At 66.3% G+C, this 57,671-nt stretch carries 44 protein-coding genes (2 of these 44 cut by a window edge); 18 read left to right on the forward strand and 26 right to left on the reverse strand.

The annotated features are described in order from the left end of the window. From GA645_RS12425 to GA645_RS12435, 3 genes are all read left to right on the forward strand, one after another. A protein-coding gene (locus tag GA645_RS12425) for an Ig-like domain-containing protein (RefSeq protein WP_178119528.1) crosses the window boundary here: on the forward strand, window positions 1-5,614 show its 3' end. 5,630 nt of this gene lie to the left of the window's left edge; 5,614 of the gene's 11,244 nt are visible here — the last part of the coding sequence; the start codon falls outside the window, past its left edge; its stop codon occupies window positions 5,612-5,614. A gap of 76 nt (window positions 5,615-5,690) precedes the next feature. Further along, window positions 5,691-7,166: a TolC family protein gene (locus tag GA645_RS12430; RefSeq protein WP_372239790.1), complete on the forward strand. Its 1,476-nt coding sequence runs from the start codon at window positions 5,691-5,693 to the stop codon at window positions 7,164-7,166. 127 nt (window positions 7,167-7,293) lie between these two features. Further along, entirely contained in the window at window positions 7,294-8,313 is a 1,020-nt protein-coding gene (locus GA645_RS12435; RefSeq protein WP_152223161.1) for a GlxA family transcriptional regulator, read from the forward strand. Window positions 8,314-8,367: 54 nt separating this feature from the next. Here the strand turns inward: GA645_RS12435 and GA645_RS12440 are convergent, their stop codons facing one another. From GA645_RS12440 to GA645_RS12450, 3 genes are all read right to left on the reverse strand, one after another. Further along, window positions 8,368-9,669: an MFS transporter gene (locus GA645_RS12440; RefSeq protein ID WP_152223162.1), complete on the reverse strand. Its 1,302-nt coding sequence runs from the start codon at window positions 9,667-9,669 to the stop codon at window positions 8,368-8,370. Window positions 9,670-9,711: 42 nt separating this feature from the next. Then, window positions 9,712-10,656 (reverse strand): NAD(P)-dependent oxidoreductase, encoded by a 945-nt coding sequence (locus tag GA645_RS12445; RefSeq protein WP_152223164.1) that lies wholly within the window; start codon window positions 10,654-10,656, stop codon window positions 9,712-9,714. 61 nt (window positions 10,657-10,717) lie between these two features. After that, window positions 10,718-11,065, reverse strand: coding sequence for a RidA family protein (locus GA645_RS12450; RefSeq protein ID WP_152223166.1), 348 nt, complete (start codon window positions 11,063-11,065; stop codon window positions 10,718-10,720). Between the two features lie 344 nt (window positions 11,066-11,409). On the opposite strand from GA645_RS12450, the gene GA645_RS12455 reads away from it, so the two are divergent. Both GA645_RS12455 and GA645_RS12460 read left to right on the forward strand, forming a co-directional pair. Further along, on the forward strand, window positions 11,410-12,816 hold the full coding sequence (locus GA645_RS12455; protein WP_152223168.1) for an FAD-binding oxidoreductase: 1,407 nt from the start codon (window positions 11,410-11,412) through the stop codon (window positions 12,814-12,816). 10 nt (window positions 12,817-12,826) lie between these two features. Further along, window positions 12,827-13,171 (forward strand): cupin domain-containing protein, encoded by a 345-nt coding sequence (locus tag GA645_RS12460; protein WP_152223170.1) that lies wholly within the window; start codon window positions 12,827-12,829, stop codon window positions 13,169-13,171. 335 nt (window positions 13,172-13,506) lie between these two features. Here GA645_RS12460 and GA645_RS12465 read toward each other — a convergent pair whose 3' ends face one another. The 4 genes from GA645_RS12465 to GA645_RS12480 form a co-directional block, all read right to left on the reverse strand. Next, window positions 13,507-14,133 carry a DinB family protein gene (locus GA645_RS12465; protein WP_218572354.1) on the reverse strand — a complete coding sequence of 209 codons (627 nt, stop codon included), beginning with the start codon at window positions 14,131-14,133 and terminating at the stop codon, window positions 13,507-13,509. 64 nt (window positions 14,134-14,197) lie between these two features. Next, window positions 14,198-15,025 carry a PhzF family phenazine biosynthesis protein gene (locus GA645_RS12470; RefSeq protein ID WP_218572377.1) on the reverse strand — a complete coding sequence of 276 codons (828 nt, stop codon included), beginning with the start codon at window positions 15,023-15,025 and terminating at the stop codon, window positions 14,198-14,200. A gap of 69 nt (window positions 15,026-15,094) precedes the next feature. After that, on the reverse strand, window positions 15,095-15,724 hold the full coding sequence (locus tag GA645_RS12475) for a LysE family translocator (RefSeq protein ID WP_152223175.1): 630 nt from the start codon (window positions 15,722-15,724) through the stop codon (window positions 15,095-15,097). Between the two features lie 70 nt (window positions 15,725-15,794). Continuing rightward, the gene (locus tag GA645_RS12480; protein ID WP_152223176.1) at window positions 15,795-16,199 is read right to left on the reverse strand and encodes a VOC family protein; all 405 of its coding nucleotides are present in this window, start codon (window positions 16,197-16,199) and stop codon (window positions 15,795-15,797) included. 138 nt (window positions 16,200-16,337) lie between these two features. Here GA645_RS12480 and GA645_RS12485 point away from each other — a divergent pair, with 138 nt between their 5' ends. Beyond that, complete coding sequence (locus tag GA645_RS12485; protein WP_152223179.1) at window positions 16,338-17,696, forward strand: PLP-dependent aminotransferase family protein; 1,359 nt, start codon at window positions 16,338-16,340, stop codon at window positions 17,694-17,696. 136 nt (window positions 17,697-17,832) lie between these two features. Here GA645_RS12485 and chrA read toward each other — a convergent pair whose 3' ends face one another. After that, window positions 17,833-19,197 (reverse strand): chromate efflux transporter, encoded by a 1,365-nt coding sequence (gene chrA, locus GA645_RS12490; RefSeq protein WP_152223181.1) that lies wholly within the window; start codon window positions 19,195-19,197, stop codon window positions 17,833-17,835. Beyond that, window positions 19,190-20,131: a chromate resistance protein ChrB domain-containing protein gene (locus GA645_RS12495; protein WP_178119529.1), complete on the reverse strand. Its 942-nt coding sequence runs from the start codon at window positions 20,129-20,131 to the stop codon at window positions 19,190-19,192. The genes chrA and GA645_RS12495 overlap by 8 nt, the downstream gene beginning before the upstream one ends. 100 nt (window positions 20,132-20,231) lie before the next feature. On the opposite strand from GA645_RS12495, the gene GA645_RS12500 reads away from it, so the two are divergent. The 4 genes from GA645_RS12500 to GA645_RS12515 all read left to right on the forward strand — a co-directional run bounded on the left by GA645_RS12500 (window position 20,232) and on the right by GA645_RS12515 (window position 26,366). Beyond that, window positions 20,232-21,473 (forward strand): MFS transporter, encoded by a 1,242-nt coding sequence (locus GA645_RS12500; protein ID WP_152223183.1) that lies wholly within the window; start codon window positions 20,232-20,234, stop codon window positions 21,471-21,473. A 239-nt stretch (window positions 21,474-21,712) separates the two neighbouring features. After that, window positions 21,713-23,932, forward strand: coding sequence for an EAL domain-containing protein (locus GA645_RS12505; protein ID WP_152223185.1), 2,220 nt, complete (start codon window positions 21,713-21,715; stop codon window positions 23,930-23,932). Then, window positions 23,916-25,877, forward strand: coding sequence for a sensor histidine kinase (locus GA645_RS12510; protein WP_178119530.1), 1,962 nt, complete (start codon window positions 23,916-23,918; stop codon window positions 25,875-25,877). Before GA645_RS12505 ends, GA645_RS12510 begins: the two co-directional genes overlap by 17 nt. A 21-nt stretch (window positions 25,878-25,898) precedes the next feature. Continuing rightward, window positions 25,899-26,366, forward strand: coding sequence for a GFA family protein (locus tag GA645_RS12515; protein WP_152223189.1), 468 nt, complete (start codon window positions 25,899-25,901; stop codon window positions 26,364-26,366). A 21-nt stretch (window positions 26,367-26,387) separates the two neighbouring features. Here GA645_RS12515 and GA645_RS12520 read toward each other — a convergent pair whose 3' ends face one another. The 9 genes from GA645_RS12520 to GA645_RS12560 all read right to left on the reverse strand — a co-directional run bounded on the left by GA645_RS12520 (window position 26,388) and on the right by GA645_RS12560 (window position 38,317). Then, window positions 26,388-26,990 (reverse strand): DJ-1/PfpI family protein, encoded by a 603-nt coding sequence (locus GA645_RS12520; protein ID WP_152223191.1) that lies wholly within the window; start codon window positions 26,988-26,990, stop codon window positions 26,388-26,390. A gap of 93 nt (window positions 26,991-27,083) precedes the next feature. Beyond that, complete coding sequence (gene lipA / locus GA645_RS12525; RefSeq protein ID WP_152223193.1) at window positions 27,084-28,049, reverse strand: lipoyl synthase; 966 nt, start codon at window positions 28,047-28,049, stop codon at window positions 27,084-27,086. Window positions 28,050-28,178: 129 nt separating this feature from the next. After that, window positions 28,179-29,300 carry a glycine cleavage system aminomethyltransferase GcvT gene (gene gcvT, locus GA645_RS12530; protein ID WP_152223195.1) on the reverse strand — a complete coding sequence of 374 codons (1,122 nt, stop codon included), beginning with the start codon at window positions 29,298-29,300 and terminating at the stop codon, window positions 28,179-28,181. 50 nt (window positions 29,301-29,350) lie between these two features. After that, complete coding sequence (locus GA645_RS12535) at window positions 29,351-30,727, reverse strand: L-serine ammonia-lyase (protein ID WP_152223197.1); 1,377 nt, start codon at window positions 30,725-30,727, stop codon at window positions 29,351-29,353. 219 nt (window positions 30,728-30,946) lie between these two features. Next, window positions 30,947-32,200, reverse strand: coding sequence for a serine hydroxymethyltransferase (glyA, locus tag GA645_RS12540; protein ID WP_152223199.1), 1,254 nt, complete (start codon window positions 32,198-32,200; stop codon window positions 30,947-30,949). Window positions 32,201-32,264: 64 nt separating this feature from the next. After that, a complete protein-coding gene (gene gcvP, locus GA645_RS12545; RefSeq protein WP_152223202.1) occupies window positions 32,265-35,138 on the reverse strand; it encodes an aminomethyl-transferring glycine dehydrogenase in 2,874 nt (957 codons plus the stop codon). A gap of 10 nt (window positions 35,139-35,148) precedes the next feature. Next, window positions 35,149-35,520 (reverse strand): glycine cleavage system protein GcvH, encoded by a 372-nt coding sequence (gene gcvH / locus GA645_RS12550; RefSeq protein WP_152223204.1) that lies wholly within the window; start codon window positions 35,518-35,520, stop codon window positions 35,149-35,151. A gap of 328 nt (window positions 35,521-35,848) precedes the next feature. Beyond that, window positions 35,849-37,366, reverse strand: coding sequence for a sigma-54-dependent transcriptional regulator (locus GA645_RS12555; RefSeq protein ID WP_152223205.1), 1,518 nt, complete (start codon window positions 37,364-37,366; stop codon window positions 35,849-35,851). Window positions 37,367-37,402: 36 nt separating this feature from the next. Further along, on the reverse strand, window positions 37,403-38,317 hold the full coding sequence (locus tag GA645_RS12560) for a LysR family transcriptional regulator (protein ID WP_152223207.1): 915 nt from the start codon (window positions 38,315-38,317) through the stop codon (window positions 37,403-37,405). A gap of 371 nt (window positions 38,318-38,688) precedes the next feature. Here GA645_RS12560 and speB point away from each other — a divergent pair, with 371 nt between their 5' ends. From speB to betA, 4 genes are all read left to right on the forward strand, one after another. Continuing rightward, on the forward strand, window positions 38,689-39,660 hold the full coding sequence (gene speB, locus GA645_RS12565; protein ID WP_152223208.1) for an agmatinase: 972 nt from the start codon (window positions 38,689-38,691) through the stop codon (window positions 39,658-39,660). Window positions 39,661-39,721: 61 nt separating this feature from the next. Then, window positions 39,722-41,230: an aldehyde dehydrogenase gene (locus GA645_RS12570; protein WP_152223210.1), complete on the forward strand. Its 1,509-nt coding sequence runs from the start codon at window positions 39,722-39,724 to the stop codon at window positions 41,228-41,230. A 132-nt stretch (window positions 41,231-41,362) separates the two neighbouring features. Next, on the forward strand, window positions 41,363-42,868 hold the full coding sequence (locus tag GA645_RS12575) for a cytosine permease (protein WP_152223212.1): 1,506 nt from the start codon (window positions 41,363-41,365) through the stop codon (window positions 42,866-42,868). 36 nt (window positions 42,869-42,904) lie between these two features. Then, window positions 42,905-44,590 (forward strand): choline dehydrogenase, encoded by a 1,686-nt coding sequence (betA, locus tag GA645_RS12580; RefSeq protein WP_152223214.1) that lies wholly within the window; start codon window positions 42,905-42,907, stop codon window positions 44,588-44,590. A gap of 60 nt (window positions 44,591-44,650) precedes the next feature. Here the strand turns inward: betA and GA645_RS12585 are convergent, their stop codons facing one another. Further along, window positions 44,651-45,952, reverse strand: coding sequence for a nitrate/sulfonate/bicarbonate ABC transporter ATP-binding protein (locus tag GA645_RS12585; protein WP_152223216.1), 1,302 nt, complete (start codon window positions 45,950-45,952; stop codon window positions 44,651-44,653). A 9-nt stretch (window positions 45,953-45,961) separates the two neighbouring features. Continuing rightward, complete coding sequence (locus tag GA645_RS12590) at window positions 45,962-47,683, reverse strand: ABC transporter permease subunit (RefSeq protein ID WP_152223218.1); 1,722 nt, start codon at window positions 47,681-47,683, stop codon at window positions 45,962-45,964. Between the two features lie 281 nt (window positions 47,684-47,964). Here GA645_RS12590 and GA645_RS12595 point away from each other — a divergent pair, with 281 nt between their 5' ends. From GA645_RS12595 to GA645_RS12605, 3 genes are all read left to right on the forward strand, one after another. Beyond that, window positions 47,965-48,309, forward strand: a complete 345-nt coding sequence (locus GA645_RS12595; protein WP_152223220.1) for a hypothetical protein — start codon at window positions 47,965-47,967, stop codon at window positions 48,307-48,309. Window positions 48,310-48,450: 141 nt separating this feature from the next. Further along, window positions 48,451-48,657, forward strand: coding sequence for a hypothetical protein (locus tag GA645_RS12600; RefSeq protein ID WP_152223222.1), 207 nt, complete (start codon window positions 48,451-48,453; stop codon window positions 48,655-48,657). Between the two features lie 112 nt (window positions 48,658-48,769). Next, window positions 48,770-50,155 (forward strand): APC family permease, encoded by a 1,386-nt coding sequence (locus tag GA645_RS12605; RefSeq protein ID WP_152223224.1) that lies wholly within the window; start codon window positions 48,770-48,772, stop codon window positions 50,153-50,155. Between the two features lie 87 nt (window positions 50,156-50,242). Here GA645_RS12605 and mgtA read toward each other — a convergent pair whose 3' ends face one another. Both mgtA and GA645_RS12615 read right to left on the reverse strand, forming a co-directional pair. Continuing rightward, on the reverse strand, window positions 50,243-52,960 hold the full coding sequence (mgtA, locus tag GA645_RS12610) for a magnesium-translocating P-type ATPase (RefSeq protein ID WP_152223226.1): 2,718 nt from the start codon (window positions 52,958-52,960) through the stop codon (window positions 50,243-50,245). Between the two features lie 201 nt (window positions 52,961-53,161). Beyond that, a complete protein-coding gene (locus GA645_RS12615; protein WP_152223228.1) occupies window positions 53,162-53,866 on the reverse strand; it encodes an MgtC/SapB family protein in 705 nt (234 codons plus the stop codon). A 540-nt stretch (window positions 53,867-54,406) separates the two neighbouring features. Between GA645_RS12615 and GA645_RS12620 the strand changes: the two genes are divergently transcribed. Then, window positions 54,407-54,751 (forward strand): cupin domain-containing protein, encoded by a 345-nt coding sequence (locus tag GA645_RS12620; RefSeq protein ID WP_152223229.1) that lies wholly within the window; start codon window positions 54,407-54,409, stop codon window positions 54,749-54,751. A 66-nt stretch (window positions 54,752-54,817) separates the two neighbouring features. On the opposite strand, the gene GA645_RS12625 is transcribed toward GA645_RS12620, so the two are convergent. From GA645_RS12625 to fdhF, 4 genes are all read right to left on the reverse strand, one after another. Then, window positions 54,818-55,444: an isochorismatase family protein gene (locus GA645_RS12625; RefSeq protein ID WP_152223231.1), complete on the reverse strand. Its 627-nt coding sequence runs from the start codon at window positions 55,442-55,444 to the stop codon at window positions 54,818-54,820. 159 nt (window positions 55,445-55,603) lie between these two features. Further along, window positions 55,604-56,551: a LysR substrate-binding domain-containing protein gene (locus tag GA645_RS12630; protein WP_152223233.1), complete on the reverse strand. Its 948-nt coding sequence runs from the start codon at window positions 56,549-56,551 to the stop codon at window positions 55,604-55,606. 148 nt (window positions 56,552-56,699) lie between these two features. Next, a complete protein-coding gene (locus GA645_RS12635; RefSeq protein WP_152223235.1) occupies window positions 56,700-56,921 on the reverse strand; it encodes a formate dehydrogenase subunit delta in 222 nt (73 codons plus the stop codon). Then, a protein-coding gene (fdhF, locus tag GA645_RS12640; RefSeq protein ID WP_152223237.1) for a formate dehydrogenase subunit alpha crosses the window boundary here: on the reverse strand, window positions 56,918-57,671 show its final stretch. Its footprint extends 2,135 nt past the window's final position; only the last 754 of its 2,889 coding nucleotides appear in the window; the start codon falls outside the window, past its right edge — the gene reads right to left on this strand; it ends in the stop codon at window positions 56,918-56,920. The genes GA645_RS12635 and fdhF overlap by 4 nt, the downstream gene beginning before the upstream one ends.

The following is a 57,671-nucleotide window of genomic DNA, read 5'->3' on the forward strand; positions in this document are numbered from 1 at the left end:
GGGTGGCAGCAGCCATATCTCGCTGAACAACGCGGGCTACACCGACCAGGCCGGCAATGCGGGCGTCGGCACCACCGACTCCAACAACTACGCCATCGATACCCTGCGTCCCAGCGCCACCATCGTCATGAACCACAGCGCCCTGGCGGTTGGCGAGACCGCGACCGTCACCATCACCTTCAACCGGGCGGTGACGGGGCTGGACATGACTGACTTCACGGTGCAGAACGGCACGCTGGGCAACCTGAGCACCTCGGACAACATCGTCTGGACCGCCACCTTTACTCCGGCGGCCAACATCGAGGCCGGCAGCAACGTCATCACCCTGGCCAACAGCGGGGTGGCCGATGCGGTCGGCAATGTGGGCGTCGGCAGCACCAGCTCCAGCAACTACAGCATCGATACCCTGCGTCCGACGGCGACCATCGTGGTCACCAATACCTCCCTTGCGGTGGGCGGGACCAGCACCGTCACCATTACCTTCAGCGAGGCGGTCCTCGGGCTTACCACCGCCGACTTCACGGTGGCCCACGGAACCCTGAGCAACCTCAGCTCCAGCAATGGCGGCATCACCTGGACAGCGACCCTGACGCCGACCGCGGGCATCGTCAGCGCGACCAATCTCATCACCCTGGACAATACCGGGGTGTTCGATGGCGCCGGCAATACCGGCGCTGGCACGACGAGCTCCAACAGCTACGTGGTCGATACCGAGGCGCCGGTCAATGGCGTGCCGGGCGGCCAGATCACCAATACCGTCACGCCGCTGGTGTTCAGCAGCGCCAACGGCAATGCCATCACCGTGAGTGATGGCGGCCAACTGACGGTGGTGGTCTCCGTGGCGGGCGGCGCCCTGAACGCCAATGCCGGCGGCACGGCGGTCATCACGGGTAACGGCAGCGGCAGCGTCACCCTCAGCGGTACGGCCGCCGAGGTGAACGCGGCGCTGGACGGCCTGACCTATACCCCGGATGGAGCGGGCGCCCGCAACATCAGCCTGCAGTCCACCGATTCGGTCGGCAACAGCGATACCGACCTGGTGGCGGTAACGGTCAACAACTCCACCCTGGTGGTCACCTCCGACCTCGATACCGGCGCCGACCAGAGCACTGGCGCCAGCTTCGCCGCCGACCAGGCCGACGGCAACGGCCTGAGTATCCGCGAAGCCCTGTTCTGGGCGCGCGGGGGCGACACCATCACCTTCGACCTGAACGGCGCGCTGGCCGGCAGCCAGGGCGGCACCATCATCCTCAATGGCGCCCAGCTCGACATCAATTACAGCAACCTGAAGATCGACGGCGACCTCAACCACGATGGCGTCGCCGACGTGACCATTTCCGGCAACCACGCCAGTCGCGTGATGGCGGTGGGGGTGAGCGTCACCGGCGTCGAAATCACCGGGCTGACGTTGACCCAGGGTGTTACCGGCGGCGGCGGTGGTGGCCTGTACGTCAGCTCTGGCAGCAGCCTGACCCTCCGCGATTCGGTGATCAGCAACAATACCGACACGGGCGGCGGCGGTGGCGGCCTGTACGCCACCGCCTCCACGGTGACCGTGATCAACTCCACCATCAGCGGCAATACCAGCAACACCTTTGGTGGCGGCATCCGGGTGGTATCCAACAACGGCGCGCTCAACCTGATCAACAGCACGGTGAGCGGCAACACCACCACCGGCACGGGCGCCCACGGTGGCGGCCTGCAGTTCGGCGGCAGCAATCCGCTGGTCATCATCAACAGCACCTTCAGCGGTAACGCCGCGCTGGGCGCCAGTTCCTTCGGGGGCGGTATCCGCATCACCAGCGGCACCGCCTTCCTCTACAACGTCACGGTGGTCGGCAACGCCGCCACGAGCACCGGTGGCGGCATCAACGCCAGCGGTAGCGAAACCTTCGTCAACGTCGTGGCTGCCGGGAACACCTCGGGCGCCGGCGCCAGCGCGGCCGTGGGCGGCTCCCCGCTGGCCACCGGCGGTAGCGCCGACGACGTGGACGGCACGGTCGAAACCGCCACCAACAGCTTCTTCGGCTCCAACGTCAGCATTGGCGTAGCCACCGGCGTACTGAACAACCAGGGCACTGCCGGCCTGCTGCTGGGCAACCTGGCCAACAACGGCGGCACGGTGCTCACCCACAAGCCCCAGGCGGGCAGTGCGCTGCTGCATGCCGGCAGCAGTGCCGCGCTGCCGGCCGACACCTTCGACCTGGATGGCGACGGCAATACCAGCGAGGCATTGCCGATCGATGCGATCGGCAATGTGCGGGCAGCGGGGAGTGCCGTCGACATCGGCGCGGTACAGGCCAACGCGGCCCCGGTACTGGGCGGCCTGACGGGCGGCGGCAGCTATACCGAAGGCGGCGCCGCCATCGTGATCGATACCGCTGTGAGCGTTTCCGACGCAGATCTCGACGCGCTCAACGGCGGCGTTGGCGACTACAGCGGGGCATCGCTGCTGGTGGTGCGCCAGGCAGGCGCCAATGCCAGCGACCTGTTCGGTTTCCTCGCGGGGAACGGCATCACCCGAGTGGGCAATACCCTGGTCAAGAACGGCCAGGTGATCGCCAGCTTCGATACCAGCATCGCCGGCCAGCTGACCCTGACCTTCACCCACGCAAACGGCCAGACGCCAACCAGCGCCGATGTGAACCACATCCTCCGGCAACTGACCTACGCCAACGCCTCCGACGACCCGGTCGCCAGTGTCACCCTCAACTGGACCTTCGCCGACGACCAGGGCGCCACTTCACAGGGCAGCAGCCTGGTCAACCTGGTGGCGGTCAACGATGCGCCCGTGGTGAGCGCCACCGGCGGCAACCCCACCTACACCGAGAACGGCAGCGCGGTAGACCTGTTCAGCGGCGTCAGCCTCGACACCGTGGAAGCCGGCCAGAGCATCATCGGACTGACCTTCACGGTCAGCGGCCTGACCGACGGCGCCAGCGAGATCCTGCGCATCGACGGTACCGATATCGCCCTGGTGCACGGCGCCAACGGGCTGACCTCGGGCTCCGGCATCGCCTACAGCGTCAGCGTCGTCGGCGGCACCGCCAGCATTACCTTGACCCATGCGGGCCTGAGCGCCGCCAGCGCACAGGGCGTCATCGATGCGATGAGCTATCGCAACAGCAGCGAGGCACCCGGCACCGGCACCCGCAGCGTGTCCCTGGTCAGCGTTCGCGATAGCGGTGGAACGGCGAATGGCGGGGTGGATACCACCCACGTTGCGATCACCGCCAACGTCGCGGTTGTCGCGGTCAACGATGCGCCCAGCATCAGCGCGCCCGGCAGCATCGCGGTCATCGAGGACACGCCGCAGTCGCTGAGCGGCATCTCCTTCGCCGATGCGGATGCCGGCAACCACAGTGTCAGCGTGCACTTCAGCGTTGCCAGCGGCACCCTGGGCGCCAGCGGCGGCGCGGGTGTCGCCGTGTCCGGCTCGGGCACCGGCAGCCTGACGCTGGTGGGCAGCATCGCCGACATCAACGCCTTCATCGCCGCCAACCGCCTTAGCTTCACGGGCGCCGCCAATGCCAACGGCAATGTCACGCTCAGTATCGGCATCGACGACGGCGGCAACACCGGTACGGGCGGGACGCTGACCGACAGCGCCACTGTCACCCTGGCCGTGAGCGCGGTGAACGACGCACCGGTGAACAGCGTACCGGGCACCCAGAGCCTGGATCAGGACGGCACGCTGGTATTCAACGCCGGCAATGGCAATCGCATCAGCATCAGCGATGTGGACGTCGGCAGCGGCAACCTGCAGGTGACCCTCACGGCCAGCCATGGCGTGCTCACCCTGGGCAACCTGGCGGGCCTGAGCTTCATCACCGGCGATGGCACGGCGGACGCCACCCTGATCTTCACCGGCAGCCTGGCGGACATCAACAACGCCCTGAACGGCCTGACCTTCAAGCCCACCAGCGGCTACAACGGCCCGGCCGGCCTGCAGATCAGCACCAGCGACCTGGGCAACAGCGGCAGCGGCGGTGCCCTGGTCGACAGCGACAGCATCGGCATCACCGTCGAACCGCTCAATCCGCTGGTCACCCACATCGGCGTCGGCAACCCGAACGGCAGCTACCACCTGGGCGACGTCATCACCGTCACCGTCACCTTCGACCAGAATGTGATGGTCGATACCCGTGGCGGTGTGCCCACGCTGCTGCTGGCGACCGGGCTGGTCGATCGCGGGGCGGTCTACCTGTCCGGCTCGGGCAGCAAGACGCTGACCTTCCTCTACACCGTGCAGGCCGGTGACCTCAGCGCGGACCTGAACCAGCAGTCCAGCGGCGCTCTGGCGCTGAACGGCGGCAGCATCCGCAACGCCGGCAACCGGGACGCCATCCTGACCCTGCCGGCACCCGGCGGCGCGGACTCCATTGCCGCGCAGCACGACATCGTCGTCGATGGCGTCGAGCCGACTGTCAGCAGCGTCACGGTGCCGGCCAACGGGACCTATGTGGCGGGGCAGAACCTCGACTTCACCGTCAACCTCAGCGAAGCGGTGACCGTCGACACCCGTTCCGGTACGCCGCTGCTCGCGATCACCCTGGACGGTGGCCGTACGGTCTTTGCGCAGTACATCAGTGGCTCGGGAAGCTCCGCCCTGGTCTTCCGCTACACCGTCCAGCCTGGCGACAACGATGCCGATGGCATTCAGGTGGCCGGCCTGTCGGCCAATGGCGGACGCCTGAGCGATGCCGCCGGCAACGCGCTGGATCCGAGCCTGCACCAGGTCGGCGACAGCCATGCGGTGCTGGTCGATACCCGTGCGCCCAGCGCTACCAGCGTGGTGCGTCTCGACGCGTCGCCGACCAGCGCCAAGTCAGTGGACTTCCTGGTGAGCTTCGACGAGGACGTACGCGGCGTGGACAGCGCCGACTTCTCCGTGACCACCAGCAACTCGGCCAAGGGCAGCGTGCTCGCGGTGACCCAGGTGGACGCCAGAACCTGGCGTGTCACCGTCGGCGACATCAGCGGCCAGGGCAGCCTGGGCCTGACGGTGAACGCCGGCGGGATCAGCGATGCGGCCGGCAACCTGCTGGCGCAGGCCGTAAGCGGCGACCGCTATGTCATTGGCTCCAACTCCGATGGCGACCCGCAGTTCCGCATCACCACACCCTCGGTGTCGCCGCTGCCGTCGCCGACACCGCTGCAGCCGAAGGTGCCGGTGCTGGTGGCACCGCCCACCGTTTCGCCGGTGCTGCCGCCCTCGCTGTTCGAACCGCCGAGCCTGGGTGGCATGCCGCCGCTGGGCAGCATCTTCAGTCGCAACGGCGCACCCGCGCAGAGTTTCCTGGCCCAGGTGTTCGGCAACGCCGGCTTTGGTGACGGAAGCGCCCGAGGCTTCCTCGGCTTTGGCGGCGGCGACGCCGGGGTGTTCGGCAACAGCACGCTGTCGGGCCTGTTCAACCGCGATGGCTTCGACGACAGCACGCCGTTGAAGGTCTTCGAGCGTCGCAGCGCTGACATCGACCAGGGGCTGCGCGGCATCTTCGGCGCACCGACCCTGGCCCAGCAACTGCAGCAGATCCAGGAAACAGAACAACAACCGATGCGCGACCTGGCCTGGGCGCTAGGGCAGATTGCCCAGGACCGCGAAGCATCCTGATGACCATTGCACAGCACGTCGCACACAGAGCTACAAAAAGCCGTAACCAGGGGGACGGCCAGGGATGAAGAGACAGATGACCTTACTGGGCGTCAGCCTGCTGGCGCTCGCCGTCAGCGGCTGCGCCGTTACCACGCAGCCGATCGACCGCAGCGTCAGCGAGCAGCGCGCCCGCAATGACCTCAAGGCGATGTTCAAGGACCAGGAGCCCCTCAGCGGCCCGCTGACCCTGCACGACGCCATGGCCCGTGCGGTGAAGTACAACCTGGAGTCGCGCCTGAAGGTCATGGAGGAGGCGCTGTCGCGTCGCCAGCTCGACCTCGCCACCTTCGACATGCTGCCGCGCATGGCGCTGGAGGCCGGCTACGTCGGCCGCAACAACGTCAGTGCGTCGAGCAGCCAGAGCGTGCAGACCGGCACCCAGTCCCTGGAACCGTCCACCTCCCAGGATCGCGACCGTAACGTCGCCGACCTGACCATGGTGTGGAACGTCCTCGACTTCGGCGTCAGCTATGTCAGCGCCAAGCAGCAGGCCGACCAGCGCCTGATCGTCCAGGAGCGCCGGCGCAAGGTGGTGCAGACGATCATCCAGGACGTTCGCTCGGCCTACTGGCGGGCGATCGCCGCGCAGCGTCTGCTGGGCCAGATCGACAGCCTGATGGCGCGCGTCGACGGCGCCCGCAAGGACAGCCAGCAGATGAGCCAGCAGCGCATCGGCGACCCGGTGCAGGCGCTGAACTACCAGCGCGCGCTGATCGAGGCCAGCCGCCAGCTGGAGGAGCAGCGCCGCGCGCTGTCCCTGGCCAAGACCGAGCTGGCGACCCTGATCAACCTGCCGATGGGCACTGAACTCACCCTGGCGGTGCCCGAGGGCTACGACGTTCCCGAGCTCAAGGCCGACTTCGACTCGCTCGAACAGCAGGCGCTGGCCAGCCGTCCGGAGCTGCGCGAGCAGGACTACCAGGCGCGCATCAGCGCCGCCGAAACCAAGAAAGCCATGCTGCGCATGTTGCCGGGCCTGGAGTTCTCCGCGGGCGGGCATTACGACAGTAACTCGTTCCTGGTGAACGATCGCTGGGCCGACTATGGCGTGAAGGTCACCTGGAACCTGTTCAACGTGCTCTCCGCGCCGGCGGCCATCGACGTGGCCAAGGCCGGCGAAGACGTCACCGCGGCACGCCGTCAGGCGATGTCCATGGCGGTGCTGGCGCAGCTGTACGTGGCCAACGCCAACTACAGCGAAGCGCGCCGCCAGTTCCTCACCACCCAGGAGCTGGCCAGCCTGGACAACCAGATCGTCGGCCAGCTGCGCAATCGCCAGCAGGCGCAGGGCATCGGTGAGCTGGAGCTGATCCAGGGCGAGCTCAACGCCCTGCAGGCCGACCTGCGCCGGGACCTGGCCTACGCCGAATTGCGCAACAGCTATGGGCAGATCTTTGCCTCGGCCGGCATCGATCCGCTGCCCGGCGGCTTGGCCGATACCCAGCTCAAGACCCTGGCCAATGGCTTGGCCGAGCGCGAGCGCCAGCTCGACGGTGGCCAGCTGAAGTAATAACGGGCGGCAAGAGCAGGGGCGGGAGCGGGGGAACGCTGCGGTATTTCCCCGTCCGCCCCTTGTTGTTCCCGGGTTGGCTTGGGAATAGGATGACCCCCCGACCTGCCCATCACCCCGATCCCCGATGAACCCAAGCCAGCCTGTGCCCGATGAGGACTCGCTCGAGCACGTGCTCAAGCCCGACCTGCGAGTCGCCATCGTCCTCATCGATCAGTTCACCCTGACGCCGGTGGCGGGTTTCGTCGACGCGCTGCGCTTCGCCGCCGACCGCTCCTTCGAGAGCCGGCAGATTCTCTGCCAATGGGAATGGCTGAGCGTGACGGGCGAGCCGGTCAGCGCGAGCTGCGGCCTGCCGATTGCGCCGACCAAGCGCCTGGACCCGGATGCGGAGTACGACTACGTGGTGCTCGCCGGGGGCCTGCTGTCCGGGGTGATGAACCCGGCGCCGGAGCTGCTCGACTACATTCGCCGCCTGCACGCGCGCAAGGTGCCGCTGGTGGCGCTGTGCGCTTCCTATTTCACCCTGGGCCTGGCCGGTATTCTCGAGGGCCGTCGCTGTGCGGTGCACTTCACCGTGCAGGAGCAGTTCGCCGCGCTGTTTCCACAGACCCAGGCGGTGGTCGACAAGAGCTACATCGAGGACAGCGGCGTGTTCAGCTGTCCCGGCGGCTCCGCCTTCGAGCTGGCGGCGGAGATCATCGGCCGTCACTGTGGCAAGCGCCGCGCGCAGAAGAGCCTGGAGTACCTGCTGGTGGCCGATGAGGACGTCCGGCGCGGCACCGACAACAGCGTGGCGCATGTCTACCAGGACCCGCTGGTGCACCGCGCGCTCGACTACATGCGCGCGCACCTCGACAGCCACTGCACGATCCGGGAGCTGGCACAGCAGCTGGGCAGCAACGAGCGTCAGTTGAACCGTGCCTTCCTGGCCAATGCCGGCCAGCCGCCCGCGCAGTTCTGGCGCAAGCTGCGCTTGCAGGAGGCGCGCAAGCTGCTCAGCGACACCAGCCTGCACGTGACGCAGATCGCCTACGCCACGGGTTTCTCCGACGCCTCGCACTTCATCCAGCAGTTCCGCAAGAGCTACGGCGAGACGCCGCACCTGTTCCGCAAGCTGCGGCACAACGCCGAACGTCTGCAATGAAAACGCCAACGGCCCGCCAGTGCAGTGCGCTGGCGGGCCGTTGGCGTTAGTGGATCAGCCGACGTAGCGTGGGTTGGTTTCCGGTGCCCAGCGCTGGCAGACCACCGCACCGATGACCAGTGCGGTGACGCAGATACCGATCGCCGCCGAGGCGCCGAAACGCTCCATCACCACCGGCAGGATGAAGGTGCAGGAGGCTGCGCCGATCCGGCTGGCGGCCACCGAGATGCCGACGCCCGAGGCGCGCAGTTCGGTGGGGAACAGCTCCGAGGTGTAGGCGAACTCCAGCACCCCGGAGGCCGCCATGACGAAGGCGAACACCGCGAACACGCCCACCACGTACAGCCCCGGCATGCCGCTCCAGATCGCCAGGACGAACAGCGCGACGGCGTTGATGCTGAAGGTGCCGATGAGGAAGGTCCGGCGGGTGAGCAGGTTGATCAGCAACAGGCCGACCACCGACCCTGCGAGCAGGAAGATGTTGTAGATCAGCCCGCCGGTGTAGCTGTCTTCGATCTTCAGGGCCTCGAGAATCCTCGGGATGAAGGTGCTCATGGCGAAGTAGGGGATCACCTGGCAGGTGTAGAAGACCATGCCGACCAGGGTGCGGCGGCGGTGTTCCGGGCTGAACAGCTGGCCCCAGGAAGCCTTGGCCTTGCCCCCTTCCTCCGCTGGCAGGTCAGTGCCACCCAGGCGCTCGATGACCCGCCGGGCTTCTCCGTGGCGGCCCTGCTTCATCAGCCAGAGCGGCGACTCCGGCGTGCCCTGGCGCACCAGCAGCACCAGCAGGGACGGCACCGCGCTGCTGGCCAGAATCCAGCGCCAGGCGTCATCGCCCCAGGACTGCATCAGGTAGCCGACGATGTAGGAGAGGGTGAAACCGAGCGTCCAGGACACCGCCATCAACGCCAGCAGCGGGCCACGGAAACGCCGGGGCACCAGCTCCGCCACCAGCGAGACGCCGACCACGAAGTCCGAGCCCAGGGCGAAGCCGAGCAGCAGGCGCAGGATCAGCAGCTGCTGGGCGTCCTGGACGAAGAACTGGGCGATGGAGGCGCCGAAGAACAGCGCCATGTTCCAGCGGTAGATGTGCTTGCGCCCGTAGCGGTCGGCCAGCGGGCCGGTCAGCAGGCTGCCGAGGAACAGGCCGATTAGGGCCGCTCCGCCGAGCAGGCCGAGCCACAGGGCATCCAGTCCCAGCGGGGTGGTCGCCAGGCTGATGGCGATGCCGATGATGCCCAGCACGTAACCATCGCAGAACTGGCCACCGACGCCACCCACCGCGGCCTGGATGTGCAGCGGCCGGATGGGGGAGTGCAGGTCGGCAGGGGAATTCGATATATCGATGCTTTGCATGGCTTACCTCTTGTTGTTCTTGTGAGGGTAAGGAAAAGGGAGTCAGGGCTTCTGGGCGACGAACGCCGCGACGTTCTCCAGCGCGGAATCCATCAGGCCTTGCATGGCTTCGGCGCTGCTCCAGGCCACGTGGGGGTTGAGGACCAGGTTGTGGGTTGCGGCCAGGTGCAGCAGCGGCTCATCGAGGGTGAGCGGCTCGTTGGTCACGACGTCGAGCGCGGCGCCGGCGATCTCGCCATCCTGCAGTGCGCGGATCAGCTCCGGTTCGTTGATCACCGCACCCCGCGCGGTGTTGATCAGCACGGCATCCTTCTTCATCCACTGAAATTGCTGGCGGCCCAGCAGGCCACGGGTCTGCGGGGTCAGCGGGCAGTTGAGCGAGACGACGTCGCTGCGGGTGAGCAACGCTTGCAAGGGCAGGTAGCGTTCGCCCTGGTAGTGGCCGTCGCGGTCGTGGAAATACACCTCCATCTCCAGGCGCGAGGCGAGGTCGGCCAGGCGCTGTGCGATGGGGCCGTGGCCGATGATGCCCAGCACCTTGCCGCGCAGGTCGCGGATGGGGTAGTCGAAGTAGGTAGGGTTCAGCGGCTGGCCGCGCTGGCGCTCGTCCATCAGCAGGCGATGGTAGCGGCCGACGTTGCGCAACAGCTCGAAGATCATCGCGAGTGCGTGCTCGGCCACCGCGTGGGTGCCGTAGCCGGGGACGTTGGTGACATGAATGCCGCGCTGGCGGCAGTACTCCAGGTCCACCACGTCGGTGCCGGTCATGGCCAGGGAGATCATGCGCAGCGCAGGCAGTTGCTCCAGTTGCGCCACCGAGATCGGCACGCCGCCGGTGATGGCCACGGTGGCGGTGGATAGGCGCGCCACCATATCCTCGGGCGCGGTGTAGTCATGGCAGCTCCAGCGATGCGGGAAGGGCAGTTCCCTGATTTTCACGCTCGCGGGGAAAGCGTCACGGTCGAGGAAAACGACGTCGTGCAGCACAGGCACCTCCAGGTGGGGTTGTTCTTCTAATTAGGGGCAGAGCTGTTAGCGGAGAGAACGGTCAGGCCACGGCGCTGGCCTGGATTTCCAGGCGGTAGCGGCTGTCGGCCAGGGCCGCGCCGACGCAGGCGCGCGCCGGCGGATGCTGCGGGTCCACCCAGGCGTCGTAGACGCTGTTCATGGCGTCGAATTCGGCCATGTCGGCCAGCCAGATCTGCACGCGGATGAGGCGGCTCTTGTCGACACCGGCCAGGTCCAGGACGGCTTCCAGTTGCTCCAGCACATCGCGGGTCTGTTCGGCGATGTCCTGGTCCGGATCACGGGCGACGATGCCCGAGGTTTCGATGCATTCGTTGAAACGCACGCACTGGCTGTAGCGAGCGTTCCTGCCTTTGCGCTGTATGTCCAAGGCGACCCCTCCTGTCTTGTTGTCATGGCCGAGCGACTCGGCCGGGGACAGATTGTTCGGGGCCTGGCGCGCGGTGAGCTAGGAAGAAAAGGACGATAAATAGGAGAAATCTGCGTTGTTAAAAAATAACTTCAAAATTTTCTCAAAGTAAAAAATATCGTTGTTTTTTAGATTGCCTGTGGCTAGCCTTCGGAGCATTCGTCAGGCCGGGGAAGGTTCACCGTGCCAGACGAACCCTCCAGGGAGAGCTGGACTGAATTCGCCTGGGCGGCACTGCAGCGATTGCCGGAACACGTACTGCCCGGCATGCGCAACCGATCACCCCAACCGCTACGAGACCTGCCATGAAATTTCCCGCCGTGCCGCCGCTGAAACGCAGTTTCTGGATGCTCAGTGCCGAGCCCGACCTGCAACTGCCGTCCCCGCTCTCGGGCAACCACCGGGCCGATGTCGCGATCGTCGGCGGAGGATTCGTCGGCCTCTGGACGGCCCTGACGATCAAGGAGCACGAGCCCGATTGCCGGGTCATCGTGCTGGAGCAGGATATCTGCGGTGGCGGTGCGTCGGGGCGCAATGGCGGGTTCGTGATGTCCTGGTGGCCGAAGATCCAGTCGCTCACCTCGTTCTGCTCCACCGAGCAGGCGACCTTCCTTGCCACCAGTGCGGAGCGCGCGATCAGCGAGCTGGGCGAGTTCTGCGAGCGCCACCGGATCGATGCATCCTTCAAGCAGAAGGGCTGGCTCTGGACGGCGACCTGCAAGGCTCACGTCGACAGCTGGAACGCCACCCTGGCGGCTTGCGAGCGCCTGGGCTTCCATCCCTTCGAGCGGCTGTCCCGTGAGGAGGTGGCGCGGCGCTCGGGGTCGGACGTGCACATCGCCGGCGTGCTGGAGCGCAGCAACGCCACCGTGCAACCGGCCGCGCTGGTCCGGGGCATGCGCCGCGTGGCGCTGGAAGCGGGTATAGAAATCTTCGAGAACACCCCGGTCAGCGAGATCCAGCCGGGCCGTCCGGTTTCCCTCGTGACCGCCGGCGGGCGGGTCGAGGCCGACAGGGTCGTCCTGGCCACCAACGCCTGGTCCGCCGCCATCCCTGAGCTTTCGAAGCTGTTCGTGCCGGTGGGCAGCTCCATCGTGGTCACCGAGCCGCTCGGCCCGCGCCTGGAGAGCCTGGGGTGGAGCGGGGCGGAAGCCATCACCGACTCGCAGCTGCTGGTCGACTACTACCGCACCACGCCCGACGAGCGCATCGCCTTCGGCAAGGGCACCGGCTCGCTGAGCTACGGCTCGAAGATGGGCCCGGTATTCAGTGAAGACCGCGAGGGCATAGCCCTGACCGAGGCTGACCTGCGCCGCGCCTATCCGATGCTCCACGACGCGCTGGTCACCCACTCCTGGTCCGGTCCGATCGATCGCACCTACGACAGCCTGCCGGTATTCGGCCAGATCGCCGGCAGCGACAACATTCACTACGGCATCGGCTGGAGCGGCAACGGCGTGGGCCCGAGCCGCCTGGGCGGCCGCATCCTGGCCAGCCTTGCGCTGGGCAGGAAGGACCCGTGGAGCGGCTGCGCCCTGGTCGGCCGCCGCTGCAAGCCATTCCCGCCGGAGCCGGTGCGCTACCTCGGTGGCTCGATGGTGCGCAAGGCCGTGATCCGCAAGGAACGCGCCGAACTCAATGGCAAGCCGGCGAATCAGTTCGACGTACTGATGGCCCGGTTCGCCCCCGCTGGACTCGAAGACAAAGCCTGAGGAAACCTCCATGACGCCCGTATTGTTCCGACTCGACAACGCCCAGTTCACTGAGCCTGCGCCGGCCGGCATCCCGATCGGCGAGCCGATCCCGATGGCCAGCACCGCCGCGCACCAGGAACTCGCCTCGCAGAACGCCTCCAGTGGCTTCTGGGAATGCTCTCCCGGCCGCCTGCGCCGCGCCATCATGCAGGCCGAGTACAGCTACTTCATCGAAGGCCGTGGCGTGTTCACCCCGGACGGTGGCGAGCCCATCGCCTTCAAGGCCGGGGACTCGATCTACTTCGCCGCGAATACCCACGGTGAGTGGGAGATCATCGAGAAGGTGCGCAAGGCCTACCTGATCCTGGGGTGAGCGCCGCTGCGTGCTCTGTGTAGGAGCGAACTCTGTCCGCGATGTGCCCCGCCGCTGGCTCGATCGCGGACGGAGTCCGCTCCTACATCGTTTCTGGCTCCCCGCGTTCGCGGGGATGACGTGGCGGGGATGATGGTGTGTGACACCGTCATTACCGCGAACGCGCGGCCCGGAAGATAGCCCGTAGGGCGTACAACCGTTCGCGGTTGTACGCCGATACAGCATGCCCATCATCAGTGTCGTGGTTGAGCCCGGAGCGCCCGGAAATCACGGCCAATCGGCGTATAACGCGGAGCGTTATACGCCCCACGTGGGCTCGCCAATGCGGCAGAGGCTCAGCGGGCCTTGCGGTAATGATCCCGGATGAAGACTGGAAGATCGTTCGAGGGGGGCGTAACGGGGATCTGATATATCATGTCGCCGACGAAGCCGCGGTGATAGGTGGCGTGATTGACCAGGTGCAGCACGATTTCTTCCTGTGTCATGACGCCCTTGCCCCCTCCGACAAACTCGAAATGGACGACTTTCGACAGGTCCTTCGCCGACCAGGTGTCGACAAGTTCGATGTACCAGCGGTCCATCGCCTGAACCGCGCTCCAGAGGTCGCCCAGCGGAGACGGATGTTCGGTGTTGCGGGCGGTGTAGTGGTGCTTCTTGTCTTGCAGGTGATGCCTGAAGATATCGTCCACCACGTAAACGTGGTTCAGGGTATGCACCATGTTTCCGAACCGTGTCTGCCTGGGGCGGAGCGCTTCGCCCTCGGGCAGGTTCATCACGCTTTCGAACGTCAGCTCATTCGCCCAGGCTTTGTAGCGCACCAGCATTTTCAATGAGTCCGTGGCGGCGGTGGGCGGAGCGGCGGGGCGAGTGGTTGCAGCGGATTCAGGTTGGCTTTCCGAAGTCGCAGACATGCTTGTGAGTCCTTGTTTGAGCGCAATCGACGTGTTGAAGAGTTTCTTCAAGGTGGTCCCCGGTGTTGGCCTGGACCATGCCTGTTCGTTGCCCGGCATGGGGCATGCCTGACGCTCACGCGAGTCCCTGGAGCCGACCTGTGACCTGTGTTTGGGTCTTGCCGCCGATCCAGAATTGGCCGGCGTTATCGCGAGCCACATGAATGCGCCCTTTACGATCGAGTCGAGTGCCCTGGGCGGCGATATAGGCTTCCTCAACCACTCCAGTGGAGAACAGCCATTGCGCCAGGGAGGCGTTGAGGCTTCCCGTGACGGGGTCTTCAACGATAGTGCCCAGATGATTGTTGAAGAACGCGCGAACTTCGAAGGCGGCATCGCCATGGGAATGAGCTCCGACCACGCCGATGTCGATTCTTCGCGGCCAGCTTCGTTGCGGGCTCAGTGCAAGCACCTGCTCCGCCGAAGTCAGGCGGATTCCCAGCCATCCTGGGCCGTTGTCGATCCAGGCGGCGTCGATGACGTCCTGTAGATCGATCCCCAGGAATTGAATCGCTTCGGCCAACTCTTCCTGCGAGGGCGGGCCGGAACGAATCAGCGGTGGTGCGGCAAAGGAAAGCAATCCCGGTTCACGGCGAATGGTCACCAGTCCGACGCCGCACTCCTGGACAATTTCGTTCTCGTTGATCGGCGCACGGCCGGTGGAAAGCCAGGCATGGCAGCTGCCCAATGTCGGGTGCCCGGCAAAAGGCATTTCTCTTTCCAGCGTGAATATCCTGACCCTGTAGTCTGCCGCCGGGTGCGTGGGTGACAGCAGGAAGGCGGTCTCCGACAGGTTGAACCAGCGCGTCAGGCGCTGCATTTCATCGGTCTTGAGTGCGTCGGCGCCCATGACTACCGCCAGCGGGTTGCCCGAAAGCGGCTCCGCGCCGAAAACGTCGATCATTTGAAATTCATAGGTCACAACACTGCTCCTTACATTCGTGACGGCTGGATATCGAGGAGGTTCGGGGCGTCAGCCTGGCGACACGAGAAGCTTCACTCCCGCGATGGCAAACAGCGCAGAGAAGAGCCCTTGAATCCAACGGCCGACCCTGGAATAGAAAGCAATAATCCGGGCGGTCGAAAAGAGGATGGCGTAGCCACCGAATATGCCGATCCCGAGCACGGCGCAGCCGCCTATGATCGCTGGCAAGGTGCCGCCGGGAGCGTCTTCGCGGAGTCCCAGCGACATGATCGCCATCCAGGACATGATCGCCTTCGGGTTGGCGATGTGCATGAGGACGCCTTGGCGGTACAGGGGCAGATAGCGTGCCGTCCCTCGTGCCGTGTCGACACGGGGGACGTCCGGGACCGGTCGCAGGGCGGAGCTGCCGGCGCGCATTGCCAGGTAGAGCAGATAGAGACCGCCGAGCACCTTGATGACGACGAGCGCCTTGGCAGTGGTGGCCAGCAAGGTGGAGATGCCGGTTGCTGCCAGGACCGCCCAGGCCAGCGAGCCCGTCATGACCCCGCACGCGAGGATGAGGGCGGGCATGCGCCCGTCCCGCATTGCGGTCCCCATGATTGCCATGTTGCTGGGGCCCGGACTGGCAGCGGCCAGGAAGTAGGAGCAGTAGGCGAGGGCGATCGGGCTGCCAATCATTGGGACAGCCCCCGGATTGCAGGCGATGGTTCTTGCGACCCGATGCGCTCCATGACGTGGGACTGCTTCGTCATGCCTGGAGGTCTCCCCGATAGACGATGTGGACCTTGTTCCCGTCGGGATCGCGAAGGTAAGCGCCGAAATAGCCAGCGCCATAGTGAGGGCGCGGCCCAGGCACACCCTCGTCTATCCCGCCATTCGCAAGACCCGCGGCGTAGGCGGCTTCCACGACCTCTTCCGAGGCGGCGAGAAAGGCGACCATGTTGCCGTTGCCAGCCGTCGAGGGTTCGCCGTTGCGCGGGATGTAGACATAGAAGCGGGGCAGCGGGGCGGTCGCTGTCACCCAGCAAAGCGCCGGAGGTCCGCCATCGGGCGCGACAGCGCGGCGCTTAAGGCCAAGCGGCGCGAGGGTGGCGTCATGGAAACGGCCGGCCCGCTCGAGGTCCTGCGCGCCAACAGTCACATGGCTGAACATCTCGCCTCCGTCGCCCCGTCATCGCGGCGAGGCTGTTAGTGAAACGGTTGAATGTCGCCGACAACCCTAATGCACGTTACACTTTTGATCTATTTAAATAGTGTCACGCGACACTATTAATCACTCTGGACCGTAACCATGCTTCTTCAATCGCCCTGGAGTCCGCGCCTCGCGGAGATCGACGCGAGTCCCGCCGAGCGGCTGGTACTCGCACTGGCCGACGACATCATCGAGGGGCTGTTGAAGGGGGGCGACCGCCTGCCTGCTCATCGCGATCTCGCCTGGCAGCTGGGGGTTGGCCTGGGCACGGTGACGAAGGCCTATGCAGCCCTCGAACGGCGGGGGTTGGTGCGCAGCGTCAAGGGCCGGGGCATGTTCGTTGCGATTCTTCAGGCGCATGAGGAGCGGGAGATCGATCTCTCGTCCAATGTGCCGCCGGCAATGCTTTCCGCACGTCTCCTGGCACGGACCCTGGCCGGGGTCGCACGGAAGATCGATGCCGATCACCTCAATCTCTACTCGCCGCCCGCCGGCCACCTGGAACATCGGCGCCTGTTGGCTCGCTGGCTTGAGACGCTTGGCGTCCAGGTCGATCCGGCGAATCTGGCGCTGACGAGCAATGCCCGCCAGGCCATTTCGCTGGCCTTCGATCTCGCCTGCGGCCCCCACGGAGTCATCCTGACCGAAAGAGTGACCTATCCCGGGGCGATTGCGCTGGCGCGGCGCAAGGGCTATCGGATGCAAGGTGTCGCGATCGACGCAGAGGGGATGATTCCGGAGGCGCTCGCAGACGCTCTCGAAGGCGCAGCATCCACCGGTAACAGGGCGGTCTACCTCACGCCGACGCTGCACAACCCGACCACGGCAACCATGGGTGTGGCGCGCAGGCAGGCTATCGTCGATGTCTGCCGGAGGTCGGGAGCCTGGATCATCGAGGATGGCGTGTACGCGCTGGGGCCGCCCATGGCACCCACGCTCGCTGCGTTGGCTCCCGAGCGGGTCTTCCACGTCAATGGGTTGTCCAAGTCCATCGGCCCCGGATTGAGGATCGGCATGCTCACGCTGCCAGCGGAAATGACCGAAGCGGCGCAGGAGGTTCTGCAAGACGTCCCGATGGCCCCGTCGCCATTGTCCTGTGCCGTGGTGGAGGAATGGCTATCCAGCGGCGTCATCGCATCCATCCCGCAGGACTTGCGCCATGAAGCGTGCCGCCGGTCGAGCCTGGCGGTTTCGCTCCTCGGCGGGGTGGAGCTGGTTGCGCATCCGGATGCCTACCACCTCTGGCTGCCGATGCCGCGCGACGCGGCCGATCGCCTTGCGGCAGCGGCCTCCTCGGTGGGTATCAGGGTGACGCCTCCCGAATCGGTCATGGTTGACCGTATTGACCAGGCGTCAGGCATTCGCCTATGTCTCGGTGGAGCGTCCCGCGAAGACGTGACGGAAGGACTGACGCTCCTGGCAAGGCTCATGAAAGGCACTACGGTCTCGGTCGAATGAAGTCTGACGCGGCCACGCAGCGCTGAACCCGGAGCTTTGCTTTGATGACAGCGGTCGCGTCGCGGCCATGTCCGACAAGGCCATTTCGCCTGATCAGGCGCACCTCCCGGACGCAGCGACAGGCCGATGATGGTCGTCAGCCGCGCAATAAATGCACTGCCAGTCCCGCCAGCGCACAGGCGACCAGCACCTGGATCACCCCGCGCTTGAAGCGGAACAAGGCCAGCCCCGCCGCGACGGCGATGACTGCCGAAGGCCAGTCGAAGGCGCCGTCGAATCCCTTCGGCCAGAGCACGTGGTAGCCGAAGAACAGGGCCAGGTTGAGGATCACGCCGACCACGGCCGCCGTGATGCCGGTCAGCGGCGCGGTGAACTTCAGTTCGTTGTGCGTCGACTCCACCAGCGGGCCGCCGGCGAGGATGAACAGGAAGGACGGCAGGAAGGTGAACCAGGTGACCAGGCTCGCGGCGATGGCGCCGGCGAGGAAGGGGTGGTCCGCGCCAAACATCGGATGCACGTAGCCGCCGAAGAAGCCGACGAACGCCACCACCATGATCAGCGGCCCCGGCGTGGTTTCGCCCAGGGCCAGGCCATCGATCATCTGGGTCGGTGACAGCCAGCCGTAATGACCGACCGCTCCCTGGTAGACATAGGGCAGCACCGCATAGGCGCCACCGAAGGTCAGCAGGGCGGCCTTGGTGAAGAACCAGCCCATCTGCGTCAGCGTTCCCTGCCAGCCGAACGAGGCCGTCAGCAGCCCCATCGGCAGCAGCCAGAGCACGGCTCCGACCAGCGCCAGGCGCAGCAGATGGCTCCAGCGGAAGCGTGCATGCTCGGGCGTCGGGGTGTCGTCATCGATCAGCGCGGGCCCGTAGCTGGCCTTCGCCGCCCCGTGGCTGCCACCGATGGCGAACTTGCCCGGCAGCAGCCGTCCGCCGATATAGCCCAGGACCGCAGCTGCCAGCACGATGACCGGGAAGGGCAGGTTGAGCGCGAAGATGGCGACGAAGGAAGCCGCCGCCATGGCCCATAGCCAGGCGTTCTTCAGGGCGCGCGAACCGATCCGGTGGGCCGCATGCACGACGATGGCGGTCACCGCGGGCTTGATGCCGTAGAAGATGCCCGCCACCACCGGCACTTCGCCGAAGGCCACGTAGATCCACGACAGGCCGATCAGGATGAACAGCGACGGCAGCACGAACAGGGCGCCGGCGATCACGCCGCCCCAGGTGCGATGCATCAGCCAGCCGATGTAGGTCGCGAGCTGCTGTGCCTCCGGCCCCGGCAGCAACATGCAGTAGTTCAGGGCGTGGAGGAAGCGCCGCTCGCTGATCCAGCGGCGGCGCTCCACCAGCTCCTGGTGCATGATCGCAATCTGTCCCGCCGGGCCGCCAAAACTGATGAAGCCCAGCTTCAGCCAGAACAGGAAGGCCTCGTACAGGCTGATCGGCGTCCCGGCGTTGGTTGTCTTCCCGGCAGCGGGCGCGGTGGATTCAGTCATGGTGCTTCTCGTCGTTGGCGAAGGCGGTCAAGAGACCATTGAAGAGGCTGCCGGCAGCCTGCAGAAGCTGGTCGTCATCGAGGATGCTGTCGCGCAATCCGGCCAGGACGCGTTCGACGCCCGATGCTTCTGGCGGCGGGTTGCCACCGACATCCAGGTAATGCACGACGGCGGCGATACGCAGCAGGGCAGGGCTTTCGAGCTGGAAGCTGGCCAGCAGGGTCTCGAAGGTAACGCGCTGGCCGACGTGGCTGAAGGCGGCACCGTCGAAGTCGAAGCCCAGTGCGTCGGCCGGGCAGTCGTGCGGGGAGTCGAGCCAAAGGAAGCGTGCCACCGGATCGATGAAGTGGCGAATCAACCAGGCGCTGGCCAGGCGATCGATCCAGGGGCGTTTGCGGGTTGCCCAGCGGCGCCCCTGGAAGTCTTCAGGCGCAAGCGGCGTGATGGGCTCTTCATGGCTGCTCGGTTCATCCGCGCAGAGGGCGCGGCTGATGGCGGTTTCCAACGCTTGCAAGGCCGAGTCGGTGATCTGTCTGGCCTCACCGGGGAAAAAGTCGATGGCCGCCAGTTGGGTGAAGGCCTTGCGCAGCTTACGGACCTGCCGTGCCGTTTGCGGGGCGTTCTCGCTGGTCAGTTCACCGAGACCGCGGGCGATATCGTCGCGCAGCCTGGCATATTCCTCGCCGCGGTCGAACAGCGAAGCGAATCGCTCGCCGGGCTCGCTGATCGAGACCAGGTACGCCGTGCCATTGATGGCGAGCACCTCTCGCTCGACTCCTTCGAGGGCCTCGCGCCCGGCGACGTGATCGGGCAGTAGATAGACGCCGTCGCGCAGCACCGCCGCCCCGCACGCCTTGAGGGCCCGCCAGGCGCGCATGCGCTCGGTCGCATTGGCGGTCGGGAGGCCGAGTACCAGGAGGAGCCAGCTGATCATGTAGAGTGCTCAACCAATTAAGTTGTTAGCTCTACTATAATATGGGTTCAGCTGACCGGTAAGCCGTCTTCAATGCATGGGGCGCATCGAGGGTTTCACGATGATTCCACTCATCGGGCGACTCCGCTCAAGACTCGACCTGGCAGGCGTCGAGACGGGTGTGTGGCGTCTGCTGGTGGCGAGAAGTCTGCGTGGCTTTTGCGACGGTTTCGTTGCGGTGCTGTTGCCGGCCTACCTGCTCGCCCTGGGGCTGTCGACCCTCTCGGTCGGGCTGATCAGCACGTCGACGCTGCTCGGCTCGGCGATCGCCACCCTGCTGGTCGGCATGCTCGGCAATCGTTTTTCCCGCCGGACGCTGTTGCTGATGGCAGCCCTGGTGATGACGGCAACGGGCATTGGCTTTTTCAGCTTCGCAACGCTCTTGCCGCTGCTCGTGGTGGCCTTCCTCGGCACCATGAACCCCAGTGCCGGGGATGTCAGCCTGTTCCTTCCCATCGAACATGCCTGCCTGGCCGAAGCGTCGCAAACCCAGGTGCGCACTGCGCTCTATGCCCGCTACAGCCTCGCCGGAGCGCTCTCCGGCGCCCTGGGCGCACTGTTGGCCGGCGTGCCCGAATGGGTCGCGGCCCATCTCGGCGTCGCCGTGCTCCCGGCCATGCGTGGCATGTTCGTCCTCTACGCACTGACTGGGCTGGCGATACTCGCGCTGTACAGGGGGATGCCCCGGCAGCGGAGCGCGCCGACCAACGTTCGCGCATCGCTCGGGCCGTCGCGGTGGATCGTCGTACGCCTGGCGTTGCTGTTCAGCGTCGATGCATTCGCTGGCGGGCTGGTGGTCAACGCGCTGCTGACGCTCTGGCTCATGGCGCGCTTCGACCTCTCGGTCGGCGCTGCCGGGCAGTTCTTCTTCTGCACGGGCCTGCTGAGCGCCGGGTCGCAACTGATGGCGGCACCGCTGGCGCGCAGGATCGGCCTGCTGAATACCATGGTCTTCACGCACATCCCATCGAGCTTGTGCCTGATCGCGGCAGCCTTCATGCCTTCGTTGCCGCTGGCATTGCTCATGCTGTTGCTGCGCAGCGCTCTGTCGCAGCTCGACGTACCGACACGCAGTGCTTATGTCATGGCCGTCGTCACCCCGGCCGAGCGGGCTGCTGCCGCGAGCCTGACGGCGGTGCCGCGCAGTCTCGCCGCCGCCATCGCCCCGACCATCGCCAGCGGCCTGATCGGCCTGGGATGGCTCGCGGCGCCGTTGCTCACCTGCGGCGTGCTCAAGATCATTTACGACCTGGCCCTGTTCATGGCCTGCCGGCAGGTCCGGCTTGAGGGGGATTCGTCGTGAGCAGGCTGCGAATTGGCCTGCATTTGCCTGGATCTGATCACTGCCCGGCACGCCTCGAATCATCCGGTCTTGCGCATCATGGCGCTGCAAATATGGCGCCACTGCCCCAGCGCAAATGGCCCTTCCGCGCAGGCCGTCGGCGGAGTCCCAGGGCGACTGGCCTAATGCTATCCCCTGTTCTATACCGATAACGCATGCGGGCCCGAAAGGCCGGCAAGGCGCGGAACAAGGAGAGAGCGATGCGAGGGAATGACGACGAGGGCATGTTCCAGTTTTCCCCGGAAGCGCCGGCAGGAGAACTGGACGAAACAGAGCCCTTGCTGGTGCTCAGCGTCGACGATGATCCTGGTTTTCAACGTTCGCTGCAGGCGGCGTTGATGGGATACCGTTACCAGGACCAACCGCTGCGTCTGCTGACGGCCGGGTCTGCGGAAGAGGCGGCCAAGCTGATGGTGGAGACACCGGATCTGGCCCTGGTCCTGCTCGACGTGGTGATGGAAAGCGACGACGCCGGATTGCGCCTGGTGCGCAATGTCCGTGAAGTGCAGGGCAACGCCGATGTGCGGATCATCCTGCTGACCGGCCAGCCGGGCATGGCGCCGATGCAGGCGTCGCTGGATCACCTGGACATCAGCGACTACTGGCTCAAGACCGACATGAGCCAGGAGCGGCTGCACAGCATCCTCACCGGCAACCTGCGCACCTGGCAGCAGATTCGTGCCTTGAGCCGGGCCAAGCGCGGCCTGCAGGCGATAGTCGAGGCGAGCAACAGCCTGACCCTGGCCAGGGGGCTTGAAGATTTCTCCGCGCGGATGATCTGCGAGCTGTCCGGCTTGCTCGGAGTGGCGCCGGATGGCCTGGTTTGCGTGCAGGCCGGGCACACCGAGGAAGCGCCGTTGCATGCGAGCATCAGCGCGGCGGCAGGGCGCTTCGCGGCGCATCTGGCACGGCCGCTGGCATCGCTGGACGATCAGCCGATCCGTGCGCTGCTGAGCCGGGCCATGCAGGAAGAGACCGCCATCGCCACGGCCGACAGCCAGGTGCTGTTCTTCCCCGGCACCCAGGGCGTGCCCCATGCCGCCGCCTACCTGGCGACCGACCGCCACCTCGACGAGACCGAGCGCGAACTGCTGCGGGTGTTCTCCACCCAGGTCAATTCCGGCTTGATCAACGTCGCCCTGAGCAGCCGCCTCGACCGCATTGCCTACGAGGACGAGCTCCTCTCGATCCCCAATGGCAACGCCTTGCTCCGCGAGCTGGAAAGCGTCCTTGCGCTGCCTCCGCCGTGCGGCCGCACGCTGCTGCTGGTGGACCTCGACCAGTACGCCGAAGGCAGCCTGTCGCTGGGCGTCGAACAGGGCGACCTGATGCTGCAGGGCATGGCCCGGCGCCTGCGCGCCAGCTTTGCGCCGCCGTGCCTGGTTGCACGTCTGCACGAGGATACCTTTGCCATTCTCGGTCCCACCCAGCGCCTCTCCACGCAACAGGTGCGCAGTCTGGAGCTGTTCGACGAGAGCGCCCATTCCCCCTTCATCGGCATCGGTGCGGCGCGCCTGGACCTGGACGCCTACAGCGGCTCGGCGCGTGGAGCGATCGCCGCCGGCCTGCTGCTGCTCAAGCGGGCGCGCAGCCAGGCCTCGCTGGTCTGCGAGTACCAGCCGGGCATGGAGGAGGAGACCAGCCAGCGTTTCCAGCAGTCCCATGCGCTCTACCATGCGCTGCGCAACACCGAGGGCATCCGCATCGTGCTCCAGCCCCAGGTGGACCTGGCGACGGGGCAGGTGTGCGGCGCCGAGGTGCTGGCCCGCTGGAGGGATGCCGACGGGACGGAAGTGCCGCCCGGCGTGTTCATTCCCATCGCCGAGGCCAACGGCCTGATCGTGCCGCTGGGCAAGCGCATACTGGAAATGGCCTGCGCCGCGGCACGGGCGCTCGATCAGGCCGGCTTTCCCGATCTGCCCCTGGCGGTCAACGTGTCGCCCCTGCAACTGGCGCGGCAGGAGTTTTCCGAGGAGCTGGTGACGGTGGTTCGCCAGCATGGTATTCGCCCCCAGCGCATCGAGCTGGAGGTCACCGAATCGGCGGCCATGAGCGACCAGCAGGCCGGCGGCACCATCCTGCGCAGCCTGGAGGAGGCCGGGTTCTCCATCGCCATCGACGACTTCGGCACCGGCTATTCGTCGCTCAGCTACCTTCACTCGATCTGCGCGTCGACGCTCAAGGTCGACCAGCGTTTCGTCCGCGAGATCGGCCTGGTCGATGATGAACAGAGCATCGCCGACATGATCATCGCCCTGGGTCATCGCATGCGGATGTGCGTGCTGGCCGAAGGGGTGGAAACCGACGAGCAGGCGACCTGGCTGCGCGAGCATGGCTGCCAGCGTGCCCAGGGCTACCTGTTCGGCCGCCCCGAGCCGCTGGACGCCTTCCTCGAGCGTTTGCGTGAACGGCGTCGTTGAGGATGCGGCCGCGCAGCCTGCCATCCGCATTGGCTGGTTGCGCTTCAATGGCCACTTGTTGCGGCAGCACCGGCGTCACCTGCTGACCCTGGTCGTACCCTGGCTGCTGCTCCTGCTCCTTGGGCTGCCGCTGCTGTGGAACGAACTGGAGCGCGTGGCGCGCGAGCCGGTCCTGCGCGCCCGCGACAGTGTGCGCGAGGAGACCGTGCAGATTCTGACGCGGAACCTGGATCTGCTGCGCCATGACGTGGTGTTCCTCGCCGACCTGCCGCCGGAGCTGATCAGCAGCGACACCCGTCCCGATTCGGTGGCTGCGCGGCTGTTCCTCAGCTTTTCGCGCAGCTCCATCAATTACGAGCAGGTGCGCTGGATCGACGAGCATGGCGATGAGCGCCTGCGGGTCGACAATCGCGATGGCCATGCGGAGCTGGCGCCGCCGGAGCAGTTGCAGAACCGCGCCGATGCTGCCTATTTCAGCGAGGCGGTCGGCCTGCCGGCCGGCAGCGTCTACTTCTCCGAGCTGGACCTGAGCACCGAGCACGGTGTCATCGAACAACCGCTGCAACCGACGCTGCGCGTGGTGAGCCCGGTACTGGATCAGGGCAACCGCCGGGGCGTGGTGGTGCTCAACTACCGTGCCCAGCGCCTGCTCGATCGCCTGCGCCAGTTGGGCTCCCGGCAAGGGGTGAAACTCTATCTGGTGAACAATGACGGTTACTGGATAGTCGGGCCACGCGCCGAGGACGAGTGGAACTGGCAACTGGGTAACGGCGAGCACCGCTTGGCCGTCAGCCAGCCCGGCCTCTGGCAGGCGATGCAGGTGCGCAAGAACGGCCATTGGGTCGGCGAGGGCGGCGACTGGTCCTGGATCGACCTGAACAGCGCCGAAGTGCTGAACAGCCGCGAGGGCGCGCTGGTCGATACGCACCGTTTCGGGCTGCGCGTGCTGGTGGAGGTGCCGGACGCGGCCATCGGCACCTTGGGCTGGCGCTGGAAGCTGCTGGTTGCCGTGCTGGCGTTCGCCATCATCGGCCTTGCGGGGTTCCTGATCCTGCGCCTGATGCGCAGCATGGAGACGGAGGCGTTGCGGCGCAGCGAGCTGGAACGGGTCAATGGCGCATTGATCGAAGCCGGGCGCGACATGCAGGCGATGCAGGTGGAGCTGGCGCGGGTCGAGCGCCTGTCGTCGCTGGGGCTGATGGTCGCCGGGGTTGCCCATGAGATGAACACCCCGCTGGGCGGTGCGAGCCTTGCGCTCTCCACCGCGCAGAGCAGCCTCGGTGAACTGCTTCGGCGCCTCGACACCGGCCTTCGCCGCTCGGACCTGGATCGCTTCCTGGCGGACAGCCGCGAAGCCCTGGCCATCGCCCAGGCCGAGACCACCCGCGCGGCGGGCGTGGTGCAGCGCTTCAAGCAGGTGGCGATGGATCGCACCACGCTGCAGAAACGCCGCTTCGACCTGGCCGAGGCGATACTCGATGCCGATGTGCGCCTGCGCCGCTGGGATCCCCACCAGCCGGTGCAACTGGTGCTGGATTTGCCGGAAGGACTCTGGATGGACAGCTACCCGGGGCCGCTGGGCCAGGTCATCTCCAACCTGCTGGGCAACACCCTCGATCACGCCTTCCCCGACGGCCGGGCGGGGCGGATCAGCATTGCCCTTGCCGCCGACGGACCCGCGTGGGTGGTGCTCAGGTTCAGCGACAACGGCAAGGGCATTGCGCGCGACGACCTGCCGCGCATCCTCGAACCCTTCTTCACTACCGGCCGCCACCGTGGCAATACCGGCCTGGGGCTGCACATCTCGCACCAGATCGTGACCGAGGTGCTGGGAGGGCGGATGCAGGTGGAGAGCGTGTCGGCCAATGAGGCCGAGGGTGTCGGCAGCGGCACCTGCTTTACGCTGCACCTGCCGTGCAGGGGGCCGGATGCGGGGCCGGGCTAGCGAGCGGAGGAGGCCGACCGCATGACGTGGACCCTGGCCCAGCCGCAGCACGCCAGTTGTGAATGCGGCGCTTGCCGGTTCGAGGTCGCGGCGGTACCGGCCGCCCGATTCGTTTGTCACTGCAGGCTATGCCAGGCCTTCACCGGCAAGGCCTTTTCCGACGTCACCATCCTTCGTGCCAGCGGCGTGGAGGTGATCGGCGCGGAAAACATTGCATTCAGAAAGTATCGGCCGCCCCCGAACATCAGCCGAGGACTCTGCAGGCATTGCGGCAAGCCGGCCATCGAGTTCGGCGGCTTCGGGCCGGTGAAGATCGCCTTCATTCCGAGTTCGAACTTCAGTCGGAAGGATCTTCTGCCGCCCGTGGTAATGCATATCTTCTACCACCGGCGGACATCGGATGCGCTGGATGACCTGCCCAGGTACAGCGGTTATCTGCGCAGTAATCTGGCTGTCGCCAGACTGGTTGTGGCGCTCTTTAAATCTTGATCAGGCACGTCCTTCAAGACTTCAGGTCTGCCGGGCAAACGGGTCCTGGGTCGAGTCGTCGTTCCATACATACTCGGTTTCATGGGCAATTTTCTCGGCAACCTGACGGTTGTAGAGTCTTTCCACGAGCCCAAGCGCCATATCGGTTCCGGCGGAGACGCCCGATGATGTGACGTACTTGCCGTCGATGACCCAGCGTGCGTTGCGCTGCCAATGCACGCCACGGTCCTGGCTTGCGGCGAAGTCGAAGGCCAGCTTGTTGGATGTCGCCCGGCGTCCCGTCAGAATGCCCGCCTTTGCCAGAAGGGCCGAGCCTGTACAGACAGAGGTGGTCCATTGCGTGCCCTTGTCCTGCTGGCGAAGAAACTCCAGCAGGGGAGGGTTGTTGACCTCGGTCCGCGTGCCCATGACGCCGGGAACCATGAGGATGTCGAATTGTGGTGCGGTAGCAAACGAATAGGCTGCATTCGTTTCGATGCCTTGCACCGATCTCACGGCTCCCCCGTGCTGGGAAACCATGAACACTTGATAGTCGGGGAGGTCGCCCCACATCTCCACCGGCCCGAAGACATCCAGTGTTTCGAATTCCGGGAACAGCAGTATCCCTATTTTTTTCTTGGCCATCGTTGTAATCCTTGATGTTCGTCGGTTGTCCGTGGGGCTTCCGGATGCCTTGTGGTTTTGCCCGGACACGGGGGACCTGGCGCCCGCTATCCACTAGCGCATTTTGCCGCCGTGGGCTTGCTGGTCAGCGTGGTAGGACGAACGCACCAGCGGACCGGAGGCGACGTTCCTGAAGCCCATCCTCGCGCCTTCCTCGGCGAACCAGGCGAAGGTGTCCGGGTGGACGAAGCGCTGCACCGGCAGGTGGTTGCGCGAGGGCTGCAGGTACTGGCCGAGGGTGAGCATGTCGATGTCGTGCTCGCGCATGCGCTGCATGACTTCGATGACTTCCTCGTCGGTCTCGCCCAGGCCGAGCATCAGGCCGGACTTGGTCGGTACGTGCGGAACCCTCTGCTTGAACTTCTGCAGCAGGTCCAACGACCACTCGAAGTCCGAGCCCGGACGCGACGACTTGTACAGGCGCGGCACGGTTTCCAGGTTGTGGTTGAACACATCCGGCGGCTCGGCGGCGGTGATGTCCAGGGCGATGTCCATGCGGCCACGGTAGTCCGGGACCAGGGTTTCCAGCTGCACGCCGGAGGACAGCTGGCGGATCTCGCGCAGGCAGTCGGCGAAGTGCTGGGCGCCGCCGTCACGCAGGTCGTCGCGGTCCACCGAGGTGATCACCACGTACTTCAGGCGCAGGTCGGCGATGGCGATGGCGAGGTTCTTCGGCTCGTCGACGTCCAGCGGCTTCGGCCGGCCGTGGCCGACGTCGCAGAACGGGCAGCGACGGGTGCAGATGTCACCCATGATCATGAAGGTGGCGGTGCCGCCGGAGAAGCATTCGCCCAGGTTCGGGCAGGAGGCTTCCTCGCAGACGCTGTGCAGCTTGTGCTTGCGCAGCAGTTGCTTGATGCGTGCGACCTCCGGGGATGCCGGGATGCGCACGCGAATCCAGTCGGGCTTCTTCGGCAGTTCCTCGGTGGGGATGATCTTCACCGGAATGCGCGCGACCTTCTCCGCGCCGCGCAGCTTTACGCCGACTTCGACCTTGGCGGCCGATTTGATGGAATCCATGGTTTGTCCTCTTGTTGGCGTGGCTGTTTTTGGGTCCCCGCGTTCGCGGGGATGACGTGTACGGGGCAGGACGTAACACCGTCACTCCCGCGAACGCGGGAGCCCAGAAGACAGTCGCCAGATGACGTCTCAGCCGCGGTAGTAGCGCTGCGGCACGAATGGGGTGCGCGCCACCCGCATGGGCACGCGCTTGCCACGCACCACCGCCCAGACTTCGGTGTCCACGGCGCTGTATTCGGTGGGCAGGTAGCCCAGGGCAACCGGCGCGCCCAGGCTGGGGCCGAAACCGCCGCTGCACACCTGGCCGATCACCTGGCCGTCGGCATCCACCAGTTCCGCGCCTTCGCGTACCGGCATGCGCTCCTGGGCGAGCAGGCCGACGCGCTTGCGCGCCACGCCTTCGGCCTGTTGCGCCAGCACCCGCTCGGCGCCGGGGAAGCCGCCGGCACGGGCGCCACCGGCGCGGCGGTCCTTGGAGATCGCCCAGGCCAGCGAGGCTTCGATGGGCGTGGTCTGGGTGTTCATGTCGTGGCCGTAGAGGCACAGGCCGGCTTCCAGGCGCAGCGAATCGCGCGCGCCCAGGCCGATGGGCTGAACTTCCGGCTCGGCCAGCAGGGCGCGGGCCAGGGCCTCGGCTTTCTCGACGGGCACCGAAATCTCGAAGCCGTCTTCGCCGGTGTAGCCCGAGCGGCTGACGTAGCACTCCACCCCCAGCAGCGTCAGGTGGGTGAACTGCATGAAGGTCATCTGTGCCACCTGCGGCGCCAGGCGGGTCAGCACCGTCACCGCCGCCGGGCCTTGCAGGGCGAGCAGGGCGCGTTCCTCGAACAGCGGCTGGATCTCGCAGCGCTCGCCCAGGTGCTTGCGCAGGTGCGCCAGGTCCTGCTGCTTGCAGGCGGCGTTGACCACCAGGAACAGGTGGTCGCCGGCATTGGCGACCATCAGGTCGTCGAGGATGCCGCCTTCGGCATCGGTGAACAGCGCGTAGCGTTGCAGGCCCACGGGCAGGCCGACGATATCGACCGGCACCAGGCTCTCCAGGGCGAGGGCGGCGCCTTCGCCACGGAGGATGATCTGGCCCATGTGCGAGACGTCGAACAGGCCGGCCTGCTCACGGGTGTGCAGGTGCTCCTTGAGCACGCCGAGGGGGTACTGCACCGGCATGTCGTAGCCGGCGAAGGGCACCATGCGGGCGCCCAGTTCGAGGTGCAGGGCGTGCAGCGGGGTTTGCGCGAGGGTTTCAGTGGTCATGCCGTGCTCCTGTGAATGTCGGGTAGGGGCTATCAGGGCGTGGGGCCGGGTCAGCATTCGATGATGTTGACTGCCAGGCCGCCGCGCGCGGTTTCCTTGTATTTGCTCTTCATGTCGGCGCCGGTCTGGCGCATGGTGCGGATCACCTTGTCGAGCGAGATGAAATGCTGGCCGTCGCCGCGCAGGGCCATGCGCGCGGCGTTGATGGCCTTCACCGCGCCCATGGCGTTGCGTTCGATGCAGGGCACCTGGACCAGGCCGCCGACCGGGTCGCAGGTCAGGCCGAGGTTGTGCTCCATGCCGATCTCGGCGGCGTTCTCCACTTGCTGCGGGGTGCCGCCCAGCACTTCGCAGAGCGCGCCGGCGGCCATCGAGCAGGCCACGCCAACCTCGCCCTGGCAGCCGACCTCGGCGCCGGAAATCGAGGCGTTCTCTTTGTATAGGATGCCAATGGCGGCGGCGCACAAGAGGAAGCGCTCGACGCCATCGTCGCTGGCGCCGGGCACGAAGCGGCTGTAGTAGTGCAGTACCGCCGGGACGATGCCGGCCGCGCCATTGGTGGGCGCGGTGACCACGCGCCCGCCGGTGGCGTTTTCCTCGTTCACCGCCAGGGCGTAGAGGTTGACCCAGTCGAGCACACTGAGGCTGTCACGCAGGTTGGCCTCGGGGCGTTCGCTGAGCTGGCGATACAGCGCGGCGGCACGGCGGCGTACCTTGAGCCCGCCGGGCATGATGCCTTCCTTGCGGCAGCCGGCGCGCACGCAGTCCTGCATCACCTGCCAGACGCGTGCGAGGCCCGTGCTGGTTTCCCCGGCGCTGCGCCAGGCCAGTTCGTTCTCGCGCATCAGATCGCTGATCGACAGGCCGTGGGTGATGCACTGGTCGAGCAGTTCGCCGGCAGTGCGGAAGGGGTAGCGCAGCGGCGTGCGGTCCTCGACGATGCGGTCGTGGCCGGCGGCGGCCTCGTCGACCACGAAGCCACCGCCCACCGAGTAGTACTCGCGGCTGCGCACTTGCAGGCCGGCCTGGTCGAAGGCGCGGAAGATCATGCCGTTGGGGTGATAGGGCAGGGGCCGGCGAATCATCGCCAGGTGCTCCTTCTCGACGAAGTCGATCAGGCGTTCGCCGCCCAGGTGCAACCGGCCGCTGCGGCGGATCTGCTCCAGGCGCGGCTCGACGCTTTCGGTGTCGACGCTGTCGGGCTGCTCGCCCTCAAGGCCGAGCAGCACCGCCTTGTCGCTGCCGTGGCCCTTGCCGGTGGCGCCCAGCGAGCCGTACAGCTCGACGCGCAGGCTGTGGGTGGCGTCCAGCAGGCTGTCACGGCGCAGGCCGTCGACGAAGCGCGCGGCGGCGCGCATCGGCCCGACCGTGTGCGAGCTGGACGGGCCGATACCGATCTTGAACAGGTCGAAGACGCTGAGTGACATGAGGAGGCTCCAGAAGTCTCGGATTGCGATGTTCTATCTGTAGGAGCAACTGTCTTTTGGGCTCCCGCGTTTGCGGGAGTGACGGGGTGCGATTCGCGTTCCTCTGCGTCATCCCCGCGAACGCGGGGACCTAGAAAACAATGTGCAAGCGGGCCGCGCCCGCGAATGACCGGCAACGCCGGACTACGGATCGCGGGCATGGCCCGCTCCTACAAAATCTCAGCGGTAGACCGGATAGTCCGCGCACAGCCCGGCGACCTGCTGTGCCACCTTGGCCTCCACGTCGGCGTCGCCCAGGTGGTCCAGCACATCGCAGATCCAGCCGGCCAGTTCGCGACACTGGCTTTCCTGCAGGCCACGGGTGGTGACCGCCGGAGTGCCGATGCGGATGCCGGAGGTGACGAACGGGCTCTGCGGGTCGTTCGGCACGGCGTTCTTGTTCACGGTGATGCCGACGCGGCCGAGGGCGGCGTCCGCTTCCTTGCCGGTCAGGCCCTGCTTCACCAGGCTGATCAGCATCAGGTGGTTGTCGGTGCCGCCGGAGACCACGTCGTAGCCGCGACCGATGAACACCTCGGCCATGGCCTTGGCGTTCTGGATCACCTGGGCCTGGTAGTCCTTGAAGCCGGGTTCCAGCGCTTCCTTGAAGCACACCGCCTTGGCGGCGATCACGTGCATCAGCGGGCCGCCCTGGGCGCCGGGGAAGACGGCGGAGTTGAGCTTCTTCTCGATCTCTTCGTTGGACTTGGCCAGGATCAGGCCGCCACGCGGACCACGCAGGGTCTTGTGGGTGGTGGTGGTGACCACGTCGGCGTAGGGCAGCGGGTTCGGGTAGAGGCCCGCGGCGACCAGACCGGCGACGTGGGCCATGTCGACGAACAGCAGCGCCCCGACCTTGTCGGCGATGGCGCGGAAGCGCGGGAAGTCGAGGGTCTTCGAATAGGCGGAGAAGCCGGCGACGATCATCTTCGGCTTGTGCTCCACGGCCAGGCGCTCGACTTCGTCGTAGTCGATCAGCCCGGTGGCGGTGTTCAGGCCGTACTGCACGGCGTTGTACAGCTTGCCGGAGGAGGAGACCTTGGCGCCGTGGGTCAGGTGGCCGCCGTGGGCCAGGCTCATGCCGAGGATGGTGTCGCCGGCATTGAGCAGTGCCAGGTAGACGGCGGCGTTGGCCGAGGAGCCGGAGTGCGGCTGGACGTTGGCGTAGTCGGCGCCGAACAGCTGTTTGGCGCGGTCGATGGCCAGCTGCTCGACCTTATCGACGTGCTCGCAGCCACCGTAGTAGCGCTTGCCCGGATAGCCTTCGGCGTACTTGTTGGTCAGCCCGCTGCCCTGGGCCTGCATGACGCGCTTGCTGGTGTAGTTCTCCGAGGCGATCAGCTCGAGGTGGTCCTCCTGGCGGGCCTCCTCGGCATCCATCGCCGCGAGCAGTTCGTCGTCATAGCCCTGGATCTGGTCGTGCTTGCTGAACATGGATGAATCCTCACGAATGTCGGGTGGGGCGCGGCCCGGCGTTGGCCGGACCGCGCCAGCGGCTTCAGGCTTCCTGGTAGCTTTCCAGCGACGGGCAGGCGCAGATCAGGTTGCGGTCGCCATGCACGTTGTCGACGCGGCCCACCGGCGGCCAGTACTTGCCGTCGATCAGCCCGGCGACCGGGAACACGGCCAGCTCGCGGCTGTACGGATGGGTCCATTCGCCGACCAGCTCCGCCGCGGTGTGCGGGGCGTTCTTCAGCGGGTTGTCCTCGGCGTGCAACTCGCCGCGTTCCACCGCGCGGATTTCCTCGCGGATGCGGATCATGGCGTCGCAGAAACGGTCCAGTTCTTCCTTGGATTCGCTCTCGGTGGGCTCGACCATCAGCGTGCCGGCCACCGGGAAGGACATGGTCGGGGCGTGGAAGCCGTAGTCGATCAGGCGCTTGGCCACGTCATCGACGCTGATCCCGCTGCTGTCCTTGAGCGGGCGCAGGTCGAGGATGCACTCGTGGGCGACCAGGCCGTTGCCGCCGCTGTAGAGGATCGGGTAATGCTCTTCCAGGCGGCGGGCCACGTAGTTGGCGTTGAGGATCGCCAGCTGCGAGGCACGGCGCAGGCCGGCGCCGCCCATCATGCGGATGTACATCCAGGTGATCGGCAGGATGCTGGCGCTGCCGAAGGGCGCCGCGCTCACCGCGCCGACCTTGCGTTCCAGCTGCTCGCCGTGGCCCGGCAGGAAGGGTGCCAGGTGGGCTTTCACGCCGATCGGACCGACGCCCGGACCGCCGCCGCCGTGGGGAATGCAGAAGGTCTTGTGCAGGTTCAGGTGGGAGACGTCGCCGCCGAACTTGCCCGGCGCGCAGAGGCCGACCATGGCGTTCATGTTGGCGCCGTCGATGTACACCTGGCCGCCGTTGTCGTGGACGATGGCGCAGATCTCGCGGATGCCTTCCTCGAACACGCCGTGGGTCGAGGGGTAGGTGATCATCAGCGCGGCCAGGCGCTCGCGGTGTTCCTCGGCCTTGGCGCGCAGGTCGGCGATGTCGACGTTGCCCTTGGCGTCGCAGGCGGTGACCACCACGCGCATGCCGGCCATCTGTGCGGTGGCCGGGTTGGTGCCGTGGGCGGAGGACGGGATCAGGCAGACGTCGCGGTGAGCGTCGCCACGACTGGCGTGGTAGGCGCGGATCGCCAGCAGACCGGCGTATTCGCCCTGGGAGCCGGCATTGGGCTGCAGCGACACGGCGTCGTAGCCGGTGGCGGCGCAGAGCATGGCTTGCAGCTCGTCGGTCAGCTCGCGGTAGCCCTCGGCCTGTTCGGCGGGGGCGAAGGGGTGCAGGTTGCCGAACTCCGCCCAGGTGACCGGGATCATCTCGCTGGCGGCGTTCAGCTTCATGGTGCAGGAGCCCAGCGGGATCATGCTGCGATCCAGCGCCAGGTCCTTGTCCGCCAGTTTGCGCAGGTAGCGCATCAGCTCGGTTTCCGAGTGATAGCGGTTGAACACTGGGTGTTCGAGGAAGGCCGACTGGCGCAGCAGCGCGGCCGGCAGGCGGCTGGCGGCGGAAGCGGCGAGGGCGGTGAAGTCCGGCGCGGCCTGGCCGTTGGTGAACAGTGCCCAGAGTTGCGAGACATCCGCCGGGGTGCTGGTTTCGTCGAGGGCAATGCCGACGCGCTGCGTATCGACGCGGCGCAGGTTGATCCGCGCTGCCTGCGCACGCTCATGCAGTGCGGTGACCTGATCGGCCTGGCCGAGGTTCAGGGTCAGGCTGTCGAAGAAGCTGTCCTGCTCCACGGCTACGCCCAGCTTGGCCAGGCCCAGGGCGAGCACGGCGGTCAGCTGATGGACGCGCTGGGCGATCTGCTTGAGACCCTTGGGGCCGTGGTAGACGGCGTACATGCTGGCGATGTTGGCCAGCAGCACCTGCGCGGTGCAGATGTTGCTGGTGGCCTTCTCGCGGCGGATGTGCTGCTCGCGGGTCTGCATGGCCAGGCGCAGCGCGCGGTTGCCGAAGCGGTCGATGGAGACGCCGACCAGGCGGCCGGGCATGTCGCGCTTGAAGGCGTCGCGGGTGGCGAAGTAGGCCGCGTGCGGGCCGCCGAAGCCCAGCGGCACGCCGAAGCGCTGGGCGCTGCCGAGCACTACGTCGGCGCCGAATTCGCCCGGCGGGGTGAGCAGGGTCAGCGCCAGCAGGTCGGCGGCCACCGCCACCAGGGCGCCGGTGGCGTGGAAGCCGGCGATGGGCGCGCGGCAGTCGAGCACGTCGCCGTGGCTGGCCGGGTACTGCAGCAGGGCGCCGAAGTAGGGACTGAAATCAGTCAGCGCCTGCTCGTCGCCAACCACCACCTCGATGCCCAGCGGCTCGGCACGGGTGCGCAGCACATCGAGGGTCTGCGGATGGCAGTGCGCGGAGACGAAGAAGGCCTGGGCGGCCTTGTTCTTCGACAGGCGCTTGCAGAAGGTCATGGCCTCGGCGGCGGCGGTCGCTTCGTCGAGCAGCGAGGCGTTGGCGATCTGCATGCCGGTCAGGTCGCTGACCAGGGTCTGGAAGTTCAGCAGGGCCTCCAGGCGGCCCTGGGAGATTTCCGGCTGGTAGGGGGTGTAGGCGGTGTACCAGGCCGGGTTTTCCAGCAGGTTGCGCAGGATCGGCGCCGGGATGTGGCAGGGGTAGTAGCCCTGGCCGATGTGAGTCTTGAACAGCTGGTTCTTGCCGGCGATGGCCTTGATCGCGGCGAGCGCGTCGGCCTCGCTCTGGCCGGCGCCCAGCGGCAGCACGCTGCTGCCCTTGATGCTGTCGGGGATAACGCTGGCGGTCAGAGCTTCGAGGTCGGCATAGCCGAGCAGTTCGAGCATGGCGCGGACGTCGTTGTCGCGCGGGCCGATGTGGCGGGCGACGAATTCGTCCTGGGTGCCCAGGACATTGTCATGGCTGGCCATGGTGGATTCCTCAGGCGCTGATCAGTTGCTGGTAGGCGGCTTCGTCGAGCAGCGCGGAGAACTGGTCGGCGTCGCTGGGGCGCATGCGGAAGAACCAGCCGCCGTTCTGCGCGTCCTCGTTGACCAACTCCGGAGAGCTTTCGAGGGTGGTGTTCACTTCGACCACTTCGCCGTCCAGCGGCATGAGGATGTTGCTGGCCGCCTTCACCGACTCCACGGTCGATACTTCGTGGCCGGCGCCGTAGGTGCCCGGCTCGGGCAGTTGCACGAAGACCACGTCGCCGAGGGCTTCCTGGGCATGGTGGGTGATGCCGACGGTGATCAGGCCATCGGCATCCAGACGCAGCCATTCGTGTTCGACGGTAAAGCGCACTTGGCTCATGGGAACTCCTCGGGGTCAGACTCGCCGCTTCTTCGGGCAGGCGATTGGGGTTGGCTCGTGTCGGGTTACGAGCGGTGTCGAGGAGGAGAGAGCAAGGTGGATGCCAGTTTTATTTTTTACATATAAATCAATTGGTTATGATTTATATGGAAGATTTTTGGTGATGCATGTGTATTGAATTCAATACACATGACCCTGATCGGTCGGCAGCGGCCTGTGGTCAGGCCGCGCAGGGCTAGGCGGGGAGCTGTCTGTATTGAAATATGTACGATGTATTTAATTCAATACGATTGTCTGGAAGGTCCGTCCTTGAGCGCTTCCGCTGCGGTCAGGCCTTGCCGGGAATGCCGTACTTGCGCAGGCGGGTGGCGATGGCGCTGTGCGAGGTGCTCAGGCGCACGGCCAGTTGCCGGGTGGAGGGGTAGCTGCCGTAGAGGCGGCTGAGCAGGTCCTTCTCGAAGCCTTCGACGGCTTCTTCCAGGCTGCCGATCTCGCCGCTGGCCAGGGGCGCCACGGCGGTGGCGATGTCCAGGTCGTGGATTTCCACCAGCGTGCCCTCGCACACGGCGGCGGCGCGGAAGATCACGTTCTGTAGCTGGCGCACGTTGCCCGGCCAGCGGTTGCCGAGCAGCGCGGGGAAGGCGCTGGCGGCCAGTCGGCAGGGCGGGCGCTGGATCTGCGTGCAGGCGTGCTGCATGAAGTGCCGGGCCAGTTGCAGGATGTCCTGGCCGCGCTCGCGCAGCGGCGGCACTTCCAGGTTGAGCACGTTGAGGCGGTAGAACAGGTCTTCGCGGAAGCTGCCTTCGCCGACCATCTTCTCCAGGTCGCGGTGGGTGGCGCTGAGGATGCGCACGTCGACCTTCACCTCGCGGTCGCCGCCGATGCGGCGGAAGCAGCCGTCGCTGAGAAAACGCAGCAGCTTGGCCTGCAGGTAGGGCGACATCTCGCCGATCTCGTCGAGGAACACCGTGCCCTGGTGGGCCAGTTCCAGCAGGCCGGGCTTGCCGCCGCGCTGGGCGCCGGTGAAGGAGCCGGGGGCGTAGCCGAACAGTTCGCTCTCGGCGAGGCTTTCCGGCAGCGCGGCGCAGTTCAGCGCGAGGAAGGGCTGGGCGCTGCGCGCGCTGGCGGCGTGGCAGGCGCGGGCCACCAGTTCCTTGCCGGTGCCGGTCTCGCCGTGGATCAGCAGCGGCGCGTCCAGCGCGGCCACCCGCATGGCGCGGGCCTTGAGTGCGCGCACCGGCTGCGAGTCGCCGATCAGCGCGTCGAAGCCTTCGGCGTGGTCGTGGTGCAGTGCGGCCAGGCGGCCGCCGATGCGGTTCGGCGGATAGAGGGTGAGCAGGGCGCCGGTCAGGTTGTCGTTCTCGTGGATCGGCGTGGCATCGAGCAGCAGCGCCTGGCCGCGCAGGGTGACTTCGCCCAGCGGTACGCGGAATCCCTGTTCCACCAGGGTGGCGGCCAGCGCCGGGTCGTCGAACAGCTCGGACAGCAGGCGGCCCTCCGGCGGCTGCTCGCAGAACTGCAACAGCGCAGGGTTGGCCAGCAGCACGCGGCCTTCGGTGTCGACCGCCAGCACCGGGTCGCTCATCGCCGCCAGCAGGGCGTCCAGCTGCAGGCTGCGGCGTTGGCCGGGGAGGATGTCGACCACGGTCACCGCTTCCACGCCGCGCACCTGCAACAGTGCCCCGCGCAGTTCGTCGAGCACCGTGAAGCTCAGTGCCGGGGCGTCGATGTAGACGTTCGGCGGCACCATCTCGACGGCATCGAGGTTGAGGTTGCGGCCGACCAGCAGGGCCAGGACTTCCTGGGTGATGCCGACGCGGTCGATGAAGCTGACGTGGATGCGCATGGAGGGTCCTGCGAAAAGGCTGAATCGGGTGTGGGGTCAGGCGTGGCCGGGCTGGCGCGAACAGGCCGCCAGGTCTTCGAGGAACGCCCGCAGGATCGGCGGCGGCGCCACGCCACGTCGGGTGATGGCGTCGAACGGCGACATCAGGTTCAGCGCGCTGGCGCCCAGGCGGCGCATCTCGCCGGTCTTCACCCACTGCTCGGCGAAGTGTGCCGGAAGGAAGCCGATGTAGGCACCCGAAATGATCAGGATCGCCGCCGCCTCGATGTTCTCGACGGTGGCCGCCGCCTTGCTCACGCCCAGCTGTTCCAGATCGTACTGCTGCATGTAGCCGCGCGCGACGATGCGGCTGCTGCGGACTTCCTCGAGCAGGCGGCCGTTCTGCGCCTGGCTGGCGAACAGCGGATGGCGGCGGCCGCAGTACAGGCCCAGGGCCTCCTGGTAGAGCGGCAGGTAGGACAGCCCCGCGACACGCAGCGGGAAGTGCCCGATGGCCAGGTGCAGGCGACCGTCCAGCACGCGCTCTTCCAGCTCGGCCGGCGCACCGATGTAGACGTTCAGGTGAGCGTCGTGGCCGCGCGAGACGAAGCGCTGGGTGGTGCGCGGCAGGGGCGAGTCGGGGTCGGTCAGGGTGGAGTCGATGATGCCCAGGTTGAGCATGCCGCTGATGTGCTGCTTGAGCACGTCGGTGTCCATGCAGAAGCTTTCTACCGCGCCCAGCAGGCGCTGGGTGGCCTCGTGGATGGCGACGCCCTGCTCGGTGAGGCGGAAGCCGCTGCGCCCGCGCTGGCAGAGCTTGACCCCCAGGCGCGTCTCCAGGTGCGTCATCTGTTCGCTGATGGTCGACTGGCCGGTGTTGAGCGCGGCCTGGGCGGCGGAGAAGCCGCCACAGCGGACGATGGTGGCGAATACCCTGAGGAGTTTCAGATCGACGTCGTGAAGCTGGATCACCGGGGGTCTCCTGTCCGGCTGCTCACATCGCCTGGGCTGATATGAGCGCGGGATCGAATTGTTTTTTTCAAGTTAAACCGGCGGCGCCGCGAATCGCAACGGATACGGTGCTGCAAGAACACTCGCTCGGACTGCGAAGAGCCGATGAGTCGTAGGGTTTGGTCTACCTGGGTGTGGCTGGAAATGGCCGTTCTAGACACCTGCGCGGGCGCGCGAAAGCTAGAGAAGGGGAACGGCGGTTACTTCGGCAAGGCCGATGTGAGTATCTGAACTTGCGCATTTTTCTACAGGCCACCCGCGCCCATAGTCGGTCCAAGGGCGCTCCCCGCGCCCCACCTCCTCAACAGAACAAGAAATGGAGAAGCACGACCATGGCAAAGCACGGTTACGAGTCCGGCCGCCTGAACCTGCCCTTCGTCGGGCACTGCACCTTCGCCAAATCGCCGATCTGCACCGACTGGAACGCCATCGACGCCGACGTGGCCATCCTCGGCGCACCGAACGACATGGGCACCCAGTGGCGCTCCGGCGCCCGTTTCGGACCGCGCGGCATCCGCGAGGCATCCACGCTATTCTCCTTCGGCCATGCCGGCGCCTATGACCACGAAGACGACGCCACCTACCTGACCGAAGACCAGGTGCGCATGGTGGATGTGGGCGATGCTGACATCGTGCACACCGACATGGAGACCAGTAACGCCAACATCGAATCCGCCGTGCGCCAGATCCTCGCGTCCGGCGCCATGCCGGTGGTGCTGGGCGGCGACCACTCGATCCACGCGCCGGTGATCAAGGCCTTCGAAGGGCGCGGGCCGATCCACATCGTGCACTTCGACGCGCACCTGGACTTCGTCGACGAGCGCCACGGCGTGCGCTACGGCCACGGTAACCCGCTGCGCCGCGCCTCGGAGATGGACCACATCGTCGGCATGACCCAGATGGGCATCCGCAACGTGTCCTCGTCCAACCGCGCCGACTACGACGCCGCCCGCGACTCCGGCTCGCAGATCCTCTCGGTGCGCGACGTACGTCGCCTGGGCTGCGAGGCGGTGGTCGACATGATCCCGCAGGACCGCAACTACTACATCACCATCGACATCGACGGCTTCGACCCGTCCATCGCCCCCGGCACCGGCACCCCCAGCCACGGCGGCTTCCAGTACTACGAGGTGCTGGAAATCATCCAGGCGCTGGCCAAGCGCAGTCACGGCCGCATCATCGGCATGGACCTGGTGGAAGTCGCGCCGGCCTACGACCCCGCCGGCGTCACCTCGATCCTCGCCGCGCAGCTGCTGATGAACAGCATCGGCTTCATCTTCCACGCCCGCGCTCGCGCCCGCTGAGCCCGGCAACCGTCATGCAAGCGGCGGGCGTCCCGGCCCGCCCCGTTACGAGGACATGAGAGTGGACACCAAGGTCAAAGAGTATCTGCAGCGCTTCGGCATTTCCGAAGCCACCCAACGCTTCCTGTCGAAGGCGCAGAAGATGTTCATCGGCGGCGCCTGGGTAGACGCCAGCGACGGCGCCACGGCGGAGGTCATCGAGCCCTCCACCGAGACCGCGCTGACCCGCATCCCCATGGGCACCGCGGCGGACCTGGACCGCGCCGTGCAGGCCGCCCGCGCGCAGTTCGACAGCGGCGCCTGGAGCCAGCTCAAGCCGCTGGAGCGCGAGCGCCTGCTGCATCGCCTGGCCGACCTGATCGAGGCCAACGGCGACGAGCTGGCCGAGATCGAATCGGTCGACATGGGCAAGTCCGTCGTCCAGGCCCGCGCGGTGGACATCCAGGGCACCATCGATACCTTCCGCTACTTCGCCGGTTGGGCCAGCAAGATCCACGGCCGCACCGTCGAACCGTCGCTGCCGGGCAACTACCTGGCCTACACCCGCAAGGAGCCGGTGGGCGTGGTCGGCGTCATCGTGCCGTGGAACTTCCCGCTGCAGACCATGGCCTGGAAGCTCGGCGCGGCGCTGGCGGTGGGTTGTACCGTGGTGGTCAAGCCGGCCGAACTGACCTCGCTGTCGGCGCTGCGTTTCGCCGAGCTGGTGCAGGATGCCGGGATTCCCGATGGCGTGGTGAACATCGTCACCGGCCGCGGCAGCGTAGTCGGCGCGGCGATGGCTGAGCATCCGGGCATCGACAAACTGAGCTTCACCGGTTCCACCCCGGTAGGCTGCAACGTCGGCAAGTCGGCGATGGACCAGATGAAGCGCCTGACCCTGGAACTGGGCGGCAAGTCACCGGTGATCGTCTGCGCCGACGCCGACATCAAGGCCGCCGCCCAGGCGGTGGCCAACGGCGTGTTCTTCAACTCCGGGCAGGTCTGCGACGCCGGCACCCGAGCCTATGTGCACCGTAGCGTCTACGACGAGTTCCTGCGCGAGCTGGCCGACTACACCGCGAGCCTGAAGCTGGCGCCGGGCCTGGACCCCGACTGCTTTATCAGCCCGATGGTCTCCCGGCAGCAGCAGGAGCGCGTGCTGGCGTACATCCAGGCCGGCAAGGAAGAGGGCGCCGAGGTCTACTTCGGCGGCGAGGTAGTCGAGGGTCCGGGCTTCTTCGTGCAGCCGACCATCTTCGCCAACTGCCGCAATGACATGCGCGTGGTCCGCGAGGAAATCTTCGGCCCGGTGCTGGTCACCGCGTCCTTCGACGACGAGGAAGAGGCGCTGGCTCTGGCCAACGATTCCGACTTCGGCCTGGCGGCGGCCATCTACTCCAACGACCTGGGCAAGGTCCACACGCTGATCCCGCGTCTGCGTGCCGGCACCGTCTACGTCAACGCCCACAGCACCCTCGATCCCTCGATGCCCTTCGGCGGCTACAAGCAGTCCGGCTACGGCAAGGACATGGGATCGGAGCAGCTGGATTACCTGCTGGAAACCAAGGCGGTGTGGATCACACTGCCCTGATCGGGCGGTCTAGCAAAACGCCATACCGTTGATGCATGAGGCGCTGTACCTGGAGCCTGCGTCGTAACAGACTGGATTTCAGGTGCAGTGTCTGCTGGTGAGACTCCATACAAGAACAATCCGGAGAGAACCATGAAAGCAGAATCGCAGTCCGCCCCCCTTTCCGAAGGCGCGCGCGGCTTGGAAATTGAAGGGCACTCCATCGATTTCATCGAGGAGCACGAGCGTACCGACAAGCTGTCGACCCAGGGACCGTTCTGGTTCGTCGGCAACTTCACGTTCTTCACCATGACCATCGGCTTCGTCGGCCCCAGCGTCGGCCTCAACGCGCTGTGGACCATGATCGCCGGCACCCTCGGCATCATGTTCGGCACCCTGTTCATGGCCTTCCACGGCTCCCAGGGTCCGCACCTGGGCCTGCCGCAGATGATCCAGTCGCGCGCGCAGTTCGGCTATCGCGGGGTCATCCTGGTGCTGTTCGCCACGCTGTTCGTCTTCGCTGGCTTCAACATCGTCAACCTGGTGCTGATGATGCAGGGGCTCAACACCCTGTTCCACTGGGGACCGATGCAGGTGGCCCTGGCGGTTACGGTGCCGGCGACCCTGCTGGCGATCCTCGGCCACGACTGGATGCACCGTACCTTCAAGTGGTCGCTGTTCCTCTCGCTGCCGCTCTACGGGTTGCTTTCGCTCGCCGTGCTGATGGGCTGGGTGCAGTCCGCGCCGACGCCGGCGGGTAGCACCGAGGCTGTCGCCCTGGGCTTCACCTGGGTCGGCTTCGTCGCCCAGTTCGCCGCCGGCGCCAGCTACAACATCGCCTACGCGCCCTATGTCTCGGACTACTCGCGCTACCTGCCGAAGAACACTTCCAGCGGCAAGCTGATCCTCGCCGTGTTCCTCGGTGCCTCGCTGTCCGGCGCATGGATGATCGCCGTCGGCGGCTGGCTGGCCGAGCACCTGCACACCACCGATGTGCTGGTCGCGCTGAATGCCGTGGGCGCCGGTTTCGCGCCGCAGCTGGGCACCCTGATGGTGGCGCTCACCATCCTGGCGTTCCTGCCGGTGATTGCGATGAACATCTACAGCGCCAAGCTCACCACCCTCACCGGCGTCGACTCGTTCAAGAAGATCAAGCCGACCCCCCGCGTGCGCATCTGGGCGATCCTCTTCGTGGTGCTGCTGCAACTGGGCATGGCCGTCGCCATCAACGCCTCGGGCTCGGGCCTGTCGGTGCTCAACATGTACCTGGTGGTGATGCTGTACTTCCTGGTGCCCTGGACCGCCGTCAACCTCACCGACTACTTCTTCGTGCGCAAGGGCCGCTACGCCATCCCGCACTTCTTCCTGCCGCAGGACAACATCTACGGCCACTGGGGCAGCCGTGGCCTGATCGCCTACCTGATCGGCTTCGTGGTGATGATCCCGTTCTTCACCATCTACAACGGCACCGACGAGATCTTCGTCGGCCCCCTGGCGCGGATGATCGGTGGCGTCGACATGGCCTGGCTGGTCGGGCTGATCGTCTCCGGCATCGCCTACTACCTGCTGTGCCTGTCGCTGGACCTTGCGAAAGAGGAACAGCTGATTCGCCAGATCGAAAGCACCACGCCGCATTTCTCCACCGGCAAGGCCTGGTAACCGAACGGCGCGACCCCGCGCCCAGCGAGATCCGAAATGACCAACAAATACGACTACATCATCATTGGTGCGGGTTCGGCCGGCTGCGTCCTGGCCAATCGCCTGAGCGAAGACCCGCGTACCTCGGTCCTGGTCCTGGAATTCGGCGGCAGCGACCGCAGCGTGATCATCCAGATGCCCAGCGCCTTCTCCATCCCGATGAACACCAAGAAGTACAACTGGCGCTACGAAACCGCCGCCGAGAAGCACCTCGACAACCGTCGCCTGCACTGCCCGCGCGGCAAGGTGCTGGGCGGTTCCTCGTCGATCAACGGGCTGGTCTACATCCGTGGCCACGCCTATGACTTCGACGAGTGGGAATCCCTTGGCGCCAAGGGCTGGGGCTATCGCAACTGCCTGCCGTACTTCAAGCGCGCCGAGGGCTACAAGTTCGGCGGCGACGACTACCGTGGCGCCGAAGGTCCGCTGTCCACCAACAACGGCAACAACATGCAGAACCCGCTGTATGGCGCCTGGGTCGAGGCGGGCGCCGAGGCCGGCTACATCAAGACCGATGACTGCAACGGCTACATGCAGGAAGGTTTCGGCGCCATGCACATGACGGTGAAGGACGGCGTGCGCTGGTCCACCGCCAACGCCTACCTGCGCCCGGCCATGGAGCGGCCGAACCTCACCGTGGTGACCCACGCCATGACCCGCCGCATCCTCCTCGAAGGCAAGCGCGCCATCGGCGTGGAGTACGACCAGGGCGGCAAGACCCACACTGTCTACTGCAATCGCGAAGTGCTGGTCAGCTCCGGCCCCATCGGCTCGCCGCACCTGCTGCAGCGCTCCGGCATCGGCCCGGCGGCGGTGCTGCGCAAGGCCGGCATCGAGGTGCAGCACGACCTGCCCGGCGTCGGCGAGAGCCTGCAGGACCACTCGGAAATCTACATCCAGTACGCCTGCAAGGAACCGGTCACCCTCAACGGCAAGATGAGCCTGCTGGGCAAGGCGCTGATCGGCCTGCGCTGGCTGCTGTTCAAGGACGGCCTGGGCGCGAGCAACCACTTCGAGGCCGGCGGCTTCATCCGTTCCTCCAAAGGGCTGCGCTGGCCGGACATCCAGTTCCACTTCCTGCCCGCCGCCATGCGCTACGACGGTGACAAGCCGTTCAAGGGCCACGGCTTCATGATCCTCACCGGGCCGAACAAGCCCAAGAGCCGCGGCTACGTGCGCGCCGTCTCGGCCGACCCGTACCAGCACCCGGAAATCCGCTTCAACTACCTGGAGAGCGAGGAGGACCGCGAGGGCTTCCGCCGCTGCGTGCGCCTGACCCGCGAGATCATCGGCCAGCCGGCCATGGACCGCTTCCGTGGCGAGGAACTGGCGCCCGGCCCGCAGGTGCAGACCGACGAGGAGATCGACGCTTTCGTCCGCGCCAACATGGAGAGCACCATGCACCCTTGCGGCTCCTGCCGCATGGGCGAGGACGAGCTGGCGGTGGTCGATTCCGAACTGCGCGTGCGCGGCATCCAGGGCCTGCGGGTGATCGACTCGTCGGTGTTCCCCACCGAGCCCAACGGCAACCTCAACGCACCGACCATCATGCTCGCCGAGCGCGCCTCCGACCTGGTGCGCGGCCGCCAGATGCTGGCGCCGGCGAACGTGCCGGTGGGCGTGGTGGAAGACTGGGAGGAGCAGCAGCGCAGCCGTGCGCCGGTGCGTCAGGTCAGGGCCTGAGCGTCATGACGTGCGACGCCAGCCGCCGAGGCTGGCGTCGAGCCCGGAGGAAGGCCGGCATCAGCTCTCGTTCGTGGTTTCCCGTGCCAGCGTCAGGCGACGGGTGTGGAAGTCGTACTCATAGAGTTCGGCGTAACGGCCCCACTCGATGGCGACCTTGAGCACCCGTTCGGCTTCGTCGGCGTCCATGTACTCTTCCAGGCGATCGAGCACGACCTTCTCCTGCAGGCCGCCGGGCTCCAGGTGCAGGCTGTCGAGGAGGTAGCCGATCAGCGCCACGCGGTTGCGGCACTGGCGGGCGAACAGGTCCTGGCGTCGCGCCTGGCGGGCCGTGACGTAGTTGCGGCCCTGGCGGGTCAGGCGGATGTCACCCTCGATCACCTGGCTGAAGCCGAGCAGGCCGAGGGCCTCGTAGATCGGGAACAGGACCTCGTCGGGCAACTCGGTCTCCTCGGCCAGGTGCGGCAGGTCGGCCTGGCCGTTGAAGGGCTCGCCGGCGATCAGTTCGAGCACGCTTTCCAGTCGCGCGATGTCGGCATCGGGCAAGCGGTAGCCCAGTTCCACCGCCGGCGGTGCACCTTCGACAGCAGCGACTTCCGGACGTTGGGTCATGAGCGCGTAGACCTCGTCCACCAGCGCGCGGACCTCTGCCGAGTCGGCGTTGCGCGGGCGTGGCAGGTCGATGCACAGCTCCGAGCGCACCCGTCCCGGATCGCTGGAGAGGATGAGGATACGGTCAGCCATCATCACCGTCTCCTCGATGTTGTGCGACACCACGAGGATGCAGCGGGTGGTGATGCGGTGTTCCTCCCAGAGTTCGAGCATGTCGTCGCGCAGGGTTTCGCCGGTGAGCACGTCGAGCGCCGAGAAGGCCTCATCCATCAGCAGCACCTCGGGGTTCATCACCAGGGCGCGGGCGATGCCCACGCGCTGGCGCATGCCACCGGACAACTCGCGCGGCAGCGCGCCGCCGAAGCCGGCCAGGCCGATCAGCTCCAGCGCCGCGTTGGCCAGCCGGGCGCGCTCGGCGAGGCTCACACCCTGGGCCTCCAGGCCCAGCTCGACGTTCTGCTGCACGGTCAGCCAGGGGAACAGCGCGAAGGACTGGAAGACCATGGCCACGCCCGCCACCGGCCCATGGATCGGTTGGCCACGGTAGCTGACCGCGCCCTGGTCGGCGCCGACCAGGCCGGCGATGATCCGCAGCAGAGTCGACTTGCCCGAGCCGGAGCGGCCGAGCAGGGCGACGATCTCCCGCTCATCGAGGTGGAAGTCGACATTCTCCAGCACGGTGCGCGGCGTGCCGTCGGAAGCCTGGAAGGCCTTGTTGACGGCCTTGAGTTCGATCAGGGGTTGTTTCATCTCAGGTCCTTAACGACGGTTTTCGGCCATCACGTACAGGCGGCGCCAGAAGAAGCGGTTAAGCAGCATCACGTAGATGCACATTACGCCGATGCCCAGGGCGATGCGGTGGAAGTCGCCGGCGTCGGTCATCTGCTTGATGTAGCTGCCCAGGCCGTTGGCCACCAGCGAGGTGTCGCCCCAGGTGACGTACTCGGCGACGATGCTGGCGTTCCACGAGCCGCCGCTGGCGGTGATGGCGCCGGTGACGAAGCTGGGGAAGACCGCGGGCAGGTACACGCGCTTCCATTTCAGCCAGCCGCGCAGGCCGAGGTTGTCGGCGGCCAGGCGAAGTTCGTAGGGGATGGTGGCGGCGCCCGCGACCACGTTGAAGAGGATGTACCACTGGGTGCCGAACACCATCAGCGGGCTCAGCCAGATATTCGGGTTGAGCTGGAAGTGCACCAGCGCCATGACCACCAGCGGGAACAGCAGGTTGACCGGGAAGGCGGCGAGGAACTGGGCGAGCGCCTGGACCTTCTGCGAGTAGCGCGGGCGCAGGCCGATCCAGATCGACAGTGGGACCCATACCAGCGAGGCGAGGCCGATCAGCAGCATCACCCGGCACAGGGTGATCAGGCCGAGCCCGGCCACGTGCAGGGCCTCGCCCCAGCCCACGTCCTGATGCACGAACAGGCCCAGGCGGAAGAAGGCGAAGGCGCAGACCAGCACCAGGAAGACGTCCCAGGCACGCGGCCACCAATCGGGCAGGCGCAACCAGGCGCGCCGCGGGCGGGTGCCGTCGTGGCGCTGGGCGAACCAGCCCATGGCGCGCTGGAAGGCGTCCGCCATGCGCTGTCCGAGCGCGCTCAGCCAGCGGGTGCGGCGGGCCCAGTCGAGCAGCCAGGAGCGCTGCGCGGTGTCGCCCTGGGATTCCTCGAAGCGGAAGCGGTCGGCCCAGGCCAGCAGCGGGCGGAAGAACAGCTGGTCGTAGAGCAGGATGCCGGCGAGCATGGCGCCGATGGCCCAGACGATGGCGCCGAGATCGCGCTGGTCGATGGCCACGGCGATGTAGGAACCGATGCCGGGCAGCTTGATGTCCTGGCCGGCTACCGAGATTGCTTCGGCGGCGACCAGGAAGAACCAGCCGCCGGACATCGACATCATCATGTTCCACAGCAGCCCGGGCATGGCGAAGGGCAACTCCAGGCGCCAGAAGCGCTGCCAGGCGGAGAGGCGGAAGATCCGCGCCGCCTCGTTCAGTTCCGGCGGCACGGTGCGGAACGACTGGTACAGGCTCAGCGCCATGTTCCATGCCTGGGAGGTGAAAATGGCGAACACCGCCGCGCACTCCACGCCCAGCAGGTTACCGGGGAAGAGCGCGATGAAGGGCGCGATGGCGATCGCCTGGAAGCCGAGGATCGGCACCGACTGCAGTACGTCGAGCAACGGGATCATCGCCTTCTCGGCGGCACGGTACTTGGCTGCCAGCGCGGCGAAGGCGAAGGCGAACAGCAGTGAGAAGCCCAGCGCGGTGAACATCCGCAGGATGGTGCGCAGCAGGTAGTAGGGCAGGTACAGCGGATCGAGGCTGATCGGTAGCGTCTGACCGACCACGAATGGCCGGCTCATCTGCATGGCGCCATAGGCGGCGAGCACCAGCAGGGCCAGCACCAGCGGCAGGAGGATCCAGTCCCAGCGATTGGGCGCGGCATCACGCAGGCCTGGCGATGGGGTGAAGAGGAGGGCCATGATCAGGTCTCTAATCGTCAGGATGTGGAAAGGCGGGTGCCCGCAAAAGGGCAAGTATGGTTCAAGTGGCTGACAGGCTGATGACTCAGCCCGCCGGCGTCCTCTGACAAGAGCGCACCAGATGCCTGATGAGCATTAAGATTTCCTTAGCTGCAGGGCTGGCAGCGTGAAAAAAAGAGAGGGATCTGGATCTACTGAAGCATAAAGTCCGCCGGAGCACCCGAATCCCCTGGTCCGGTGAGCTCGGACGTGCCCGGTACCGGCGACGGGACTACCCGCCGATGGCGCACTCGCTCGCAGCGCAAGGGCCAGTTCCTGGCAGCCGTGGATTTGGTTGGTTAGCGGCAACAAAAAACCTCGTTTCGTCCGGCGCCGGCGTGCGATTAAATACTCCTGCAACCAACTCTTACCGCCTCCCTGATGTGAAGTTGACCTTTTCTGGCCTCACCGGCAGACAAGGTAATTTTGCTCGCCCGGGGAGGCGGTTTTTTTTATTTGATGGGGCAGTGTTTGAATGGCTGAAGGTAATGCAGGCCTGGTGTTCATCTTCACGGAAGTTAGCCCTGGCAGCCGGCATGGTCGAACTCCTTCCGCTGTTCGCTGTTTCAGCGCCAGGCCGGATGTGATGCCGCCTGCAGCTGCCCAATATTATTTTCATGGGGCTCGAACATATTTTTAATATTTTTCCTATGCAGGAAGCTGGCGCACCATCCGCCCCCCATTCAAACAACAACGCCCTTCGAGGCGGCTGAAGTAGGAGTGTCCTGGTGCACCCGTTCAATGATCGGCGGCAGTTCGTCGCCCGGCAGACCTTCATCGATTGCGCACGGATCGGCGGCTTCCCTGTCGCTGCGCAGGGTGACGCGTCCTTAGGGGCGCGCGGGGTGCCGCTCAGGAACCGTGAGCTGATGAGGGGGCGCCGCGAGGAATCGACCTTGCTGGATACCCCGCGCAAGCCGGTGCTGGACGCCTGAATCATCGACGTGCCTGACGTCGCTCATGCGTTCGGCAGGTGCGCGGCAAGTTTCGACCATCAAGCAACCCTCGCCATATGAGCGCCATGCGCTCAAATCCCACGAGTCCGCCATGAAAAAAATAACAAGTGCAACTGATAGTTCCCTTGCAGCCCATCAACCGCATATCGAATCCACCGCGCCGCGGTCATTCAGAAAATCATTGGGAGTTTCCGCGCTCGTACTCTTCGGACTGGCTTACATGGTGCCGCTGGCGGTATTCACTACTTATGGCCTGGTCACTCGGATGACCATGGGTCATTTACCCAGTGCCTATGCCTTTACATTGGCCGCAATGTTGCTGACGGCATACAGTTATGGGCGCATGGTTCAAGCCCATCCCTATTCGGGTTCGGTCTACACCTATACACGCAAGACCTTTGGCGCCTATTTCGGCTTCATGGCCGGATGGACGCTATTGCTCGACTATATCTTCCTGCCGTTACTCAGTTACCTGTTGATCGGCATCTACATGTCCGAGTATTTCCCGACGGTCCCCGCGGCGGTGTGGATCCTGGGGTCCATCGTCCTGGTGACCTTCCTCAATCTCATCGGCATCGAGTCCATCACCCGCGTCAACTGGATTCTCATCGTTGCCCAGGTCGTCTTCATCGTGGTGTTCATTGCGCTCTCGGTGAGCCAACTGAACGGGCAGGCGGAGCCGGTTTCGCTGCTCCAGCCCATCTATGACGAGCATTTCAGCCTGTCGCTGGTCATGTCCGGCGCGGCGGTGCTGTGCCTGTCCTTCCTCGGCTTCGACGCCGTATCGACCATGGCGGAAGAGACGCCCAACCCCAAGCGCCAGATTCCGGCGGCGATCATGCTGGTGACCTTGATCGGTGGTCTGCTGTTCATCGTCGCGGCCTATTTCGGCCAACTGGTATTCCCGGAATGGCAGGCACTGACGGACGCCGACTCCGCTGCGCTGGACGTCATGCGCCGCATCGGTGGCGAGGGGCTGGTGACCTTCTTCACCGCGACCTACGTAGCCGGCTGCTTCGCGTCGGCAATGGTTTCCCAGGCCAGCGTGTCGCGCGTGCTGTTCGCCATGGGGCGCGATGGGGCGCTGCCCCGGGCATTCGGCAAGCTGGTCTCGAAGAAGCGTGTTCCGGCCACCGCGATCATGCTGATCAGCCTGCTCTCGCTGATTGCACTGTTCGTCACGCTGGATACCGTCGCCAACATGATCAGCTTCGGCGCGCTCTTCGCCTTCTCGGCCGTGAACCTGGCCGTGGTCAAGCATTACCTGGTCGATCAGAAGCTCGGTGGCCTGCGCAACTACCTGAGCTACGGCGTCCTGCCGGCCGTGGGCTTCCTCAGCACCATCTGGCTGTGGTCGAGCCTGTCGGGCCTGACCTTCATGATCGGCTTCGGCTGGATGTGCCTGGGGTTCATCTGCCTGCTCAGCGCCACGCGCGCGTTCCGCCAGCAGCTCCCGGACCTGCACATGGCTGAGTGATCGCTTGCCGGGGCGGGACCTTGAAGTCCGACCCTGCCTCGGCACGATTCATCACAGAAGCGCCGCCGCATGGGCGGCGCTTTGCGTTTATTGCCAGCCGTAGCGGCGCACGAACCAGCCTTTCATGGCCTGCACCACGCCGACGTAGCCGATCAGGATCGCCAGCAGGAACGGGAAGTAGGTCCATGGCAGCGCTTGCAGCTTGAAGTAGCCGGCCAGCGGTGACATCGGCAGCAACAGGCCGATGCCCACTATCACCAGGGTCATGGCCAGCAGCGGCCAGGCGGCGCGGCTCTGCACGAAGGGCAGCCTGCGGGTACGAATCAGGTGCACCACCAGGGTCTGCGAGAGCAGGCCTTCGACGAACCAGCCGGACTGGAACAGCGTCTGGTGTTCCGGCGAGTTGGCGGCGAAGACGAACCACATCAGCGCGTAGGTGAGGATGTCGAAGATCGAGCTCAGCGGGCCGAAGAACAGCATGAAGCGCCCGATGTCATCGGCTTTCCAGCGTTGCGGCTTGGTCAGCTGCTCGGGGTCGACGTTGTCGAAGGGGATGGCGGTCTGGGACACGTCGTACAGCAGGTTCTGCACCAGCAGGTGCAGCGGCAGCATCGGCAGGAAGGGCAGGAAGGCGCTGGCCACCAGTACGCTGAACACGTTGCCGAAGTTGGAGCTGGCGGTCATCTTGATGTACTTGAGCATGTTGGCGAAGGTCTTGCGGCCTTCCACCACGCCTTCCTCCAGCACCATCAGGCTCTTCTCCAGGAGGATGATGTCGGCCGCCTCCTTGGCGATGTCCACCGCCGAGTCCACCGAGATGCCGACGTCGGCGGCGCGCAGGGCCGGCGCATCGTTGATGCCGTCGCCCATGAAGCCGACCACATGGCCGCGCTGGCGCAGCAGGCGGACGATGCGTTCCTTGTGCGCCGGGGTGAGGCGGGCGAACAGGTTGCACTGCGCGGCACGCTCGCTCAGCTGGCGGTCGCCGAGGGCGTCGATGTCGCTGCCCAGCAGCATGCCCTCGATGGGCAGGCCGACTTCGCGGCAGACGCGGCGGGTGACTCGCTCGTTGTCGCCGGTCAGCACTTTCACCGCTACACCTTGCCCGGCGAGGGCGCGCAGGGCGGCGGCGGTGGTTTCCTTGGGCGGGTCGAGGAAGGCGATGTAGCCGATCAGCAGCAGGTCGCTTTCATCGGCTACCCGGTACTGCTCGCGCCCGGCCGGCAGTTGCTTCACCGCCACGGCGACGACGCGCAGCCCCTCGTCATTGAGGCTGGCGGTGTGCGCGCGGATGCGCTTGAGCAGGCGGGCGTCCAGCGCCAGTTCCTGTTCGCCGAGGCGCACGCGGCTGCACACTGCGAGGATTTCCTCCAGCGCCCCTTTGCAGATCAGCCGGTGGCCGTCGCCGCGCTCGCCGACCACGACCGACATGCGCCGGCGCTGGAAGTCGAAGGGGATTTCATCGACCTTGGTGAAGGTCGCACCCAGCTGCGCCTCGCGCTCGGCACCGGCGTGCTCCAGCACGGCCACGTCGAGCAGGTTCTTCAGTCCGGTCTGGTGGTGGCTGTTCAGCCAGGCGGCGTCGAGCACGCTCTCGCACGGTTGGCCGAGCACGTCGGTGTGGCGCTCCAGCACGATGCGGTCCTGGGTCAGGGTGCCGGTCTTGTCGGTGCACAGTACGTCCATGGCGCCAAAGTTCTGGATGGCGTCCAGACGCTTGACGATGACTTTCTTGCGCGACAGCACCACCGCACCCTTGGCGAGGGTGGACGTGACGATCATCGGGAGCATTTCCGGAGTCAGGCCGACGGCGATGGACAGCGCGAACAGCGAAGCCTCCAGCCAGTCGCCCTTGGTGAAGCCGTTGAGCAGCAGCACCAGCGGCGCCATCACCAGCATGAAGCGGATCAGCAGCCAGCTGACCTTGTTCACGCCCTGCTGGAAGGCGGTGGGTTCGCGGTCGCTGCTCAGTACCCGCTCGGCAAGGTTGCCGAAGTAGGTGCGCTGGCCGGTGCCGACCACCAGCGCGCGGGCACTGCCGCTGACCACGCTGGTGCCCATGAAGCACAGGTTCTCGCGCTCCAGCGGGCTGCCGGCGGCGCCTCGGTGGGGCTCGGCGAATTTCTCCACCGGCAGCGACTCGCCGGTGATGGCCGCCTGGCTGACGAACAGGTCCTTGGCCGCCAGCACGCGCAGGTCGGCGGGGATCATATCGCCGGCGGCGAGGAGCACCACGTCGCCGGGCACCAGGTCGCGGAAGGGCACCTCGATGGCGCCGCGCCGGTCGGCTCCGGGCGAGCCAGGCCGCAGCACGCCGGCGGTGTTGCTCACCAATGCCTTGAGGCGCTCGGCGGCGCGATTGGAGCGCGACTCCTGGACGAAGCGCAGCAGCGTGGAAATCAGCACCATGCTGCCGATCACCGTGGCCGCCTTGACGTCATCGGTGAGCCAGGACACCAGTGCTAGCAGGCTCAACAGCAGGTTGAACGGGTTGCGGTAGCACCACCACAGGTGCAGCAGCGGCGAGACTGGTTTCTCCTGGTCCACCAGGTTGGCGCCGACCCGCTCGCGCAGTGCCTCGACGCTGGCGGCGTCGAGACCTTCGGGGTGACTCTGGAAGTGCCGGTAGAGGCTCTCCGTGTCCAGTTCGGCGGCGCAAGCCAACTGGCGTACGAAGTCGGGTGGCAGGCTGCCGCGGGCGCTGCCGTTGCGCAGCAGTTCGAGTACCGCGTGGCGGCGGAAGTGACGGCTCAGGCCGTGGTCGAAAAGGGCCAGCAGGCGCCGGCTGAAGTGTTTGAACAGCATGATGCACTCCTGGGCGGCCGCAGCAGGGCGGCCACCAGAGGGTTTGCGGAGCGCAGGGACTGCGCCGCCGCCGGTCAGGCCGGACGGCGGCGCGAAGAGATCTCGCTAGCTGCCGTCCGGCCCGGGTCTGGGTGATGCGGGACTGGGGTCGGGATTCATGGCCGGGCTCCGGGATCTCCTGTTCGGGTTGCTTGGGGCGCGTCAGTCGGCGGCCAGGTCGGAGACCTGCCAGCGCACCGAGCTGACGCCTTTTTCCAGGCTGATGCGGCTGACCAGACGCTCAAGCTGGGAAGTGGCGCTGTGGTCGCCGAGCAGCTCGGCACGGACTTCCAGCTTGGCCGGGTTGGCCTGGTCCTCGCTGTGCAGCGACTGCAGGCGCAGGCTGGCGCCGTCGAGGCTGTGCAGCATCAGGCTGCGCACCTGGATCTCGTCCTCGGCGCGGCAGACGATCTCCACGCCATAGCGCAGCTCGACCTCGCTGGCCGGCAGCACCTCCTGGTGATTCAGCCGTTGGGCGATGTCGCGCAGCAGGATGTTGGCGCAGAGCACGACAAGACTGCCGAGGGCGGCCTCCAGCAGCAGGCCCATGCTGCACAGTACGCCGATGGCGGCGGTGCACCACAGCGTGGCCGCGGTGTTCAGGCCGCGTACGTTGAGGCCGTCGCGCATGATCACGCCGCCACCGAGGAAGCCGATGCCGGAGACCACGTAGGCGGCGATGCGCGAAGCATCGCTGGCGAGGCCGGGAACGCTCTGGGTCATCAGCACGAACAGGCAGGCGCCGGTGCTGACCAGGGCATTGGTGCGCAGCCCGGTGAGGCGCTGGCGCAGTTGGCGTTCGGCGCCGATCAGGGCGCCGAGAATGAGTGCTGCGGCAGCGCGCAGCAGGAAGATTTTCCAATCCATGATCCACCTCGTTTCCGGCCTGGGGCCGGCAGGGGCGCAGGACGAGGCCCGCGCGGAATTCGGGGGTGATGGATTGCGCAAGGTCGCACGGCTTCGCCGGCGGCGCTGAAGGTGTTCGCCGCTCGGTGAGGCGGGAGGGGAGAATGGGGATGCGTCATCCCGGTCGGGATGCGGATCGCCACTGTCCGCTGTGATCAGCGAGACAGTGGCAGGGATGTACTGCCGGACGTGCTCGCTGTTCAGACCTGTCGCAATCGACTAGGGCAACTGTCCAAGGCAGGACTCCTGTGTGGGAAAGAAATTGCCGCGCACGGTATGCCGGCAGGTCCGCTTCGTCAAGCCATTTGGCGTGGCGCCGAATGGCCAAGGATTATCGATTCGCAAGATTAGCGAAGCCTTAAGGCGGGGCGATAAACGGCGCATTCGACCCTTCGTCGCCTTCCGGCTCGCCCGATGGCTCGCTGCCGCCGTGAACGCCAAAGCGGGGCTTCACTGAAGGAAACAGCCCCCGGGGTTTGATCGGACAGTGAGGAGACCACCATGAGCGACGAAGAGACGGCACCCGAGACCAGGGGAGTAACGGTGGAGTTGCTGGCGACGATGGACCTGGGGCTGGAGATCGAGGGCATGGCCGGGCGTCAGTTGCGCATGCGCAGGGTAACCATCGAGCCGGGCGGTGTGTTCGGGCCGGTGCACAGCCACATCGACAGGCCCGGTACGGTCTTCATCCTGCAGGGCACCATCACCGACCATCGCGATGGCGTGGCCACGGACTATGGGCCGGGCCTGGGCTGGCCGGAGGACCGGAACACCACGCACTGGCTGGAGAATCGGGGCACGGTCGCGGCGGTGGAGATTTCGGTCGATATCGTCCGGCAGAGGTGAGTCAGGCCCGGCGCTTGCTACGGTCGGGCCTGACGGGCGCTCGGGAGCGGCGGCGTGCCGAGCGCGCTACTGCCCGGAAAAATACTGGCTCAGGTTGAACACCAGGCCGGCGAAGGGCATGCCCAGTGCGGCGTAGACGGCGCTGGCTTCCGGGGCGGCGTTGTCGCCGAGGATTTCCACCGCGACGTTCGAGTAGCCCACCGGAATGACTCCGGCCTGAATCATGCGCATCACCCCGAGGTCGGCTTGTGCATGGGTGAAACTGCCGGAGGCGTCGATGACCGCGTAGGTGATGAATCCGTCGTCCAGTGCGGCCATGGCCGGAAAGGCCAGGCAGACGTCGGTCGAGATGCCGGTGACGATCAGGTTCCTGCGCCCGGTCTCCTTCACCGCCGCCACCACGCGCGGCTCGTCCCAGGCGTTGACCGTGGTCCGCTCGATGCGCGAGATGCCGGGTAGGGCTTCCTTGAGTTCGGGAATGGTCGGCCCCCACATCTTCTCCGTGGTGGTGGTCAGCACAATGGGAAGGTGCAGCGCGACAGCGGCGCGGGCGAGGCCGACGATGTTGTGCTTGAGCTCAAGGGTGTCGATATCGCGGACTCCGGTATAGAGCCCGACCTGGTGATCGACGATGAGCAGCACCGCGTTGTCGCGGGTCAGGCGTTGATAGTGCGGGGCGACGTTTGCGTTCATCGAGCTGGCCTCCCGTTGTGTAAGCGTTTGCATGGACGGCGAACGAGGCGGGTGGCGGCTTGCTCCACACGTCATTTCAATAGGCTAGGCAGTAGGGTCGTTCCGGACAATCGTGGGGGTTGTGACGCTTCGTCCTGTTTTGCGGAACGATCGGGCCGGTCAGCGGTTCGGTGGGTGATCCAGGTGCTCGTTGGGGCGGAGCAGGGCCAGGAAACCCGAGCGCAGGTGGTCGGCCAGCATCCTGGCGGCCGGCGTCATGCCGCGCCGGGAGGGGAAGAGCAGCACCAGGCGCCCGAAACGCGGACGGTATCCCGGCAGCAGGTGCAGCAGGCTGCCGTCGGCGAGCTCATCGCGGCACGCATACAGGGGCAGCTCTCCGATGCCGCAGCCGGCGAGCGCCGCACTCTTGAGCACCGCCAGGCTGTCACCCTGCAGGCGCACCCGGGTGCGCTGGATCGTCTCGCTGTCGTCGCTGGCGTAAAGCGTCCAGCCGGGCTCCGAGCCATCCAGGGGCCGGTACAGGAGGGCGTCGGCGGCGGCCAGATCGGCAACCGCATGAATCGGGATCTTCGCCAGGTAGTCCGGGCTCGCCACCAGGCCCCAGCGAACGGTGCAGATCCGCGACTGGATCAGGTCCGAGGACTCCGGCGCTGCCTTCATGCCGCGCACCGCCAGGTCGAGACCCTCATCGATCAGGTCGGCCATGCGGTTGGTGGCCTGGAGTGCCACGTTCACCTGCGGGAACGCCGCGAGGAAGGGCGGCAGCACGTGGGTCAGCAGCAGGTCGGCGACCGCGACCGAAACGCTCAACCGCACCGTGCCGGCAACGGCGCCGCTGCGGTGCTGCATGGCGACGTGCGCGGCGCGCGCCTGTCCCAGCATGGCCACGCTGTAGCCATAGAATTCGCTGCCGGCTTCGGTGAGGGCGAGCTTGCGGGAGTTGCGTTGCAACAGGCGGGTGCCGAGCGCGGCCTCCAGTTCGGCCACGTAGCGGGAGATGCGGGATTTGGGCACGCCCAGCGCATTCGCCGCCGCGGTGAAGCCGTGGTGCTCCACCACCAGGACGAAGCCGCGCAGGTGGTTCAGGTCGAAGGGTAGGGGGTCCATAACCGCATGCCTGCCCACCTGTGCAAGGGATCGCCAGTGGATGCGCGATGCGGGTTATTGGGAATGGCCTGCGCCGCTCGTTGCGAAACAGGTTGGGCCGCGCCGGCTCCGGAACATCGGTTCCAGGGCGGCGGCGCGGCCCAGCGCGCTACGCGTTCGCGGTCGCCTCCGTCAACGCGGCCCGCACCAGCAGGTTCAGGTCGCCGTCCGGGTGTTGCTCATGCCAGGCCTTCAGGTCGCGGCGCATGGCCGGGGTCCAGAAGCTCTGCAGGTGCTGCTGCACGCCGCGCACGGCCTGCTGGCGGTCGGGCTCGCTGGCGAAGTACTGGCCGATCTGGTTGGCCATCTTGATCAGGTTGTCGGTGTTCATCGGCGGGCCTCGGCTCTTTCCGCGTGGCGGCGTTCCTGCAGCAGGCGACGCTGTTCGTCACTGAAGTTCTGGTAGCGCTTCTGCCACTCGGAGGGTTCGTAGACACGCACCACTTCCACCGCCGTGACCTTGTACTCCGGGCAGTTGGTGGCCCAGTCGGAGTTGTCGGTGGTGATCACGTTGGCGCCCGATTCCGGGAAGTGGAAGGTCGTGTAGACCACCCCCGGCGCGACGCGCTCGCTGACCTTGGCGCGCAGCACCGTCTGCCCGGCGCGGCTGCCCACACCGACCCAATCGCCTTCGTTGATGCCCCGGCTCTCGGCGTCGCTGGGGTGGATCTCCAGCCGGTCTTCCTCGTGCCAGGCAACGTTGTCGGTGCGCCGGGTCTGGGCGCCGACGTTGTACTGGCTGAGGATGCGCCCGGTGGTCAGCAGCAGCGGGTAGCGGGCGTTGACCTTCTCGTCGGTAGGCACGTAGCCGGTGAGCATGAAGCGTCCCTTGCCGCGCACGAACTCTTCGATGTGCATGGTCGGGGTGCCGTCGGGCGCCGCATCGTTGCACGGCCACTGCAGGCTGCCGTGGCGGTCCAGTTCGGCGTAGCTGACGCGGGTGAAGGTCGGCGTCAGGCGGGCGATCTCGTCCATGATCTGCGACGGGTGGGTGTAGTTCATCGGGTAGCCCAGGGCGTTGGCCAGGGCCACGGTGCCTTCCCAGTCGGCCTTGCCGCCCAGGGGTTCCATCACCTTGCGC

It is taken from the genome of Pseudomonas sp. SCB32 (assembly GCF_009189165.1).
Classification (GTDB): domain Bacteria; phylum Pseudomonadota; class Gammaproteobacteria; order Pseudomonadales; family Pseudomonadaceae; genus Pseudomonas.

Excerpts from the sequence above, each read along its gene's own strand:
- GA645_RS12430 (WP_372239790.1), top strand. The coding sequence starts at position 5,691 with ATGACCTTACTGGGCGTCAGCCTGCTGGCGCTCGCCGTCAGCGGCTGC.
- GA645_RS12435 (WP_152223161.1), top strand. The coding sequence starts at position 7,294 with ATGAACCCAAGCCAGCCTGTGCCCGATGAGGACTCGCTCGAGCACGTG.
- GA645_RS12440 (WP_152223162.1), bottom strand. The coding sequence starts at position 9,669 with ATGCAAAGCATCGATATATCGAATTCCCCTGCCGACCTGCACTCCCCC.
- GA645_RS12455 (WP_152223168.1), top strand. The coding sequence starts at position 11,410 with ATGAAATTTCCCGCCGTGCCGCCGCTGAAACGCAGTTTCTGGATGCTC.
- GA645_RS12460 (WP_152223170.1), top strand. The coding sequence starts at position 12,827 with ATGACGCCCGTATTGTTCCGACTCGACAACGCCCAGTTCACTGAGCCT.
- GA645_RS12470 (WP_218572377.1), bottom strand. The coding sequence starts at position 15,025 with ATGATCGACGTTTTCGGCGCGGAGCCGCTTTCGGGCAACCCGCTGGCG.
- GA645_RS12475 (WP_152223175.1), bottom strand. The coding sequence starts at position 15,724 with ATGATTGGCAGCCCGATCGCCCTCGCCTACTGCTCCTACTTCCTGGCC.
- GA645_RS12480 (WP_152223176.1), bottom strand. The coding sequence starts at position 16,199 with ATGTTCAGCCATGTGACTGTTGGCGCGCAGGACCTCGAGCGGGCCGGC.
- GA645_RS12485 (WP_152223179.1), top strand. The coding sequence starts at position 16,338 with ATGCTTCTTCAATCGCCCTGGAGTCCGCGCCTCGCGGAGATCGACGCG.
- chrA (WP_152223181.1), bottom strand. The coding sequence starts at position 19,197 with ATGACTGAATCCACCGCGCCCGCTGCCGGGAAGACAACCAACGCCGGG.
- GA645_RS12495 (WP_178119529.1), bottom strand. The coding sequence starts at position 20,131 with ATGATCAGCTGGCTCCTCCTGGTACTCGGCCTCCCGACCGCCAATGCG.
- GA645_RS12500 (WP_152223183.1), top strand. The coding sequence starts at position 20,232 with ATGATTCCACTCATCGGGCGACTCCGCTCAAGACTCGACCTGGCAGGC.
- GA645_RS12505 (WP_152223185.1), top strand. The coding sequence starts at position 21,713 with ATGCGAGGGAATGACGACGAGGGCATGTTCCAGTTTTCCCCGGAAGCG.
- GA645_RS12515 (WP_152223189.1), top strand. The coding sequence starts at position 25,899 with ATGACGTGGACCCTGGCCCAGCCGCAGCACGCCAGTTGTGAATGCGGC.
- GA645_RS12520 (WP_152223191.1), bottom strand. The coding sequence starts at position 26,990 with ATGGCCAAGAAAAAAATAGGGATACTGCTGTTCCCGGAATTCGAAACA.
- lipA (WP_152223193.1), bottom strand. The coding sequence starts at position 28,049 with ATGGATTCCATCAAATCGGCCGCCAAGGTCGAAGTCGGCGTAAAGCTG.
- gcvT (WP_152223195.1), bottom strand. The coding sequence starts at position 29,300 with ATGACCACTGAAACCCTCGCGCAAACCCCGCTGCACGCCCTGCACCTC.
- GA645_RS12535 (WP_152223197.1), bottom strand. The coding sequence starts at position 30,727 with ATGTCACTCAGCGTCTTCGACCTGTTCAAGATCGGTATCGGCCCGTCC.
- glyA (WP_152223199.1), bottom strand. The coding sequence starts at position 32,200 with ATGTTCAGCAAGCACGACCAGATCCAGGGCTATGACGACGAACTGCTC.
- gcvP (WP_152223202.1), bottom strand. The coding sequence starts at position 35,138 with ATGGCCAGCCATGACAATGTCCTGGGCACCCAGGACGAATTCGTCGCC.
- gcvH (WP_152223204.1), bottom strand. The coding sequence starts at position 35,520 with ATGAGCCAAGTGCGCTTTACCGTCGAACACGAATGGCTGCGTCTGGAT.
- GA645_RS12555 (WP_152223205.1), bottom strand. The coding sequence starts at position 37,366 with ATGCGCATCCACGTCAGCTTCATCGACCGCGTCGGCATCACCCAGGAA.
- speB (WP_152223208.1), top strand. The coding sequence starts at position 38,689 with ATGGCAAAGCACGGTTACGAGTCCGGCCGCCTGAACCTGCCCTTCGTC.
- GA645_RS12575 (WP_152223212.1), top strand. The coding sequence starts at position 41,363 with ATGAAAGCAGAATCGCAGTCCGCCCCCCTTTCCGAAGGCGCGCGCGGC.
- betA (WP_152223214.1), top strand. The coding sequence starts at position 42,905 with ATGACCAACAAATACGACTACATCATCATTGGTGCGGGTTCGGCCGGC.
- GA645_RS12585 (WP_152223216.1), bottom strand. The coding sequence starts at position 45,952 with ATGAAACAACCCCTGATCGAACTCAAGGCCGTCAACAAGGCCTTCCAG.
- GA645_RS12590 (WP_152223218.1), bottom strand. The coding sequence starts at position 47,683 with ATGGCCCTCCTCTTCACCCCATCGCCAGGCCTGCGTGATGCCGCGCCC.
- GA645_RS12595 (WP_152223220.1), top strand. The coding sequence starts at position 47,965 with ATGGCGCACTCGCTCGCAGCGCAAGGGCCAGTTCCTGGCAGCCGTGGA.
- GA645_RS12605 (WP_152223224.1), top strand. The coding sequence starts at position 48,770 with ATGAAAAAAATAACAAGTGCAACTGATAGTTCCCTTGCAGCCCATCAA.
- mgtA (WP_152223226.1), bottom strand. The coding sequence starts at position 52,960 with ATGCTGTTCAAACACTTCAGCCGGCGCCTGCTGGCCCTTTTCGACCAC.
- GA645_RS12615 (WP_152223228.1), bottom strand. The coding sequence starts at position 53,866 with ATGGATTGGAAAATCTTCCTGCTGCGCGCTGCCGCAGCACTCATTCTC.
- GA645_RS12620 (WP_152223229.1), top strand. The coding sequence starts at position 54,407 with ATGAGCGACGAAGAGACGGCACCCGAGACCAGGGGAGTAACGGTGGAG.
- GA645_RS12625 (WP_152223231.1), bottom strand. The coding sequence starts at position 55,444 with ATGAACGCAAACGTCGCCCCGCACTATCAACGCCTGACCCGCGACAAC.
- GA645_RS12630 (WP_152223233.1), bottom strand. The coding sequence starts at position 56,551 with ATGGACCCCCTACCCTTCGACCTGAACCACCTGCGCGGCTTCGTCCTG.
- GA645_RS12635 (WP_152223235.1), bottom strand. The coding sequence starts at position 56,921 with ATGAACACCGACAACCTGATCAAGATGGCCAACCAGATCGGCCAGTAC.